At 39.8% G+C, this 57,671-nt stretch carries 54 protein-coding genes, 2 pseudogenes and 2 riboswitches; of the genes and pseudogenes, 26 read left to right on the forward strand and 30 right to left on the reverse strand.

The features are described 5' to 3' along the window. Positions 1-53 precede the first annotated feature (53 nt). The 3 genes from KFZ56_RS18735 to KFZ56_RS18745 form a co-directional block, all read right to left on the reverse strand. Positions 54-1,253, reverse strand: coding sequence for a DUF6688 domain-containing protein (locus tag KFZ56_RS18735; RefSeq protein ID WP_255585241.1), 1,200 nt, complete (start codon positions 1,251-1,253; stop codon positions 54-56). A 59-nt stretch (positions 1,254-1,312) separates the two neighbouring features. Further along, entirely contained in the window at positions 1,313-1,945 is a 633-nt protein-coding gene (locus tag KFZ56_RS18740; RefSeq protein WP_255585242.1) for a YpjP family protein, read from the reverse strand. 151 nt (positions 1,946-2,096) lie between these two features. After that, positions 2,097-3,497: a SpoVR family protein gene (locus tag KFZ56_RS18745; protein WP_222644059.1), complete on the reverse strand. Its 1,401-nt coding sequence runs from the start codon at positions 3,495-3,497 to the stop codon at positions 2,097-2,099. Between the two features lie 205 nt (positions 3,498-3,702). On the opposite strand from KFZ56_RS18745, the gene ymzB reads away from it, so the two are divergent. Next, complete coding sequence (ymzB, locus tag KFZ56_RS18750) at positions 3,703-4,086, forward strand: protein YmzB (RefSeq protein WP_222643731.1); 384 nt, start codon at positions 3,703-3,705, stop codon at positions 4,084-4,086. A gap of 102 nt (positions 4,087-4,188) precedes the next feature. Here ymzB and yhbH read toward each other — a convergent pair whose 3' ends face one another. The 8 genes from yhbH to KFZ56_RS18790 all read right to left on the reverse strand — a co-directional run bounded on the left by yhbH (position 4,189) and on the right by KFZ56_RS18790 (position 14,194). Next, on the reverse strand, positions 4,189-5,346 hold the full coding sequence (gene yhbH / locus KFZ56_RS18755; protein WP_222643732.1) for a sporulation protein YhbH: 1,158 nt from the start codon (positions 5,344-5,346) through the stop codon (positions 4,189-4,191). A gap of 112 nt (positions 5,347-5,458) precedes the next feature. Next, positions 5,459-7,372, reverse strand: a complete 1,914-nt coding sequence (locus KFZ56_RS18760; protein WP_222643733.1) for an ATP-dependent protease PrkA — start codon at positions 7,370-7,372, stop codon at positions 5,459-5,461. 317 nt (positions 7,373-7,689) lie between these two features. Further along, positions 7,690-8,889, reverse strand: coding sequence for a phosphoglycerate dehydrogenase (locus KFZ56_RS18765; protein ID WP_222643734.1), 1,200 nt, complete (start codon positions 8,887-8,889; stop codon positions 7,690-7,692). Position 8,890: 1 nt separating this feature from the next. Continuing rightward, on the reverse strand, positions 8,891-9,985 hold the full coding sequence (serC, locus tag KFZ56_RS18770) for a 3-phosphoserine/phosphohydroxythreonine transaminase (RefSeq protein WP_222643735.1): 1,095 nt from the start codon (positions 9,983-9,985) through the stop codon (positions 8,891-8,893). A 208-nt stretch (positions 9,986-10,193) separates the two neighbouring features. After that, positions 10,194-10,273, reverse strand: a riboswitch (glycine riboswitch). Between the two features lie 120 nt (positions 10,274-10,393). Next, a riboswitch (ZMP/ZTP riboswitch) is annotated at positions 10,394-10,472 on the reverse strand. A gap of 78 nt (positions 10,473-10,550) precedes the next feature. Beyond that, positions 10,551-11,012 (reverse strand): OsmC family protein, encoded by a 462-nt coding sequence (locus tag KFZ56_RS18775; RefSeq protein ID WP_222643736.1) that lies wholly within the window; start codon positions 11,010-11,012, stop codon positions 10,551-10,553. Positions 11,013-11,205: 193 nt separating this feature from the next. Next, positions 11,206-11,841 (reverse strand): YcnI family copper-binding membrane protein, encoded by a 636-nt coding sequence (locus KFZ56_RS18780; RefSeq protein WP_222643737.1) that lies wholly within the window; start codon positions 11,839-11,841, stop codon positions 11,206-11,208. Positions 11,842-11,893: 52 nt separating this feature from the next. Then, entirely contained in the window at positions 11,894-13,543 is a 1,650-nt protein-coding gene (locus KFZ56_RS18785; protein ID WP_222643738.1) for a copper resistance protein CopC, read from the reverse strand. A 63-nt stretch (positions 13,544-13,606) separates the two neighbouring features. Beyond that, on the reverse strand, positions 13,607-14,194 hold the full coding sequence (locus tag KFZ56_RS18790; protein ID WP_222643739.1) for a DeoR family transcriptional regulator: 588 nt from the start codon (positions 14,192-14,194) through the stop codon (positions 13,607-13,609). 233 nt (positions 14,195-14,427) lie between these two features. Between KFZ56_RS18790 and KFZ56_RS19760 the strand changes: the two are divergent. From KFZ56_RS19760 to KFZ56_RS18810, 3 genes and pseudogenes are all read left to right on the forward strand, one after another. After that, positions 14,428-15,230 (forward strand): annotated as a pseudogene (locus tag KFZ56_RS19760) (cytochrome c oxidase assembly protein). A 115-nt stretch (positions 15,231-15,345) separates the two neighbouring features. Beyond that, positions 15,346-15,567, forward strand: a complete 222-nt coding sequence (locus tag KFZ56_RS18805) for a heavy-metal-associated domain-containing protein (protein WP_222643742.1) — start codon at positions 15,346-15,348, stop codon at positions 15,565-15,567. A gap of 237 nt (positions 15,568-15,804) precedes the next feature. Beyond that, entirely contained in the window at positions 15,805-16,848 is a 1,044-nt protein-coding gene (locus KFZ56_RS18810; protein WP_222643743.1) for a C45 family autoproteolytic acyltransferase/hydrolase, read from the forward strand. Between the two features lie 128 nt (positions 16,849-16,976). Here the strand turns inward: KFZ56_RS18810 and KFZ56_RS18815 are convergent, their stop codons facing one another. After that, the gene (locus KFZ56_RS18815; RefSeq protein ID WP_222643744.1) at positions 16,977-18,023 is read right to left on the reverse strand and encodes a lactonase family protein; all 1,047 of its coding nucleotides are present in this window, start codon (positions 18,021-18,023) and stop codon (positions 16,977-16,979) included. A gap of 465 nt (positions 18,024-18,488) precedes the next feature. Between KFZ56_RS18815 and ahpC the strand changes: the two genes are divergently transcribed. After that, positions 18,489-19,058 (forward strand): alkyl hydroperoxide reductase subunit C, encoded by a 570-nt coding sequence (gene ahpC / locus KFZ56_RS18820; RefSeq protein WP_222643745.1) that lies wholly within the window; start codon positions 18,489-18,491, stop codon positions 19,056-19,058. 11 nt (positions 19,059-19,069) lie between these two features. Further along, positions 19,070-20,623, forward strand: a complete 1,554-nt coding sequence (ahpF, locus tag KFZ56_RS18825; protein WP_222644060.1) for an alkyl hydroperoxide reductase subunit F — start codon at positions 19,070-19,072, stop codon at positions 20,621-20,623. Between the two features lie 79 nt (positions 20,624-20,702). Here ahpF and KFZ56_RS18830 read toward each other — a convergent pair whose 3' ends face one another. From KFZ56_RS18830 to KFZ56_RS18850, 5 genes are read right to left on the reverse strand one after another with little or no spacing between them, the layout of a single operon-like run. After that, positions 20,703-22,250 (reverse strand): hypothetical protein, encoded by a 1,548-nt coding sequence (locus KFZ56_RS18830; protein WP_222643746.1) that lies wholly within the window; start codon positions 22,248-22,250, stop codon positions 20,703-20,705. Beyond that, a complete protein-coding gene (locus tag KFZ56_RS18835) occupies positions 22,243-22,956 on the reverse strand; it encodes an ABC transporter ATP-binding protein (protein ID WP_222643747.1) in 714 nt (237 codons plus the stop codon). Before KFZ56_RS18835 ends, KFZ56_RS18830 begins: the two co-directional genes overlap by 8 nt. Before the next feature lie 12 nt (positions 22,957-22,968). Then, a complete protein-coding gene (locus KFZ56_RS18840) occupies positions 22,969-23,736 on the reverse strand; it encodes an ABC transporter permease (protein ID WP_222643748.1) in 768 nt (255 codons plus the stop codon). Continuing rightward, positions 23,733-24,620: an ABC transporter ATP-binding protein gene (locus KFZ56_RS18845; RefSeq protein ID WP_222643749.1), complete on the reverse strand. Its 888-nt coding sequence runs from the start codon at positions 24,618-24,620 to the stop codon at positions 23,733-23,735. Before KFZ56_RS18845 ends, KFZ56_RS18840 begins: the two co-directional genes overlap by 4 nt. Further along, positions 24,595-24,846, reverse strand: coding sequence for a PLDc N-terminal domain-containing protein (locus KFZ56_RS18850; RefSeq protein WP_222643750.1), 252 nt, complete (start codon positions 24,844-24,846; stop codon positions 24,595-24,597). Before KFZ56_RS18850 ends, KFZ56_RS18845 begins: the two co-directional genes overlap by 26 nt. A 96-nt stretch (positions 24,847-24,942) precedes the next feature. Here KFZ56_RS18850 and KFZ56_RS18855 point away from each other — a divergent pair, with 96 nt between their 5' ends. The 5 genes from KFZ56_RS18855 (at position 24,943) to KFZ56_RS18875 (ending at position 32,027) form a co-directional block, all read left to right on the forward strand. After that, entirely contained in the window at positions 24,943-25,452 is a 510-nt protein-coding gene (locus tag KFZ56_RS18855; protein ID WP_222643751.1) for a helix-turn-helix domain-containing protein, read from the forward strand. A gap of 538 nt (positions 25,453-25,990) precedes the next feature. Next, on the forward strand, positions 25,991-27,184 hold the full coding sequence (locus KFZ56_RS18860; protein WP_222643752.1) for an MFS transporter: 1,194 nt from the start codon (positions 25,991-25,993) through the stop codon (positions 27,182-27,184). A gap of 840 nt (positions 27,185-28,024) precedes the next feature. Beyond that, a complete protein-coding gene (locus tag KFZ56_RS18865; protein ID WP_222643753.1) occupies positions 28,025-28,771 on the forward strand; it encodes a spr1630 family ClpXP-sensitive toxin in 747 nt (248 codons plus the stop codon). 29 nt (positions 28,772-28,800) lie between these two features. Then, positions 28,801-30,009, forward strand: coding sequence for a spr1629 family repressor/antitoxin (locus KFZ56_RS18870; RefSeq protein WP_222643754.1), 1,209 nt, complete (start codon positions 28,801-28,803; stop codon positions 30,007-30,009). A 494-nt stretch (positions 30,010-30,503) separates the two neighbouring features. Then, entirely contained in the window at positions 30,504-32,027 is a 1,524-nt protein-coding gene (locus tag KFZ56_RS18875) for an AbgT family transporter (protein ID WP_222643755.1), read from the forward strand. 234 nt (positions 32,028-32,261) lie between these two features. Here KFZ56_RS18875 and hprK read toward each other — a convergent pair whose 3' ends face one another. The 11 genes from hprK to helD all read right to left on the reverse strand — a co-directional run bounded on the left by hprK (position 32,262) and on the right by helD (position 44,621). Then, positions 32,262-33,173 (reverse strand): HPr(Ser) kinase/phosphatase, encoded by a 912-nt coding sequence (gene hprK, locus KFZ56_RS18880; RefSeq protein WP_222643757.1) that lies wholly within the window; start codon positions 33,171-33,173, stop codon positions 32,262-32,264. A gap of 161 nt (positions 33,174-33,334) precedes the next feature. Then, positions 33,335-33,460 (reverse strand): hypothetical protein, encoded by a 126-nt coding sequence (locus tag KFZ56_RS19765; RefSeq protein WP_255585247.1) that lies wholly within the window; start codon positions 33,458-33,460, stop codon positions 33,335-33,337. Positions 33,461-33,544: 84 nt separating this feature from the next. Continuing rightward, positions 33,545-34,234, reverse strand: a complete 690-nt coding sequence (gene sfsA / locus KFZ56_RS18885) for a DNA/RNA nuclease SfsA (RefSeq protein WP_222643758.1) — start codon at positions 34,232-34,234, stop codon at positions 33,545-33,547. Between the two features lie 86 nt (positions 34,235-34,320). Then, complete coding sequence (locus tag KFZ56_RS20125) at positions 34,321-34,428, reverse strand: LiaI-LiaF-like domain-containing protein (RefSeq protein ID WP_222643759.1); 108 nt, start codon at positions 34,426-34,428, stop codon at positions 34,321-34,323. Between the two features lie 156 nt (positions 34,429-34,584). Continuing rightward, positions 34,585-36,087, reverse strand: coding sequence for a malate dehydrogenase (quinone) (gene mqo, locus KFZ56_RS18895; RefSeq protein ID WP_222643760.1), 1,503 nt, complete (start codon positions 36,085-36,087; stop codon positions 34,585-34,587). 554 nt (positions 36,088-36,641) lie between these two features. Further along, a complete protein-coding gene (gene rpoD / locus KFZ56_RS18900; protein ID WP_222643761.1) occupies positions 36,642-37,763 on the reverse strand; it encodes an RNA polymerase sigma factor RpoD in 1,122 nt (373 codons plus the stop codon). A 447-nt stretch (positions 37,764-38,210) separates the two neighbouring features. Beyond that, the gene (locus KFZ56_RS18905; RefSeq protein WP_222643762.1) at positions 38,211-38,615 is read right to left on the reverse strand and encodes a VanZ family protein; all 405 of its coding nucleotides are present in this window, start codon (positions 38,613-38,615) and stop codon (positions 38,211-38,213) included. 106 nt (positions 38,616-38,721) lie between these two features. Further along, positions 38,722-39,111, reverse strand: a complete 390-nt coding sequence (locus KFZ56_RS18910; RefSeq protein ID WP_222643763.1) for a hypothetical protein — start codon at positions 39,109-39,111, stop codon at positions 38,722-38,724. Between the two features lie 402 nt (positions 39,112-39,513). Further along, a complete protein-coding gene (locus KFZ56_RS18915) occupies positions 39,514-40,782 on the reverse strand; it encodes a cytosine deaminase (protein WP_222643764.1) in 1,269 nt (422 codons plus the stop codon). Beyond that, a complete protein-coding gene (codB, locus tag KFZ56_RS18920; RefSeq protein WP_222643765.1) occupies positions 40,772-42,046 on the reverse strand; it encodes a cytosine permease in 1,275 nt (424 codons plus the stop codon). The genes KFZ56_RS18915 and codB overlap by 11 nt, the downstream gene beginning before the upstream one ends. A gap of 289 nt (positions 42,047-42,335) precedes the next feature. Beyond that, a complete protein-coding gene (gene helD, locus KFZ56_RS18925) occupies positions 42,336-44,621 on the reverse strand; it encodes an RNA polymerase recycling motor HelD (protein ID WP_255585250.1) in 2,286 nt (761 codons plus the stop codon). Positions 44,622-45,033: 412 nt separating this feature from the next. Here helD and KFZ56_RS18930 point away from each other — a divergent pair, with 412 nt between their 5' ends. Together KFZ56_RS18930 and KFZ56_RS18935 are read left to right on the forward strand one after the other, a co-directional pair. Next, on the forward strand, positions 45,034-45,642 hold the full coding sequence (locus KFZ56_RS18930) for an NADPH-dependent FMN reductase (RefSeq protein WP_222643768.1): 609 nt from the start codon (positions 45,034-45,036) through the stop codon (positions 45,640-45,642). An 18-nt stretch (positions 45,643-45,660) separates the two neighbouring features. Next, complete coding sequence (locus KFZ56_RS18935; protein ID WP_222643769.1) at positions 45,661-46,848, forward strand: NADPH-dependent oxidoreductase; 1,188 nt, start codon at positions 45,661-45,663, stop codon at positions 46,846-46,848. A 163-nt stretch (positions 46,849-47,011) separates the two neighbouring features. Here KFZ56_RS18935 and rlmH read toward each other — a convergent pair whose 3' ends face one another. After that, positions 47,012-47,491, reverse strand: coding sequence for a 23S rRNA (pseudouridine(1915)-N(3))-methyltransferase RlmH (gene rlmH / locus KFZ56_RS18940; protein WP_222643770.1), 480 nt, complete (start codon positions 47,489-47,491; stop codon positions 47,012-47,014). A gap of 187 nt (positions 47,492-47,678) precedes the next feature. On the opposite strand from rlmH, the gene KFZ56_RS18945 reads away from it, so the two are divergent. The 10 genes and pseudogenes from KFZ56_RS18945 (at position 47,679) to KFZ56_RS18990 (ending at position 54,964) form a co-directional block, all read left to right on the forward strand. Then, positions 47,679-47,960: a hypothetical protein gene (locus tag KFZ56_RS18945; protein ID WP_255585251.1), complete on the forward strand. Its 282-nt coding sequence runs from the start codon at positions 47,679-47,681 to the stop codon at positions 47,958-47,960. A gap of 207 nt (positions 47,961-48,167) precedes the next feature. Then, positions 48,168-49,019 (forward strand): AraC family transcriptional regulator, encoded by an 852-nt coding sequence (locus tag KFZ56_RS18950; RefSeq protein WP_222643771.1) that lies wholly within the window; start codon positions 48,168-48,170, stop codon positions 49,017-49,019. 492 nt (positions 49,020-49,511) lie between these two features. Further along, positions 49,512-49,958, forward strand: a complete 447-nt coding sequence (locus KFZ56_RS18955) for a hypothetical protein (RefSeq protein WP_222643772.1) — start codon at positions 49,512-49,514, stop codon at positions 49,956-49,958. Positions 49,959-49,982: 24 nt separating this feature from the next. Next, a complete protein-coding gene (locus KFZ56_RS18960) occupies positions 49,983-50,576 on the forward strand; it encodes a TetR/AcrR family transcriptional regulator (RefSeq protein ID WP_222643773.1) in 594 nt (197 codons plus the stop codon). Positions 50,577-50,618: 42 nt separating this feature from the next. Next, positions 50,619-51,785: a DUF418 domain-containing protein gene (locus KFZ56_RS18965; protein WP_222643775.1), complete on the forward strand. Its 1,167-nt coding sequence runs from the start codon at positions 50,619-50,621 to the stop codon at positions 51,783-51,785. 114 nt (positions 51,786-51,899) lie between these two features. Continuing rightward, positions 51,900-52,262 (forward strand): annotated as a pseudogene (locus KFZ56_RS18970) (helix-turn-helix transcriptional regulator); the annotation flags it as partial. A gap of 228 nt (positions 52,263-52,490) precedes the next feature. After that, positions 52,491-52,910 (forward strand): DUF6220 domain-containing protein, encoded by a 420-nt coding sequence (locus KFZ56_RS18975; RefSeq protein WP_222643777.1) that lies wholly within the window; start codon positions 52,491-52,493, stop codon positions 52,908-52,910. 1 nt (position 52,911) lies between these two features. Next, positions 52,912-53,112: a DUF5957 family protein gene (locus tag KFZ56_RS18980; RefSeq protein WP_222643779.1), complete on the forward strand. Its 201-nt coding sequence runs from the start codon at positions 52,912-52,914 to the stop codon at positions 53,110-53,112. 77 nt (positions 53,113-53,189) lie between these two features. After that, positions 53,190-54,281 (forward strand): sensor histidine kinase, encoded by a 1,092-nt coding sequence (locus KFZ56_RS18985; RefSeq protein ID WP_222643781.1) that lies wholly within the window; start codon positions 53,190-53,192, stop codon positions 54,279-54,281. After that, positions 54,278-54,964 carry a response regulator transcription factor gene (locus tag KFZ56_RS18990; RefSeq protein WP_222643782.1) on the forward strand — a complete coding sequence of 229 codons (687 nt, stop codon included), beginning with the start codon at positions 54,278-54,280 and terminating at the stop codon, positions 54,962-54,964. Before KFZ56_RS18985 ends, KFZ56_RS18990 begins: the two co-directional genes overlap by 4 nt. Positions 54,965-55,053: 89 nt before the next feature. On the opposite strand, the gene KFZ56_RS18995 is transcribed toward KFZ56_RS18990, so the two are convergent. Continuing rightward, the gene (locus KFZ56_RS18995) at positions 55,054-55,809 is read right to left on the reverse strand and encodes an SDR family NAD(P)-dependent oxidoreductase (protein ID WP_309228332.1); all 756 of its coding nucleotides are present in this window, start codon (positions 55,807-55,809) and stop codon (positions 55,054-55,056) included. Between the two features lie 238 nt (positions 55,810-56,047). Here KFZ56_RS18995 and KFZ56_RS19000 point away from each other — a divergent pair, with 238 nt between their 5' ends. The 3 genes from KFZ56_RS19000 (at position 56,048) to KFZ56_RS19010 (ending at position 57,620) form a co-directional block, all read left to right on the forward strand. Next, complete coding sequence (locus tag KFZ56_RS19000) at positions 56,048-56,605, forward strand: PadR family transcriptional regulator (RefSeq protein ID WP_222643783.1); 558 nt, start codon at positions 56,048-56,050, stop codon at positions 56,603-56,605. 2 nt (positions 56,606-56,607) lie between these two features. After that, positions 56,608-57,108, forward strand: a complete 501-nt coding sequence (locus KFZ56_RS19005; RefSeq protein ID WP_222643784.1) for a DUF4188 domain-containing protein — start codon at positions 56,608-56,610, stop codon at positions 57,106-57,108. A gap of 92 nt (positions 57,109-57,200) precedes the next feature. Further along, positions 57,201-57,620: an RrF2 family transcriptional regulator gene (locus KFZ56_RS19010; RefSeq protein ID WP_222643785.1), complete on the forward strand. Its 420-nt coding sequence runs from the start codon at positions 57,201-57,203 to the stop codon at positions 57,618-57,620. Positions 57,621-57,671 lie beyond the last annotated feature (51 nt).

The following is a 57,671-nucleotide window of genomic DNA, read 5'->3' on the forward strand; positions in this document are numbered from 1 at the left end:
CTCTCAAGTACATCGTTCGGACGAAACCGAGGGAACCATGTACTAGATAACGTTTATCCATGGAATTTTGGCATCTTCGTCTCTTCTACATTCATATTAGTTCTCAGGCCTTTTCCTCTCAACTCACTATACTGCATACAAATTCGATTCTCCGGATTCTTATCAACGGAATATAATACAAAAAGGAAAAACCATTCCAGCGGTTTCATGAAAAGATACACCATATCCGCCGCTGTCTTTGTTTTAATGTGCTTACTTAGTGGATAGCCATATCTATCATAAAACATGCGAATAGCCCGATGGCAGTTTGGCATATATTCTTCCAGGATATTTTCAAATGCATTGGCAATGAGTAATTGGCGATTCACAACAATTCGATTGCCATGCCGAACGCCAGCTCGAACTGGCTTCACTAATTTTTTATGGCCTCTTGCAGAAACCGTACATAAATAATGACCATCCCCTTCAACCATCTCCGGTTTAGGGGCAGGTATATTCGAATAATTAAAACTGCTCGTATCCAAGAAAACGCGTATAAAGCTATCAGGTCGTTGTCCAAAGAGAAGCAACATAAATTGAATAATAAGAAGCACCGGCAACGACAGGAAAACCCACAAAACGGGCATTTTTCTATATGAAAAAAATATACGATAAAGGAAAGTCATAAACCTATTTGTATGATGGAGGTCTCTTTCTTGCTGCCGCGCAGAAAAGTAATCCAAGGCACTTTTTAGTCTCGCGATATATAAGAAACTTAATGCAACAAAACCCGTTTGCAGCAAAATGATGGAGAATCCAGTAAAAAAGAAGCTATCCGTATAATGTGTAAATCCAGTATGCATGATATAAACGGCTGTAAACAGAATGGTTAAAACAAGCAAAGCGCTACAGACGACATACAGAATAGGTGACAATTTCTCGAGCTGTATACTCAACATCCAATAGGCAAGAATACCAAGGAGTAAAAAGGCAAGAACGGTAGAAATATGCCTGCCATTAAGCGACGCGTACCCATCTAAAAAAGCACCTGTATACTGATAATAATGTAGTGGCTCTCCACCAACCAGACCGTACCCGTTGGCCCACAAGCCTATAAAAATCAAAAAGTAAATGATAAAGAAATGAAATATCTCCATTTTCTTTACACCCACTTTTTCTCCCACATTTCTGGTAAAGCTTTTGACCATGTTTACAAATGGATAGATAAGCATAGATACGACTAAGACGATGATGATCAAAAGAAACATGCTCATTCTTCCTCCCATAATAAAAGTGAACCAAAAAAAGCACCAGCTCCCTGGTGCTTATCCCATTATGCCATCCATTTTGGCGGCATATTTTTATCCCAGTAAATTTCCCCGATTTCATGATGTTGCGCGAATTTATCATGATCTAAATGATAATGGAAATTGAACCAATACCCTTCTAATGGTCGATTATCACGACGTACATGAAATTTGGCAACATCCTTTTGCGCACTGTAATTGTAAATGTTAAAGATTCTTTCCCCGTCGCCTGAAGCAGGCTGTTCGGTGATATCATAATAGGCAAGCGTGTCCTCTCCAGCATCCAGCAGAATGGTTTCGAGTACTTCTTCCATTTTAGGTAAAATCACTGCATAAAATTCGTCTTCAACCTGGTTTGCTATCTTCGGGCCTAGCTTCGTAAGTGTCTGCTCTTTCGCCTTCGCTGTTAGACTACGTATAAAGTAATCTTCGCTATAGGGTTCCAGCGTTACATCTATATCGTCAATCGTTTCTGTTTCTAGTGTTGCATCGGATATTCCATCATCGATATTTGTAAGTGCTTTATTGTCCTCTGCATCCGTGGTTAACAGGGATGGAGGAGTATACATTCCCAGTGTAACAATGGTAATAAGCACAACCGCTATTTTTCGCATCCACCGTTTCATAACAAAGTGATCCCTTCTCTTATGTACTACCATAATTGTAACATCTTGAAGGGCCATGTCTATAAATTTTTTAATTTTTTATAAAACGGTAATGCTTTTATACAGAAATCCCTAACTTCCTGTAAAAACGTAAAGGCCCTTTCCGCTTGAACCACGGCTCGGGCCTTTCATCCATTCGTTCCTTTTATATGTGTCTACGCCTCATCTGATCGCCATCATACAAATAAACAACCTGCTTATCCTCTACAACTGTTTCCATATGCACCGGGCGTCCCCACAATTGATATAGATAAGGAAGGACATTTTCCAAGTAGTGCAAATCAAGTTCTGTTCCCTCATAGCTATGCACCAAATACAGTTCACCGTTCCGCGAGTAGTCGCCATTTTCCACCGTTATATACGGAAAACCTCCATTCACTCGCATGGAAACAAGTTGATCCCGCACATTTTCATAATCCTTATCTGAAATAAGATAATCCCTGCCCTGTTTTTCAAAAAGGTACATATCTTCCCGTTTCACAAGATTTTTGGTTAAATAATTTCGGATAAATGATATATCTGATTCAATTTCCCGTGCTTCGAACATTTTCTCCCTGCCAGAGCCTGGTTCAACGCCGCGTAACCGCATTTCTTCCGTTGGATGATTATAACGCTCCTCGATGTCTTCATACATTTTCACCCCTAAATAGTATGGATTAATCTGTTGCTTGGACGGTTGCACAACACCGGCGTTTAGCTTAGCAAATTCAATGGTTTCATCGGAAGTTAAGTTCATTTCCCTCAAAATACGCTGATGCCAGTAAGACGCCCAGCCTTCATTCATGATTTTCGTCTCCAACTGTGGCCAGAAATACTGCATTTCTTCGCGCATCATTGTCAAAATATCACGTTGCCAATCATCAAGCTCACGACTATATTCCTCGATGAAGAGCAAAAGGTCCTTTTCCGGGCTGGGAGGGAATTTTTTGCTTTTCTTATTCGTTTTTTCCCTTTTATTTACTGGATCTTGATCAAGGGTCCATAAATCATCATAAGGTGTTTTGATGACAGCTGGTTCTTCCTCGTCTTCCTCCAGTTCATAACTTGCGAGTCTCGGTCTTACAATGGATGGGTCGATATGTTCTTGAATAGCCAACACAGCATCCAGAAAGTGTTCCACTTCCTCTTTTCCGTGGATCTGTTCATAATTCGCGATTCGTTCTGCTGTCGCCGTCATACTCTCTACCATGTCGCGCCTTGTATTAGAAAAACGAATATTATTCTTGAAAAAATCACAATGGGCGAGTACATGAGCAACAATCAGCTTATTCTGGATAAGGCTATTTGTATCAAGCAAAAATGCATAACATGGATTGGAATTGATGACAAGTTCGTATATTTGGCTCAAGCCCAGATCATAATGTAACTTCATTTTATGAAATTGTTTTCCAAAACTCCAATGGGTAAAACGCGTCGGCATACCATACGCGCCGAATGTATACACAATATCTGCAGGACAAATTTCATAACGCATCGGATAAAAATCAAGTCCAAATCCGATTGCAATTTCCGTAATCTCATCAATCGCATAGTCAAGCTCCTTCATCTCCGACAATCAAATCCCTCCAAACATCCTTTTTATAACTTATGAACCAAACTGCAAATCATGAACCGAACAAATACCGAACAGTGCCTGGCACCACCCGGATTTTGTCGGAGTTTGTCAAAGCTATATATTACCACTGGTTTAGCTTGAATATGTTGTATGAGTGTGTGGAAAATGGAGAGATTAAATAGTAGGAGGGATGACGATGAATCCGCAATTTTTATCGATTGAAGCATTTCATGAGTTCCTAAGCCGGTGGTCCGGGAGAGATATTATAATCACCAAGCATGAGATGGATGATTTAGACGAAATACGGATGCAGTTACAAGACATTTCATATGAAATAAACACCAGAAGGATTGATGATTATCAATCAACGTATGTGCTGCAACTAAGTGGTAATGGAGAAATTGAAACAACAACGAATAACTTCCAGCCCCTTCCATCCCCAACATACGAAATCCCGCTTGAAGATACTTCTCTCTATGAATTTGATGGCTCTGCTTTTTTAATTAGTACAAGCCGAGCCGTGTATAAAGTGAAACTTTATGCAGAGGGGAGTCTTCTCCTTCCTCTGCATATTAGTTGACCGAATCGAGCCACTACTGAATGTTTGATCTCCCACTTCGAATTTCCTCTATGCTTGAAGTGGGAGTCTTACAGTGACAGACACGCCCCGGAGTTTGTCAAATTAGGAATTTACTTCTTCTTTTCGAAAGAAGCTTTTCATGGCGTGGTAGACGTCCTGGTTTTGTTTTAAGATATAGTGACGAAATTTGGGGTTTTCGATGGTTTTGTATGCGTTCATTAAAGTTGAAGGCCTATTATAGCTGTTCACTTCACCATAACCAAACATGCTTGAGGCATCCATAATCCGATCAACAAGTTCCAAACACGTCGGATTATCCGATGCGATATTCTCACCATCTGAAAAATGAAAAGGATAAATATTATAACGACGCGGATTGTATTTCGTCGCAATCAGTTCCAATGCCTTCCGATAGGCGGAAGAACATCTTGTTCCACCACTTTCCCCTTTGGAGAAAAAGGTCTCTTCGGATACGACCTTTGCTTCAGTATGATGTGCAATAAAATCGATTTCCACCGATTCGTATTTCGAACGCAAAAATTTCGTCATCCAGAAAAAGAAACTTCGTGCCATATATTTTTCAAAAACACCCATGGATGCGCTTGTATCCATCATCGCAAGTACTACTGCTTTTGACTCCGGCTTTACCACATCATTCCATGTTTTAAAACGAAGATCATCATTCTGAATGGGTGCAATTTTCGCTTCTCCCTCTGTGGCATTTCGTTTGAGTGCTCCTAAAATCGTGCGCTTTTTATCAATGTTGCCCATCAAGCCTTTTTTGCGGACATCATTAAATTCAATTTCTTCTGTGGTAATTTCAGCTTGTTCCTTTTGCTGCAGGTTAGGTAACTCCAGTTCTTTAAATAACATCTCTTCTAGCTCGGCTAAAGATACCTCCTGTTCATAGTAATCGGCACCAGGCTGATCTCCCGCCTTTCCATTTCCGGATCCACTTTTTCCTTCATTTGGCCCCCTGGCAACAACATCGCCTACTTCACTATCCCCATCTCCCTGGCCTACATGTTTCGATTTATTATAATTATAACGAATTTTGTACTCATCCAAAGAACGGATTGGGATTTTAATAACATCACGTCCGTTAGACATGATAATATTTTCTTCACTAACTAAATCAGGCAAGTTATTTTTTATCGCTTCTTTTACTTTATCACTATGTCGTTGCTGATCTTGATGACCTTTACGATGGAGGGACCAGTCTTCCTTGGAGACGACGAAATTTCTATTTTCTTCCTGCATTGAATCCCCACCTTTGTTGTTTTCTCTATCCTATGCGAAGTCAAAAAAGGAATTGCCAAAAATTTCGGATATAATAAAATAACAAGACTAAAGTCTAGTCTTGTTATTTGTGTTACCGATTAAGCAAGCTTCCTACATACCGCAATAATTCATTTGCTGAAATGGAGTTATAACCATATTCATCGATTAAACGAGCAATCACTTCATTGACTTTTTTGAGTTGAGATTCATCCGGGGTCTTGGACGTTGTTGTAATTTTAACAACATCTTTGAGATCCGCAAACAATTTATTCTGAATGGCTTCCCGCAAGCGCTCATGCGAATTATAGTCGAAGCGCTTACCCTTTCTTGCATAGGCAGAGATACGAATGAGAATTTCTTCTCTGAAGGCCTTTTTGGCATTTTCTGAGATGCCAATTTGCTCCTCAATCGAACGCATTAATTTCTCATCCGGATTCAATTCCTCCCCTGTTAAAGGATCTTTTAGTTTATTCTTATTGCAATAAGCCTCTACATTATCAAGGTAGTTATCCATTAATGTCTTGGCTGATTCTTCATAAGAATAGACGAACGCTTTTTGGACTTCTTTCTTCGCAATTTCGTCATATTCTTTTCGTGCAACGGAAATATAGTTCATATAATTTTCTTTATCTTCCTCTGAAATCGATGGATGCTGCTCAAGTCCTTCTTTCAGTGAACGCAACACATCAAGCGCATTAATCGCAGGGACCTCCTTACTAATAATAGTAGAAGAAATACGGTTAATCACATACCGCGGGTCGATCCCATTCATGCCTTCATCGGGAAATTCATTCCGTAACTCATCCATATCAATCTGGTTAAATTCCTCGATGTCCTCCCCGTCATATAGGCGCATTTTTTTAACGTTATCCATCCCTTGCTTTTTCGAATCCTTCAGTCTTGTCAAAATGGAAAAAATAGCTGCTACTCTTAATGCATGTGGTGCAATATGAACATGATTCATATCGCTTTCTCCGATCATTTTTTCATAAATCCGCTCTTCCTCACTCACTCTGAGATTATAAGGAATTGGCATAACAATAATGCGTGAGTGAAGCGCCTCATTCTTCTTATTCGAAATAAACGAACGATACTCAGTCTCGTTGGTATGCGCCACGATTAGTTCATCAGCAGAAATGAGCGCAAACCGCCCTGCTTTGAAATTACCTTCTTGTGTCAAGGACAGAAGATGCCAAAGGAACTTCTCATCGCATTTCAACATTTCCTGAAACTCCATCATTCCACGGTTCGCCTTATTCAACTCCCCATCAAAACGATACGCACGCGGGTCCGATTCCGAACCATATTCCGCAATGGTTGAAAAATCAATGCTTCCTGTTAAATCAGCAATATCCTGGGACTTCGGATCAGAAGGGGTAAATGTTCCAATCCCGACACGTCTATCCTCAGAAAGGAAAATGCGTTCCACCTTCACATCTTCAATCCGCCCTCCATATTCCTTCTCAAGCCGCATGGCATTGAGTGGGGACAAACTACCCTCAATCCGAATCCCATATTCCTCGAAAAAGTCCTCACGTAAATGCTGTGGAATGAGATGAAGCGGATCCTCATGCATCGGGCAGCCCTTAATCGCATAAACAGCACCTTCATCTGTTCTGGAAAATTGTTCAAGTCCACGTTTGAGCATCGTTACAATGGTCGACTTTCCACCACTAACAGGGCCCATTAATAATAAAATTCGCTTGCGGACATCAAGTCGTTTTGCTGCAGGGTGAAAGTACTCCTCTACCAGCCTTTCAATAGCCTCTTCAAGCCCAAATATGGCCTCCCCGAAAAAGCTGTACATTTTTCTCCCATCTTTTTCAATTAAACCAGAGTTTTTAATCATATTATAAACGCGTGAATGGGCTGTTTGGGCAACTTCCGGCCTTTCCCTTACAATGTCCATATACTCCGCGAAAGTTCCCTCCCACTTTAACTTTTCCTCTTCTTCCCGGTGATTCTTTACTTTATTTAATATATCCGTAATACTCCCTCCATCCATGTCACGATTTATATAGCCTATGCAAGAGGGGGATTATAATGCTAGATAATGGGGAGCTGTTTTGCATCATTTACTTATGCATATGTAAACAACGACTTGTTGCCATCAATGGCTAACAAGTCGTTGTTATCAAGATTATGACACCTCATATTAAACGAGGGATCCACCTCATTTATATCTTTCAAAATGCCTTCGGATGCCCGGTAAGACAGAGCATCAATGGTACCTATCGAATTGAAACAACGACTATGAGGAAAGCAGAAACGCCAATAACAAACACGTTTTCCGCTTCTCCCATTAAAAAAATTTAACTCCTTTTATATAACACGCACGGAAACAATGTCTTGGATCCCGTTCATTTCTTCTTTCAGATTGGATATAGTCGCTTCATCTACGTCATCTTCAATATCTACCATCGTATACGCATAATCTCCACGGCTTCTGTTAATCATATCCGCGATATTTAAGTTGTTGTTCGATATCGCAGTCGTAATACGGGCAACCATGTTTGGAACATTATGATGAAAAGCTGTCACCCGGCTTTTTCCAGTGTAAGGAATAGAGGCATCCGGGAAATTCACCGCATTTTTGATATTGCCTGTTTCCAGGAAATCTTTCACCTGGCGCGTTGCCATAACCGCACAGTTTTCTTCTGATTCTTTCGTGGAAGCACCGAGATGTGGAATGGGAACGGTATTTTTCATGTTTAACACATGTTCATTGGGAAAATCGGTAATATATTTCCCTACTTGCCCCCTTTCCAAAGCCTCTGCCATATCTTGCTCATGAACAAGCCCTCCTCTGGAAAAATTGAAAATATGAACGCCCGGTTTCATAACGTTGAACGTTTCCGCGTTGAACATATCCTTTGTATCGTTTGTTAATGGAACATGAACAGTAATATAATCAGCTGTTGCAAAAACCTCTTCGATCGTCATGGCCCGCCCAACGTTACGGGACAGCTCCCAAGCTGTATTTACTGAAATAAACGGATCAAAACCAATCACATCCATATCCAAATCAAGTGCGTCATTTGCTACAAGCGCTCCAACAGCACCTAACCCAATAACTCCTAATGTCTTCCCTTTAATTTCACTTCCTACCAATTGTTTCTTTCCTGCCTCTACCAGACTCGGAACTTGGTCCCCCTCATCTTGTAAGCTCCTTACCCATTCGACACCGGAGAATAAATTCCGTGATGATGCCATTAATGAGGTTATGACAAGTTCCTTTACAGCATTTGCATTGGCACCGGGTGTATTAAAAACAACAATACCCCGTTCTGTACATGCATCAACCGGAATATTATTCACACCTGCTCCAGCACGGGAAATGGCCTTTACATTATCCCCGATTTCCATCTCATGCATGTTATAACTACGAGCCACAATCGCATCCGGATTGTCACTGTCATTGTCAATCGTATAAGCATCCTTTTCAAATACAGCTAGTCCACTATCTGCAATATGATTTAACGTTTTGATTGTTTTCACTTTGTCCAGCGTTACTGTGCTCATTCTATCTCCTCTTCTCTATCACTGTTTTTTCAAAATCCTTTATAAATGTAACCAAGGTCTGAACACCTTCTAGTGGCATGGCATTATAAATACTGGCACGCATCCCTCCAACAGAACGATGGCCTTTTAATGTCTCCAGCCCTTTCGCTTGTGCTTCTTTGATAAAAGCAGCATCTACATCTGCAGAATGGGAAACAAAAGGAATGTTCATCCATGAACGGCTGTCTTTTCGGACTGGAGATTGAAACACGGAAGATTCCTCGAGCGCATCATACAAAAGGGCTGCTTTCTCCTGGTTTCTTTTTTCCATTTCCTTCAAGCCCCCTCGTTCCTTCAGCCATTCAAATACGAGCTTCGCCATATAGATTCCATATGTAGGCGGCGTATTGTATAACGAACCACTATCACGATGTGTTTTATAATGAAGCATAGCTGGGCAAGTTGCGGCTGCATGGCCAATTAAATCTTCTCGAATAATAATAACAGTCAAGCCAGCGGGGGCGATATTTTTTTGTGCCCCGGCATAAATCAAGCCAAATTTGGACACATCAATTTCCGATGATAGTATGTTGGAAGACATATCCGCGACAAGCGGTACATCACCGGTATCCGGGATAGTTGCATAAGCGGTCCCCTCAATGGTGTTATTTGTTGTGATATGCACATAATCGGCTTCCGGGTCGATCATAGACCTATCAACTTCTGGAATATAGGTGAAATTAGCTTCTTCCGATGATGCAATGACACGAATATCACCGTATTTCTGTGCCTCTTGGATCGCTTTCTTTGACCAGGATCCAGTATTGACATAGTCCGCTTTGCCATTTTTCGTTAACAAATTCAACGGCACCATGGCAAATTGCTGGGAGGCCCCTCCTTGAAGGAAAAGTACGTTGTAATTGTTTGGAATTTCCATCAATTCGCGCAGCAATCGTTCCGCTTCGGTAATAATATCCGTAAACAAACCTGAACGATGACTTAATTCCATCACAGACATGCCCGAATTCCTATAGTTCACTAACTCCTCCTGAGCTTTCTTTAATACTGGAAGCGGAAGCATCGATGGCCCCGCTGAAAAATTAAACACCCTTTTCAAATCATCACATCCTTTCATGGTAAGTTGTTTTCTAAAAAACGTTTGTTGCTGGTAACACAAAAAATAGAGACTTCGACATTGTGACAACCTCCTTCGCCGTTCGGGTGGGTGCGCATCCTTAGGGCTCAGCTTCAACAAGTATAAAAAAGAGACTGAAGCCCCGGGGCCCCAATCTCACCAATATCAAAAGATATAACAAATACACATTTGTTATTCTTCTGTCCTTTTGCCTGAGATTTTGAACCCTTCGGCGTGCAATGTGCTTGCATCCTCTCCAGAAGCTGCTCCTGTTATAGTGTAACCCACAACAATCATAGCCTTGTTATTCTATTTTAAATGCTAAAAACATTTATGCCCAATTCATTCACCCTCCTAATAACGCAAAGAGGCAAGGGAATTTACTCCCCTTACCTCTGCCCAGGCGAACGACAATGGCTACCATGTGCTCCCTCGCGGTTATCCGCGTTCGCCAGTTACACATGGCCTTTATTCGTTAAATTTCATATATTTATATTACCAAAGTCATCCGTAATCTTCAAGCGGTAATGGATGTTTTAATGAGATGTTAAATGAATTCTTTATCTGTCTCTTCCATAACGATATCGTTTAGCTTAACATCAACCGAATTCGCAATCGTATCGCCAACCGGGCAAGTTCTTTCAATAAACGACACAAATTCTTCTACTTTACTTCTCGGGGCATCTGTTTTCATGTGAATATTGTAGGCCACATCACTATATCCCGGGCGAATATCTGATTTATTCATAAACCCGTCCGTATCAAGTGTACCTTCTACTTCAACCCAAAAGTCATCGAGTCTGATGTTAAACTGGTCGGCATATGTGCGCGCTGTAATAGCTTGACAGGCACCTAAAGCAGCTAGTATCAATTCAACCGGATTCATGCCACTATTCGTCCCCCCTAGCTGTTCCGGTTCATCAATTGTTAGAGAAAACTCTCTACTATTTGCCTTAACCTGCAACCCATCTTGTAAATGAGCTGTTGATTTAAATAATGATTTTGCCATAACAAATAACATCTCCTTATGCTATTTATTCTCTCCTATTTAGGATAACAGCTGCTGTAAGGAATTAGTATGGATAAATTGTGAAATATTGAGCAAAAGTGTCTAAAATAGCAGCAATAGACAAAATTTATTTATTTGGTGAATGAAAAAGGAAAAGCAACGTCTATATATAAATTGCTTTTCCTCCTTTCATTTATGTTCGTTTCCGAAATAAGCTTATTAGCGCCAATAGAACTGCTACTGCCGACAATAAAATAGGTACCCAATTGGCGGATCCGGATTCCGAAGTTTGTTGCACATCTTCTTGTTCCGTTTCGCTTGAACTGGTTTCATCACTATCTCCATGTGGTGCAACCGCGTCCCCTTCTTCGATTGTTGTCACGGAAGCAGGTTCCTCGGAATCAGGAGGACCAACCCATTCTACAACAGAGTCATCTTCATATGTTTGTAAAGCTTTCCAGCTAACTTCCCCTGACTCACTGGGATTTGCCCCGATAAAGGCAAATTCTATGAATTCATTCGGGGCTATTCCTTCGTCGCTTGCCGACCAGGTTACGGATGTTATTTGTTCATCTTCTCCTCTTTCTAATTCATAATCCCATTCTGCCATTGGCAAAATCGAAACAAAATCGACATCCTCCGGAATTTCTAGGGTCACTTCTGTTGTGTTAATATCCTTCTCTACAGGAACACGTACCGTATATTTTTCGTAGGCATTTGTTGTACTTTCACTGGGGTCTACCGTTACATGAGCATCTACGACAGATGTCATCAGAAATAAAAAGGCCACTGTCAATAACGGCACCATCCATCTTTCTTTTTTTAGCATTTATTTCTACCTCCATTATTCATCATTATCTCATCATCGATGCTTAACGTCTCTATGAATTATCATCTGATGTGGTAATAAATACATCATCTTCCCATTCTTTCACCTCCTCTTCCTCGTATTCAGCACGAATGGATACATGCCAACTTCCAGACATGGAGAATGGTAAATCCACTTGGTAATAGTCAGAATCAACCTTCTCCGCCTCAAATGGGCCTGAACTCATTCCATGATCCGGCATCGATATATCGACTGTTACCCGTTCTGGATTTTCCCCTTCTAATGGCGAAATATCAATATGCATTTGCTGCTCCCCTGTTTGTAGATTGTCAATGTGAACGTCTGCTTCTGCTTGCTCTGTGATCAATGTATTATCATATGATTGAACTGCGATCGGATAATTTATCTGACTCATCCACACACCAGCAAAAATGACTGTCAAACCAATAACCCATTCTACTCGAACAATACGTGACGTAAAGAAACCTTTTTGCTTTTTCCATTTTAATGTTTGAAATAATGCTAGACTTAACATAAGGATGGTAAATACTATTTTGATAAATAACAAACTGCTCCAACTCACCCATTCAGTAACGACCGCAGTCCAACTCGTCTGAAGAAAGACCATAGTCACGCCGGATAAGACAACCAATCCCGTAGCTACCATCATCCTTCTCACAAAAAATGGTCGAAATAACTTGAAAGAAGTATCCGTATGCTGCTTTCTATTCCAAATGAGGAGTAGAATTAAATAACTTAATCCTCCCAGCCACAAGGCAACCGCTAGTTGGTGAACGATTCGTGGAACCAAACCAACAAATGGGAGTTCCATCCCCCAAACGTGACCACCAAAGGATGGGGTAATCGCAAGCAAAAACCATAAGGCCAAATACCAACCTTGAACCATGCCTGGAATGATAAGCAAGATAAGGAAAAACAATTGTACAACTAGCATCATTAGAAATGGAAAATGGAGTATTAAATCCCACCTGCCATCCATCATTGTTTGAAAAAGACCAGCAGGAAGGGACGTAATATATGCAACAAATTCAGCAATCGTCCCAGCAATTAAAAGGATAGCCCCAGTTCGGCGTCCGGTTTTTCGTAACATTCCAAACCCGGGGAATTGCCGCTTCTGGGCTAACCATGCAAACCAATACAACCCCGCTCCAATTAATAACAATCCTTCTACCAATGTGCGTGCTGCTATTAGAAATGCGGATGAATCGTCCGACTCATCGACTGATTTGGTTCCGCCCTCTGTTGCTTCACCTACAGCAAAAATATAGGATCCACTCACAGGATGGCCATCCAATGAGACAACACTCCAATTCACCGTATACGTCCCCTCTTCCATTTCAGGGAGTGAGAACTCCAAGAGCTCTGATCGCTCACGGTCCCCGTCCGGCTGACCTGTAAAAACGGGGTTCGCATTCCAGTCATAAACGGTAACATTTGCCAAATCCTGTTCTATCGGCTCGTTAAAGCGCAACTTTAGAGATGAAGGGGGAGAATCTGTTACTACTCTTTCTTCCGGGACAGTCTCCAATAAACTGGAATGCGCTTCAACCGTTGGCGTTTGCAGGAAAACAAGCCAAAAGCCGATGAATAATACGGCGACTATTACCACACGGGATAATTCTTTTTGCTTTGACACACTACCAAGTGCTTTACCTTCGTACATAATTGACTGCTTATCCATCATCTGCCTCCTTTCTTCACTTTTCTACCCTTGTTGCGCTCCTTAACCAATGAGGCATTTCGACTAATGGTGTTTACTGCAACCTTGATCATGCCCCTTCATTTTTTGGTAAATGACTTCTATAGCTTCATTAAAGGTATACACTTTTCCACCAAACCCCTTAACAAAATTATCGGCGTGTTCTTTACATTCAAATGGTAATACCTGCGGCGTACAACATCCTATTTGTATGGATGTATCCATCACATACCAGGCTAAAGGGGCACTAATGGTTGTTTGCATAAAGAAATCAGGGCAGATCGCTTGTATGACTTCATCACCAAGCTGTCTGTGACGGAGCAGTCCACAATGTGCACAACAAGTGATTTCATTTTTGTTATCAGACAAGATGAGCCGATACGCCAACCTTTCATTAGCGTTACGACTGCAAAACACACAAGCTTCGAAATTGGCGGGCTGATTTGTATATGCATTGACTAAAGTGACGCCCCCGAACGTCTTCATAACCAGCTTCTCATCGATCATTGGCTTTAAATCCCGATGAACGGTCATTTCGGAAACGCCAAGCAACGCACTCAATTCTGCTATTTTCATGCTTTTTTTTTCTTGAATCAACGCTTTTATGCGATGTTGCCTTTCCAGTGGTAACATATTTTCCCCCCATATTATATTTTGTTATTTTATAACAATACTACTCAAATAGTAACATAAATATATTCCTTCAGGTAATTATTAATGAATATTTTGTGAAAAGGAAGCAAGATGACAGCCTTATCTTAAATAAATCTTTTCATTTATAACCAATTGTTATAAATGAGCAATGTCCAACATATTATAGATGATAAAAAAGGAATAAAAGCGAATCGAAAACAAGGAGGGAATGCATGTTTATCAAGATACTTCTTGAAGATCAATCATCATGGAATATTCCTTTAGTAGTGGGACTTACTTGTATAGCTGTTCTATATAGTTTCTTCATCAAACGAGATACAAGGATACCGTTGACTCATTTGCAACCATTTCTCTTTTTTCTTGGCTTGGGATTATGGTACTTAGCAAGCGGAAGTCCACTAGCAACAATAAGCCATCTTTCATTTAGTTTACATATGATACAAATGAGCTTGCTTTATTTTATTATTCCACCTCTTATTTTACTGGGAATTCCGGATTCTATCTTTAAACAAGTCTACCAACTTCCAATGATAAAAAAGGAAGTAAACCACTGTTACGCCCTAAGATGGCTCTCTATATTTTCACTGCCTTATTCCTACTGTATCATTTACCCTTCGTATTAGACATACTTTCACAGAACGCCCTCATTCAAAATGGATATCTATTCCTGTTGTTCCTTCTATCTTTTAGTATATGGTGGCCAATTACATCTCCTGACGTAAAGCAGCGATTGCATGGAAAACAAATGAAACGTTATGCCTTTCGAAGTGGAATCCTATTAATGCCAGCATGTGTATTGTTCACGCTAACTGCTTTAACCGATGGTATGAATAATCCCTTTCTTAACCAAATCACATCAAAGCTCTGCGTACCTCCCGAAAATGGAGCTTTTCAGTTACTTCCTTCTCCCTTCAATACGGAATTTGATCAATTAATGGCAGGAATATTTATGTTAGGAATACATAAATTCGGAATAGTATTTTCATTGCGTCTTGGTAATAAAATACAGCAATAAAAGATATCAAAAGCCTTTTGGGGAATGCAGGGACAATACAGCGCATTTTTCTTCGTTCTAAATCAGTTTTATATGGAATAAGATGGAGTAAACATTGTTGAAGGTGGTGACTTGTTTGACAGAAACCGTTTACTTAGACATTAAAGGTATGCATTGCGTTCATTGTCCGTCCAAAGTGGAGAAAGCCATTGCTAAAATGAATGGCGTAAACCTAATAAGCGTGGATTATAAAACCGAAAAAGGCCGCGTAAAATTCGATAAAGGGCTGATCGACATTTCCGATATTATCGAGGAGATCGGTGAAGTTGGATTTGACGCAAAGCGAACTGCTAAATAATAAATATATATTTAAAGTAACTCCCCTTTGTATGAACAAGAAATATCCATACAAAGGGGAGTTTTGCTTTCATTATTGGCAATTAGCAAAAGCCGTAAACCAAAAAATCGCCCATATGCTTCATGCTTACCGCTAGACATCTTAAAGCGGCTGAAAGATCGCAACGTACACAATTCATTTATTTAAATGGCAACATACGGTACACTGACAATAGCAATCAAAAGAGGAATGAGTAATATGAAACAATTTTACAGTGATGTCGTTCAATATCGGGGAACCCATTATGACTTCGGTTATTTTCAAGGTGAGCTTCTCAGAGATTCGCCTATTTTACCGAATCGCGAAAAACAATGGGGGCCAAAGAAAGACCGTCACTTTATCATCGATTCCAAAACATATAAAGCGATTATGACAACATTTGCACCAGCCATCCTACATGAAATCCGCGGACTTGCCGATGCGCTTCAAATGGATATGGAGGATGCATTTCGTTTATTTGGCGGTTATTACCTGGAATATACTCGCAGCGGATGTTCTATTTTTACCGATCCTAATTTCATGGTCCGTAATTACGATAGCCATCCGAAGGGATACGAAGGCCGTTATATGCTATATGAGCCGACAGATCAAGGATATGCATTTATCGGACCATCCATGCAGATCACCGGGCGAATTGATGGGATGAACGAGAAAGGACTTGTGATGGGATATAATTTCACCCATAGCAAAAAATCAGGAGATGGATTTCTATGCAATATGATAGGTCGTCTCATTTTAGAAACGTGCAAGAACGTCTATGAGGCAATTTCCTTACTTAGGGAAATTCCGCACAGAAATTCCTTTAGCTATGTTCTTTTAGACCCTGCCGGCCAATCCTATGTCGTTGAAGCTTCACCAAGACAAGTCGAAGTACGGAAATCCAATGTATGTACGAACCATTTTCATTTACTACATGAAGAAAATCGTTATCGTCAGGATGAAACCCGTCAGCGGGAACAAACCATACAAGACCAACAAAAATACGCTACCAACCCTTATCAGTCTTTCAAAGTAATGAACGACCCTGATTATGGCGTCTTTTCAAATAAATACGATGCAGCAGCCGGAACGATTCACACGTCAACTTATTTTCCAAAAGAAAGGAAAGCTTGGTTCGTCATCGGTCCGGATCGAAAGCCGGTCATTTTCGACTTTTCCAAGTGGCTCCGAGGTGAGAATGTGAACGTTAAACAAATCAAAGGCGAACTTGATTATCCTGCGCCATTTGTCAATATGGAATAGATGGAAATAGACTATTGGCTTCCTACTATTTTCATTTGCCCCTTAGAAAGTCGATCAAGCGGTAATAAAATAGAGAGGGCTCCCCCTCTCTATCACAATTTCATATTTTTAAAGCAAGACCTTCCTCTTTATTCGTCTGCCAAAAACTTCACACAAACCGCTTCAGGGACATCGACGGTGGAGTTTAGCTGCGTGAGTCTACCTGTTTCCGCATCACGGGAGAATAACACAAGATTCCCTGTGTGTTGATTCGATGCTATTATAAACGCTTCACTTGGATCAAGTACAAAATCACGTGGCCAAGCGCCGCCTGTTGGGGTATATTCAACAAAGGTAAGTTCTTTGCTTTGCTCATCGACCTGAAACACCGTAATACTATTATGACCGCGATTGCCTGTATAGAGGAACCTGCCATCTGAAGAAATATGGATCGCACTAGCGTCATTTGTTTCATGAAAATCAGCCGGAATAGCTCGAATGGATTGTTTCTGCACGAAGCTGCCTTGATCTGCGTTGTAATCAAGCACAATGACCTCTGAACTCAGTTCTGTGATTAAATATGCTGTATTTCCTGATGGATGGAACTCAATATGGCGTGGTCCGCTCCCTGGTTCTGTATGGAACGTATGAGCATGGATAAGTTTACCATTCTCGACTTGATATGTCTTAAGTTCATCTGTTCCAAGATCTGCTGTTATGACATAGTTACCATCAGGTGTATAACCCGCATAATGCATATGTGGCTTTTCCTGGCGTTTATGCGGCCCATTTCCATCGTCCTGGATTTTAGAAGAGACCGGTTCCACAGCTCCTTGCCCGTTAACGCGGGATAATTCTACTGTGCCCTCGTGGTAGTTTGCGGTAACGAGTTCGTTTTGAAATATGTCAAGGTGACATGGCGGCGCTCCTTCTTTAAGCTCTCTGTTGATAGGCTCGAGCGCACCTGTTTCCTTATCGATGTCAAATGCAGCAACCCCTCCTAAATTCCCATCTTGGGCAACCGAATATAAATAACGATTATCCTCACTCATTGTCAGATATGTCGGACTACCTACTTTTGCTGCAACTTGGACTTCATTTAGCGATCCAGCTTCTGTATCAAGCACAAACCCATATATCCCTTCACTACTCTGGCGTGTATATGTACCAGCAAAACCAATATATTTTTTTCCCATTTTTTCCTTCCTTTCTTGAAATGATCCTCGATGTTCGAATTTGAAACACATCTATATAGTCTCATAACCCTGAAATCGGTGTCCAATGAAGAGCCTGTCACTGGTTAAAAATGGAGAAACGAACGAGAAATGATCACTAATTTCCCCTTTTGTAATCGATCCGATACGAGGGCAGCAGCTGCCTTCATCCTCCATCACATTCAGAAATTACTTTATATTAATAAGATGTCGATTAATTGAGAATATAAAACATAATTGAGAATAACCCCTCGTTATTACCTTATTAAATCCGCATATTACAACTTTAAAAAGCATCGTCACACTATGTTCACAATTAAAAAAGGAATTACTTTAATTCCAATTGACATAAGACTTATTTCATGTGATGATTAATATTGATTAGAATTATTATAATTTGTGAATGAAAAATTTCTAATCAAAAAGAATTCAAGGAGGAAATGTATCATGTCCCAAATTGGAAAAGAAATACTACCATTCAAAGCACAGGCCTACAATAGCAGTAATGGCGAATTTATCGAGATTACCGACGAAACCCTGAAAGGACAGTGGAATGTTGTTTGCTTTTACCCTGCAGATTTCTCATTCGTGTGTCCTACAGAGCTTGAAGACCTTCAAAAACAATACGCAACCCTGAAAGACCTTGGCGTTGAAGTGTATTCCGTTTCAACCGATACACATTTCGTTCATAAGGCATGGCACGATCATTCAGATGCTATAAGCACACTCGAGTATACGATGATCGGTGACCCTTCACAAACGATTACCCGCAATTTCGATGTACTGGACGAGGAAGAAGGTCTTGCACAACGTGGTACATTCATCATTGATCCGGATGGTGTAGTACAAGCAGCTGAAATTAACGCAGACGGCATCGGTCGTGATGCAAGTACACTTGTTGGCAAGGTAAAAGCTGCGCAATATGTACGTGAGAATCCAGGTGAAGTTTGCCCGGCAAATTGGGAAGAAGGTTCGGAAACACTGAAACCAAGCCTTGATCTTGTTGGTAAAATTTAAGGAGTGAATCACTGATGCTGGATAAAGACATAAAAGCACAACTCTCCCAATACTTACAAATGATGGAGGACGATGTGTTACTCACTGTTAGTGTGGGATCTGATGAAGTTTCCCGTAACATGTTAGAACTAGTGGATGAACTTGCCACCATGTCATCTTACATTAAAGTCGAGAAAGCACAGCTGGAGCGAGCACCAAGTTTTAGCGTAAATCGTCCGGGTGAAGACACTGGGGTAACGTTTGCAGGTATCCCGCTTGGACACGAATTTACTTCATTGGTGCTGGCGCTTCTGCAAATAAGCGGCAGAGCCCCGAAAGCAGACCAGAAGCTGATTGATCAGGTTAAAAATATGGAAGGTGAATATCACTTTGAATCCTATATCAGCCTGACCTGCCAAAATTGTCCCGACGTCGTACAGTCTCTAAACTTAATGAGTATTCTCAATCCGAACATTACGCATACCATGATCGATGGTGCAGCCTTTAAAGAAGAAGCAGAAAGCAAAAACATCATGGCAGTACCAACCGTGTTCCTAAATGGGGAATCATTCGGAAATGGTCGTATGACACTGGAAGAAATCATTGCCAAAATGGGCAATGCGCCAGATATTTTAGACTTTGCTGAAAAAGACCCATTCGATGTGCTTGTTGTCGGAGGCGGACCAGCAACTGCTAGTGCCGCTATCTATGCAGCACGTAAGGGAGTTCGAACAGGTATTGTAGCTGAGCGTTTTGGTGGTCAGGTCAATGATACTGCAGGCATTGATAACTTTATCAGTGTCAAGCACACCGAAGGTCCAAAATTTGTCGCAAACCTAGAGGAACATGTGAAAGACTATAACATCGACGTCATGAACCTGCAACGCGCCAAACGTATAGAGAAAAAGGACATGATCGAAGTGGAACTGGAAAACGGTGCTGTTCTAAAAGGCAAATCCGCTATCTTGGCGACAGGTGCACGCTGGCGTAAAATAGGAGTTCCCGGCGAAGATGAATTCAGAAACAAAGGTGTCGCATACTGTCCACATTGTGATGGTCCATTATTCGCAGGAAAACACGTAGCCGTCATTGGTGGGGGAAATTCAGGTATTGAGGCAGCTATCGATTTGGCCGGAATTGTGAAGCATGTCACAGTTCTTGAATTTGCACCAGAGTTGAAAGCCGACTCTGTACTGCAGGATCGTCTATACAGTCTACCGAATGTAACTGTCCTGAAAAATGCACAAACAAAAGAAATCACCGGTGAAGACAACGTAAATGGTATTACGTATGCAGCACGTGATACAGGAGTAGAGCACCATATTGAACTACAAGGTGTATTCGTTCAAATCGGTCTATTACCAAATACCGATTGGCTGGGCGACACCATTGAACGAAATAAATTCGGTGAGATTGTTATCGACAAACATGGTACAACCAATGTACCCGGCATATTTGCTGCAGGAGACTGTACCGATGATCCGAACAAACAGATCATTATTTCCATGGGATCCGGTGCAAATGCAGCCTTAAGTGCATTCGATTATCTCATCCGAAGTGAAGTGGAAGAACCAAGCTTAACGTGATATTTCAAACATCACTGCGCGTATCTCACTAGTAGCGCAGTGATGTTTTTACACATTAGAGATTTTTAGCCTAGCCATCTTATACTTCATTTACCCTCATGTTAACCCTTGATACTTTCAGCAACATACGTATAATTATGGCAATTTCTATTATAATGGCTAATAATAGTACAACTATATGATCTAAAAACGCGACAAAAATAATGAATGGAATTATAACCATGCTTATAATTGCAGTAATGACAGTAGCTTTACTCTGTTTGACTACTTCCATATCATTACGCCATGTATAGGTTGGAAAGTATAAATTTATGAAAAAACCAACAGTACTAATGAGGAGTAATGTGGAACATAATAATGGAACAATTGCTAGTAAGTACAATATACGTACATCAAATACCAGATTATATACGATTGCAGTTAAAACGATTCCTGGTAAAAATAAAAGTATATTAATTGAAATTTTCGCTAATGCCATCTTTATGGTAGAAATAGGAGCCACTAGCATGATCCAAATACTTCTACCTTCGAATGAAAGACTACAAGAAGTGGTTGTTGTAAGAATGACAAATGCGAAAATAATGAATGTAAATATATCTTGGGCTGTAATGGCAAATCCGTTTATATCATACGAAAACGAATGAATATTTGGGGTTAATCCACTTAACATACAGAGATTTAATACGATGATTGCTACGGGAGTCAAAATCGTATTACTTACATAAGTGAGTGAAGAAACATACAGTTTCATTTCCTTTGACAATAATGCGATGAAGGGTGAATTTACCTTCCATGTGGTGTTTATATTCCTTCGCTTTGGCTGTTTCTCTTTTAGTTCATAAAGAAAACGATGAAAGGCAGTTAATAAAAATATCACAATAAAAGTGGTCCCAACCGCAATACCAATTAACAAAATGACATTCACAAGAAAATGAAAGCTGCTGATTTCATCAAGCGAAAACCGCAAAATAGATGCATGTATCAAGGCTTCTTTATAGTCAATAGACTGTGTATTGCGTATAAAATAAATAAATGGGGTCACAAAAAGCACCAAAGTAATCATTGCTTCCGTTACATTGTTACGCCATTGAAGAAGGGTTAGAATATATCGTACGAACAATGAGATTAAGAAAGTCACATTGATGGAGATGAACGGAATGATAAAGCTTAACAATAAAACAAGAAGCAGTACAAAGAAAAAATGATGGATATACGTAATCGTTAGTATATATCCAAAAATCAAAACGATAGCAGTCAGGAAAATATGAATCATATATCTACTAAATAAGGGAAGCAGTTTGGCTTGCCAGTTTTTCATCGGCAGACTAAAAATGAAATCATGGTCCTTAGCTTCTATCAGGTCATCCGGCCCGCTCAGTATATTCCATATTCCAAAGACCCAAAACAAGATGGACGATAATAATACAAAAAAAGCTTGCATGTTATTATCCATCGTTACATCTATGGAAATAAATAGTATGTATCCTAAAAACATGAAAAATGCGGCAATGTAGCCTGAAATGGTGTAAATCGCATATTTTCGTACTTCTTTATTGGCATTCGTTAAATTAGAAATCTTCATTTGATTTTTCAACCGAAATAAAAACAATAACTTCAGGTTATTCATCCGACATCACGTCCCGAAATATATCATTTAATGATGCCTCTTGGAGAACGTTTTCCATCGTATCATTGACAACCACTTCTCCCTTATTTAGGATTACTAGCTTATTACAAATTTTTTCGGCTACTTCAAGTACATGTGTAGAATATAAAATGATGACACCTTCGTTTGCCCTACGTTTCATTTCGCTGGTCAAAAAATGGGTTGCATTTGGATCTAAACCAACAAATGGTTCGTCTAAAATAATGAGTTTCGGGTTATGCATGAACAGCGAAATTAGGACTAGCCTTTGCTTCATTCCGTGTGAGTAACTGGAAATCAGTTCATGGATAGCATTTTCCAATTCTAATTTTTTTAGCAAGTACGTTACATTTTGATCTAATGCCACTTTCTCCATTTTATAGAGGGAAGCTACCAATTCAATATAGGCCTTCCCTGTCATATTATCATATAACATAGGTGTGTCAGGAGCGTAGCCGATCAAAGATTTAAAATGTTCCGGGGTGTCTTTGACATCCGTATTACATAACGTCACTTCCCCTTCGTCAAATGCGTGAATGCCAACAATTGATTTAATCGTCGTGGTTTTACCTGCACCGTTTGCTCCAATAAATGCACAGATATCACCTTGGTTTAATTCCAAAGACACGTTTTTAACCCCTTTATTGGAGCCTTTATATGTTTTACTTATATTTTTGACTGATAACATTTTCTATTCCTCCTAGACTCGTTTGATGAAGACATTAGCCACATAGATATTAATCACCATGTAAACAATTGGCGCAATGGTCAACAACAGATTTGGACTATGCTTTTGAAGAAGTTGACTTTCTGCTAATGTAAGTGCCCCACTTGGCAAAAATAAGGAAAGGCTGTCATTGATATTTCCCAATAACATCAACACAACAGATAATAATATCGTGACGACACCAACAAACATCGAACTTTTGATGATCGTACTAAATAATACCGCTATACTTATGACGAAAAGAATCCATAAACTGTAAAATAGAAGAAACCATAAAAAATCAGTGATCGAATAATACCCAAAAAGATAAATCGTGTAAAAATAGGAAATCAATGACCCAATCGAGATACATACCATACTGATAAACCAGTTTCCCAAAAGTTTGGAGCTAATATATTCTAAACTGGATACGGGCCTTGTGAAGATAAAACCTTGCACGCCACTGTTCTTTTCACTGGTGATCATCCCCATGAAACTAATGATGAGTACGATTAATCCGATTTGATTAAATTGTCCGGAAAAAGTAGCAAGTAAGACCTCATTGGCTTGTGGTTCAGGGGCATTAGGGTCAATCATAATCCCCTTCATACCTCCAAAATTTTGGAGAATGACTTCCATGTATTTATCAATTAGTGGCTGTGTTACGCCAAGAATGGTAAAAAATAATGCTAACCAGAGAAATTTAATATTCCTAACAGCCTCTAACAACTCAACTTTGAACAGAATAGATATATTTCTCATACTTCCGACACCAATTCTAAAAATATGTTTTCTACATCTTTCTTCTCGTATGCCAGACCATTTATGTTAATGTTATGTTTATCCAATTGTTCTATCAGACGAGAAAAAATGATTGGTTCATTACTAGTAACTAAAAATTGTCCCGTTTTTATTTCTTGCAACTCGTAGGGGGCATCTAAATTCATGGTTGATGCTTTTTTGTTTACATGAACTTGGACATAGACTTTTTTACGATTGACCGTTTCATCTTGATTCGTTATATTTCCAATGATTTCTCCACTTTTTATAATAATGTATCGATCACAAAACTCACTTGCATCATCCAGAATATGGGTAGATATTAAAATCGTTGTGTGTGCCTTAAGCCTTTTTATGACGTTCTTGATTTCATTTCTGCCAATTGGATCAAGTGCAGAAACCGGCTCATCTAAGATTAAAAGCTTTGGACGATGTAAAATAGCTTGTGCAATGCCTAATCGCTGCTTCATTCCCCCAGATAATTCTTCCACTTTATCATTGTTTTTGTCTTTCAACCCTACTTCCGTAAGGACATCGTTAACTCGCTGATCAAGATAATCTTTACGTAAACCGGATAAGCTGCCGAAAAATCGTAACGATTCTTCACAAGTCATCCACTGTTTAAAATCGGTGTGCTGGGACAAGTAACCGATATCTTTCTTAACGTTTGAAATATCTTGGCCATGAAAGGTGATATTACCGGTTTTATAGTGGATGATACCCGTCATACATTTAATCAACGTCGTTTTACCAGCGCCATTCGGCCCTAATAAGCCGATACACTCCCCTTCTGCAATAGCAAAGGTAATATTCTTTAATATTTGTTTGCCTCTAAAAGACTTATTTACATGATGAACGGCGATCATTTTTGACCATTCTCCTTCCAATTATGAGGTAACTAATAGGCCCAACAGTATTGAGTAATACAATGACGATCAACCAAATGATTGGTCGGTTCACCATTCCCCTCCGACGATATAAATCAACTAATGCCACGACTAAAAGCAGCAAGTGCAAAGCCAAAACCGGAATAATCAATGGCAAAATAGCTCCCCAATCCACTTCCTTTAAGACGCTCATATCTGTATTCATCATGTCACTCCCTTTGTTATCATTATTGATAATGATAATTATATTATACTTTTCATTAAATATCAATTATGATAATAATAAAGTGAGGTGAACTATATGGAATTTGGATTATTTAAAAATCAAACGCGGTTTAAAATTGCATTAGAATTGATCGATAAACAAGAGGGATTATCCATCATGCAATTAAATGAATTGTTAGAGGATATACCACAGGCTACGTTATATAGGCATGTCAACGCCATGTTTGAGGATGGGTTATTAAAAATTACCAAGAAAAAGAAAGTACGATCCGGGGAAGAGAAGTTTTATGCGATAAAAACGAAAGCGTATAAAATAGGCGAGGATGAATGGAATCAGGCAACTTACAATGAAAAGATGAATTTTGTAACATATTATTTTATGTATGTGCTAAATGCCTATCAAAATTATCATGAAACAATTGATGAAAAAGACCAATCCACATTCTCCATCTCCAAGTTACATTTAGGAGAGACTCAATTTGAGGAATTTCAAGCCGACCTTAATCAGTTGATCAATAAATATTATCATGAAGCACAAGATGAGCATGGTAAAGAAAGGACCATTTCATTAGTGATCGTCCCCTAATCTATTTTGTTTCATCGCAATTATCTGTAACCTGCTGTACTATAAAATATTCTGATCGCTAAGAAGTTTGGCCGCAGGCAGCGAAAGAGCTCGCACCACCACGCCGTCCGGGCAATGATACACCAATGGAAGGTAGCTTCTTCGAAATATGCGTAAGATGAAATGCGTATGGTCAACCGCTTGAATAGGCTAGACCATTATAAATAACCCTTTCAGCAATCTGATTTCCTTCACAGGTGGATATCACTATATGCGACAGAAGGGGTTATTTTTCCTCTGCAAAAAGAGGGAACTTTGTCATAGCCCAAGGATAAAGATGCTTTCACGATATCATTTCACCTTGTGTCCCACCTCTTCTAAAGTGCTCTCCTTACTACTTTTTCAAAACCTCTTTCCCGCGCTATACCAGCGATAGCGCTGTCATTCATCTGAAAATTATTTCTTTATTTTTTTCAAACAAAGACCTAGACATGCAGCCGTCTCTTCCTCTATGATAGTGCTATTGTTTTTTTAGTCAGACAGAAAGGAAGTGTTCGGAATGGCTATGAAATTCTCTAGAAACATGATTTTATCCATATTTATGATTGGTACCTTTGCGATTGGTATGACAGAATATGCAGTAACCGGATTATTGACGCAATTTGCCGCTGATCTGGATGTGGCGGTTTCTACAACTGGATTACTGCTCAGTGTTTATGCTATCAGCGTTGCTGTCTGTGGACCGTTGCTACGAATGCTGACGGTTAAATTTTCACCAAAGCCGCTGTTAATCGCATTGATGTCCATTTTTATAATAAGTAATATCATTGCTGCAACGGCTCCTACTTTTGAAATACTCCTTTTATCACGGCTACTTTCTGCCTCCATGCATGCACCTTTTTTTGGTCTGAGCATGAGTATGGCTGTCGACATTTCTCCCGCCCATAAACGTACAAGCGCCATTGCTGCAGTACAGGGAGGACTTACCATTGCCGTGATGCTTGGTGTTCCGTTTGGCTCCTATATTGGCGGATTGCTTGATTGGAGACTCGTATTCTGGTTTATTGCCTTGATGGGAGCAGTTAATTTAATCGGCCTTCTGGTCGTTACACCTGATATGAAACAAAATGAAGTCCCTAAATTAACGAACGAATTAGCCGTATTGAAAAATAAAAATGTCTGGATGCTGATTGCAGTAATTGTTTTTGGGTTTTCTGGTGTATTCACTGCCTATACGTTTACCGAGCCAATGCTAAGGGAGCTTGCCGGATTTGATGTAACTAGATTAACCATCGGATTATTTCTATTTGGTCTTGGCGCAGTTATAGGAAATTTTGTCTCTGGGAGAATCCAGCCGGAAGTATTAACAGAGCGCTTGATTATGTCCCTGGCCATTTTAGGGATCGTGCTGATCAGTTTCACTTTCCTATTAATGAACCCTTTCCTCACTTATATAGCTTGTTTCCTATTTGGCGCCGGAACATTTGGTACGACACCGATATTAAATGCGAAAATTATCCTTGCAGCTACGGAGGCACCAGCCTTATCCGGAACGATTGCTGCATCTGTATTCAACCTGGCAAATTCTATCGGCGCAACGTTAGGCAGCTTCCTGCTTACAAATCATTTTTCATTCAGGGAAATTACCTTTATCGCTGGAGGAATGATTTTATTCGGTATGATTCTGATGGTTGTAACGCATAAAGTAGAAGATAAATCATTATTTACAGCTTCTGAAGAGGCTTATGAATAAATGAACAAAAGCGAAAAGCGCCTGGTTAAAAACGTAGAGACCCCCGCGTTGCAACTGAGATTAGATGAACGTGACTTGTCGCCAATGAATGGCGAAAGTCTACGTGAATCTTATGCTTGGAAAGCGAAAAGGAATCATGCCCCTGCATCAGGGGAGCCGTGCGTTGGCCGGCAAGGCCGTTCTTAGTCGGCCTTCCTTTGTCAAGTGAACCGATGATGACTTTCGCCACAGGCATAAGTGCGACTATGGCTCTGCCTGCGCCTGTCGGCTTGTCAGTCGCCAAGTCTTCTTTATCGTAGGGAGCTCTCGTGTTATCTCCTCGTTTTTGGCGCTTGTAGCTGGACGTAGCCATTAATCAATAATACGTTATGCCCAAGCAAATAATTTTATAATTTCCTAGGCATGGACAAAGGGACGGCCACAATGGTTCGTCCTGTTTACTTTTTCAAATATGATTATATTATTTATAACCACTGTGATAAATTCCTGTATAATACGTATATAAACAAAGCTACTGGAAAATAAAAAGGAAGACTAAAGGGAGAATGGATGTAGGTTAGATGAAAAAGAAGTTAGCTCCAGATGAAGCGATGACGTAAATGGAAACAAAAAACGAGGCAAGGAGACCCTAGAAATTGACTTATACGTATTTGTTGGTTTAGATATCGGTGGTTAGGTGACGATTCCAAGTGAAAAGCAATATATGTCGACGTAGAGAGAAATTTACTATAAAATCTATTCTCAATTTCATATAAACTTTAAAAAAATATACAAAAATCATATCTTTATTTGCTAATCTGATTTAAAATGAAATTAACTATTTTTTCAGGAGTGATAGGTGTGGAACAATATAAATTCGATGCAGAACATAGTAAAGAGATTGTTAATGCTATTGTTGAAGGTTATAGAAATTACGTTGAGCACCGTAAAGACCGTCATGAAAAAATGAAAATTAGTTCTGCTTTTGCATGGACAAAAGGAAATTTTATTGAAAGTCAAATTGCAGATATTAGTAGTGATCTCCATTTATTATACAAGAAAGCAAAAGCTGGCCTAACATGGGATTATCTACAATTTATACATGATGACACAAAAAAGATTTTCCTTATCAAAAATGCAACTTATTTTAATGAAAATAATTTTTCCCAGGCCGTACTACCCAACAAAGACATAAATCAAAGAGTACGCCGAACTTACCTGCATGAGCTTTCAAAAATTAACCAAAACCTAGATTTTCCTGCTGCTCATTCAAACCAAGAAAGTAGAATTGAATATAGTGAACAATTATCATTTTTTATTACCGAGAAACAAGTAAAAGATGAGCTTGACCAATTTAAATCATCATATAATGAGTTCCATATTCTCACCTATGAAATTGACGCCGCATATCAAATTTCAAAAATCGCGCATTATCTGCCGAATCCAGATGATAATATAGCATATATGGTAGAGGATCTTTCCAAATATATATCTGGAGCAGCGTTAAGCGATGACGAAAGAGAGATCGTTGCACCGAAACCAGACGATGATTTAATCGATCCTAGAGAATACGATATTGGAATCTTTGAAGATGAAGAAAATAAATAAATACTCTATTTTAGATAAGGGGGAGCGTTATGTTTATTGGTGAAAATTTAACCAACCTGCGTATCATGCTAGGGTTTTCACGAAAACAGCTCTCTGAGATGTTAGGTGTAACAGAACAGGCCGTTTGGCAATACGAAAATAATTATACATCACCCAGAATGGAAATTGTTAATGAACTAAAATCAATTTTCCAAGTAAAATCCAAATATTTTTATAAAAAGGATGTACTTCATCGATATATAAAAGCAGACAATATACCAGTGATGAACATTGCATACCGTTCAAAAATAATGAACGTTATTTCTAAAACGCAAGCAGAAGCAAAGCATATGGCATTTTTAGATAGCTTCGTTAACTATTTAACGGCTAAAGTGGCTTATCCTACCCAAAAAGTTATTCAACTAAGAAATGAAGTAATTAATTATCTAAATACTTCTAATGAAGATAGAGAAACCCAGATAAAAAATATAGCCATATTAGCACGTCAAGAACTACAATTTAGTAATGACACAAATGATGAGCTTATGTTTTTAGTGGAAAAAAGCGGTGTGTTTATTTTTGAAAAAGCAATTGGTGAAGAGATTGATGCTTATAGTTTGTGGACGAAACAGAATCGCCCTTTTATCATTTTAGGAAACTTGAAACAATCTGCAGTTCGGAGAAATTTTGATATTGCACATGAACTCGGTCACCTGTTGCTTCACTATCTAGTTGAATTTACCAGTTTAGATCGAAAAGAACAAAAGGCAATTGAAAATGAGGCTAATCAGTTCGCAAGCGCATTCCTTCTGCCTGAAGCACCATTTTTAACCGATATGCAAAATATTGCCCGCGTAACAAATCCAGACGCATATATGGACCTAAAGAAGAAATGGAAAACATCATTGCAAGTTTTAGGATATCGAGCGGCCCATTTAGGTATACTGGATGCGAAAAATCATCGCAATTTTTATGCGGCTCTTCACCGAAAAGGTTATTTAAAACGAGAGCCTCTAGATGAATCAATACCCATTCAAAAGCCGCAAAAGGTGAAATCGATCATTGATCTAGTTGCTAAAAAGGGAATGGTTGATATCCGCCAGATGATCGAAAATGATTGGATGGCAGAAACCACTTTCTTTCATCGATTAACAGGTATTAATAGGAGCTTTTTTAATAATTACCTGATTAGAGAACAGGATTTTGATCTGGTTAATGTAACTGACCTAGCATCTGTTATTCGTGAAAAGAATAGTTAGAATATGGCTTTTTATGCGTGTTCAAAAAGGATAAAAGAGACCGAGAAGTTCAATGTGGCGTAGTTTCGAGCAGACGATCTTGCGCGGGAAGGTGGTTTCTCTTTCCAAGAAACGGAATGTATGCATTCAGTGAGTAGCGGAGAAACAAGCCAACGGCGAAATTCAATGTGTCATTTTTACCGGGATTTTTGAACACCCTTCTTTAATGACAATACAGGTGTCAATCCTAATTTTTATTCAGTATAGGAAAGACACCGACCTTTTATTTCTTAACCATCCTCTTTTTCTTGCTCCCATGATTATACTATATTCTGAATAGTATGCACTTATATCTCATGTATATTTCTTATGATACTTTAAACTCGTTAAAACAAGACATTGTCCGCTAATTCCACACCAATTAGCCCCCATAAGCCAATTAATCACCATTCTTGCTCATACTTTATTATTCTGATAGGATTAATCCATCTATAAAATAAGAAGGTGATAATGCCATGTCCACACAAACTAATACAGCAAAGAATACAAGGTTCACTAGGTTTTTAAACGGGATTGAAAAGTTTGGAAATAAACTACCGGATCCATTTATGCTTTTCGTCGTTTTAGCCGTCATCGTCATTATTTTATCTTGGATTATATCCGCTTTTGATGTTTCCTTTATTCAGCCGGGGGAGAATGAAGAAGTTGCCATAAAAAGTCTTGTCTCCGTAGAAGGCCTACAATATATGCTCACATCCATGATCGACAACTTTGTTGGATTCGGCCCACTCGGAATCGTGCTTACCATGATGCTCGGGATAGGTCTTGCCAATAAGGTTGGTTTACTGGAGACATTTATCAAAAACACAATTCTACAGGCTCCGAAGCAACTTGTAACCTACGCTGTTATTTTTACAGGTATCTTGGGGAATTTAGCTGCTGATGCAGCTTTTATTATCGTACCACCCCTTGCCGCAATGGTGTTTTACAATGTAGGGCGTCACCCGTTAGCAGGGCTAGCTGCAGGATTTGCCGGCGTTGGCTCAGGATTTACTGCTAATATTATTGTAACCAATACAGATGCTGTACTTTCCAGTATCTCAGCAGAAATAATGGATACAGTAAACACAAGTGTGACTGTTACACCTGTTGATAACTGGTTTTTCATGATTACTTCCACGCTTTTATTAACTATAACAGGCGCATTGATTACGGAAAAGATTGTGGAACCAAGACTCGGTAAATACGAAGGAGATGCAAAAAAAGAATTTGAGCCTACAAAGCCAATTGAAAAACGAGCTTTACGAAATGCCGTGATTGCAGCTATGAGTTATATTGGAATCTTGTTGCTTATTCTCTTTCTACCACATTCACCACTCAGAAGTGAAGACGGTGGGATGATCCCCTCTCCATTTCTAGACGGGATTGTACCAATTATTATGCTATTTTTTGTTACCACCGCCGTGGCTTACGGGATTACCACGAAAAAAATTGAAAACTCCCGCACTATTGCTAAAATGATGGGTGAAGCAATTAAAGATATGTCCGGCTTTATCGTGTTAGTTTTTGCTGCGGCTCAGTTTATTTCTTATTTCGAATGGACAAATATCGGTTCATGGCTTGCTGTGAGTGGAGCTTCATTTCTTGAATCTGCTAATATGACAGGAATTGGCATTGTTATAGCCTTTATCTTGTTGACGGCTCTTTTAAATTTACTTATTTTTAGTGGGGCTGCTCTATGGGCGCTAGAAGCTCCTGTTTTTCTACAGATGTTTTATTATCTAGGGTACCACCCTGCTTTCATTCAGGCAGCTTACCGGATTGCTGATTCATCAACGAGTGTTATTACGCCAATGAATCCTTACTTTATTATTGTCCTCGCCTTTATGCAGGAATACGACAAAAAAGCGGGCTTAGGAACCTTAATGGCTTTAATGTTACCATACAGCATAATCTTTCTTGCATTATGGATCCTGTTACTGTTAGCATTTGTATTTCTGGGAATCCCATTTGGACCGGGAATTAGCGTTTATTTGTAGATCAGATTTGATATGTTTCATGCTTTAACAGCAGCTTCTCTTTAATGGGAAACTGCTGTTTTTGGTTTCGAGATTGGGGCGTTGTTTCTCCCCCGATTTGGGGGTGTGCTCTCCCGTTTCGGGTGGCTGCTCTCCCGAATTGAGGATGTGCTCTCCCGTTTCGGATGGCTGCTCTCCCGAGTTGATGGCTTTCCCTCCCGGCTCGGACTTCATCCGTAAGCAATAGGTTATGTTTCACTCATCCGATTCGATCCGGTTCATAAACTCTTCTGCCGCGCTATAGCCTTGCTGCTGTAGATACCAGTTGTTTGCTGCTGCTTCAATTAGCCCAGCCACATCCCTGCCTGGTTGGAGTTGAATTTCAATATGAGGAATAGGTACACCCATATAATCCGTGTTTTCCGTCTCCATCTCCAATTCATTATTCAAGGAATGCTTCTCCCATTTCGTCAGTTCAATATCCAATGCGATCCTTGTTTCACCCTGAAAGGCCTTCCTTCCATACACACGTGAAACATTTAATAATCCAATGCTCCTTAATGCGAGAAACTCCTTGTTTTTCTCATTGTGCGTACCAAGGACTGTTTGATGGCTCAGCTTTTTCAAAATAACAATATCATCGGCTACAAGCCGGTGTCCTCTGCCAATTAACGTATGGGCTGTTTCGCTTTTTCCCACACCAGACTCACCGCGCAAGAGTATCCCAATCCCAAACACATTCAGGCAAACCCCGTGGACCGCAATTTCCGGCGCCAAAGATTTTGTTAAATATCCATCCACCTTGGCAATAAAATCCGTTGTTGTTTCAGTGGTTATCAGTAAAGGGATCTTTTCTTTTGTACAATATTGCCGCAGGTAGGTCAAACCCTCTTGTCCGGCTGTTACGATAAAACACGGGGGATGATAATAAACTACATTCCCGATTCTGTGGTCTCGTTCCTCGTGACTTAACTGATGCAAATAACCAATTTCCTTTTTCCCAAGTATCTGAACACGTTCCATTGGAAAAAAGTCAAAATAACCAATGAATTCCAAACCTGGCCGATGTGTCCTTAACTTCGTAATCGGCCGATGCAATTGATCTTCTCCAGCTAGTATTTCTAAAGAAAATTCACGTACTAAATCCGCAACCTGAATTGATTTCACTTCTCCTACACTCCATCTCCATTATTTTCCTATCATGTACAGTTAACCTGTATAGAGTTTCACATGTTTAACGATATATGTGTTCATTTCCTCTAGTGTAACAAAAACAACGAGATCATGTGCGAATAATGCTTTTTGCTATAAAGTTTCCGACAGAAAAGCTAGTCATTCTGAAACGTCTGTAACAACCGATAGAATCGCCCTTTATATTTCATATCAAGGATACCGGCAATGAAAAGCAGGGTCATAATAAATATGATCGATTTTGTTTTAAAAGACTGTTGCATAAGATTACCTCCCACTAAATCATTTGAATAATGACTTAAACGTATAATTCCTTTTCCTAACTAAACAGTACCAACTCGGTTCATTTAAGATAAGTACACTGGAATAGCTTTATCCAGCACCAATTCATCTTCTGTAACTATCGAATCATAAGCCAAAATCTGCACCCCTTTTCGTGATGCCTCTAATAACGCATCCGCAAATGCCGCATCCATTTCTCTATGAGGGACCAAAGCACGGGCCGTTTTCATTTGTACCACAAATAGAACCGTACACGTATAGCCTTCCAAAGCAGCCCTGGCCAACTCCCATACGTGTTTCGCCCCTCTTAAGGTCGGTGCATCCGGAAATAAGGCGATTCCATCCTTCTCCAGTGTTACCCCTTTTACTTCGATAAATCCTTTTCTATTCTCTTGCTCAACGTAAAGGTCAAATCGAGAAGCACCAAACGTAACTTCCCTTTTAACCACGTTTACCTTGCTAAAATTGGGTATTTTCCCTACCGTAATCGCCTCAAAAGCAACCCTGTTCGGGGCTTGTGAATCAATATTTACCCAGCTTCCATTTTTGGCGGCAGCAATGAGCGAAAACCTTGTCTTCCTATTTGGATTTCCACTCTGTTCCAAAATCACGGCAGCACCAGGATGAAGAAGCTCTGTTAAGCGACCGGTATTTTTGATATGTACTTGTTCCTTTTTTCCGTCCATGAAAACTTCAGCAATGAATCTGTTTATTCGCTTATGGAGACGAGCATGTACGATTTCTCCGTATTTCATATGATCACTTCCTAGTATAATGTGGTTTACACCTACCGTAAAAACACCCCTCATCATGTCCAACCAACACGTGAGGGATGCCCCTTCTATTTCATCATCAATATGAGCGGCCACCACGTGGACAGCAATTGTCGGAAGTCGATAATATTCGCCTGATGCAAAAGAAAACCGAAACCAACGATGAGAAAAACCAAGCTAGACTCTTGCAGCCATTAACATACTTCCCAAAGCACAAAGTGTATCGTTACCAAATATAATACCGAGCTAATTATTCCCAAAATTACATCGCATGTCAATCCGGAGCGAAAAATTGATACAGTCATCTGGCCTGTCGTCAGTTTTATTCAAAATTAGCTATACGCCAGTTCTTTCTCGCCTAAACCAAGTGCCTTTTCCATGGAAACTTGGATCTCCTTCAATAGTTCCGGATTATCAGGCAACGACACCCCATAAGAAGGTATCATTTCTTTGATTTTTGACTCCCATTCATTCAATCGTTCTGGAAAGCATCTTTCCATAATCTCAAGCATGATGTCAACGGCAGTAGAAGCCCCCGGCGATGCACCCAATAATGCAGCGATGGTTCCATCCTTCGCACTCACAATTTCCGTACCGAATTGAAGTGTCCCTTTGCCGCCGTCCTCGGTATCTTTGATGACCTGAACACGTTGACCGGCCACAACATTATCCCAATCTTCACTTTTTGCATTCGGGATAAATTCCCTTAGTTCCTCCATCCGTTTTTCATTTGATAATACAACTTGCTGCATCAAATATTTGGTTAACGGGAACTCTTTGACGCCTGCTGATAACATGGTTAAAAGATTATCTGATTTCACAGACGTTACTAAATCAAGCAATGAACCGGTTTTTAAGAACTTTGGTGAGAAACCGGCAAACGGTCCGAACAGCAACGTCTTTTTGCCATTGATCATACGTGTATCCAAATGTGGCACAGACATTGGTGGTGCACCAACTTTTGCTTTTCCATAAACTTTTGCTTGATGTTGCTCGATAACCTCCGGATTATGACATACCATAAATTGACCGCTTACAGGGAAACCTCCAATATGCTCTGCTTCCGGAATTCCTGTTTTTTGAAGTAAATGCAGACTTCCGCCTCCACCACCGATAAAGACAAATTTTGCCGTGTGATATTCAATTTTCCCGTCCTGCCTATCATGGACTTTCACTTCCCATAATCCTTCACTATTGCGATTAATATCTTCCACACTATGCTTGTAGTTCACTTCCATGTCCGTGTTTTGCAGGTGATCAAATAAGATACGCGTTAAGGCGCCAAAGTTTACATCGGTACCAGCGTCCATTTTCGTAGCAGCGATCGGCTCATCTGACTCACGGCCGTTCATAATAAGCGGCATCCATTCCTTCAGTTTTTCCGTATCACTAGAAAATTCCATCCCCTGAAATAGCGGGTTCGTTGATAGCGCTTTAAAGCGTTTTTGTAAAAAAGCAACATTACTTTCCCCTTGCACTAAACTCATATGGGGTAACGTGCTGATAAAATCATGCGGATCGGAAATGACATTACGATTCACAAGATAAGACCAAAACTGCTTGGAAAGCTGAAACTGTTCATTAATCTTTACAGCTTTCGCTATATCGATAGAGCCATCCGGCCTTTCAGATGTATAATTCAGCTCGCATAATGCAGAATGGCCCGTACCCGCATTATTCCATTCGTTCGAGCTCTCCTCTCCTGCCCCTGCAAGTTTCTCAAACACCCTGATGTCCCATTCTGGTGCTAATTCTTGTAGTAACGTTCCCAACGTGGCACTCATAATCCCAGCACCAATTAAGATAACATCTGCTTGCGTGTGCTTGTTACTCATGTAATCCTTCCTTATCTTTTAAGTTTGATTTCGTGAAAATATGTAGATTGCTTGGATTGGTATATAAAGGTAGTGTGTTAGATAAATAAATATTCTCGCATTCTTTTATTATAAACCTATTTTGGGAATTTTTAAATGTGTAGAGAGTGGAATTTTTGATTCGTCAAAAATAGTCGTGCGAGTGATCCATCATCGCCCAACAACGTCGCTGCAGTCATTTGCGGAATGCTTTTAGTAATGACGTTGAACGAACTCCGCTACACTCTAATACTTTTATCTGCTCTGGTGTTACATTTGATATGGCAAGATTAGCATCGATACCATTCTGAACATGTTCAACAAACCATAAAAACGCCCCCGAAAATTAGATTTTTCTACTCTAATTTTCGGGGGTGGTGCCTAGTCTGTGATCTAGCAAATAGACTTTCTCTCCTTGCTTCTTTATATTATTTCTTTATTATACCGAGTTTACACATCAAAACAAGGAAGATGGGATAGGATAATGCTGACACCTGAGCTATTTATTTACCACAACCCTATTCATTCTATAAGTTTTATTCTAAAAAGTCCTTCACCCATTTACTCCGGCTGGGATGGCGGAGTTTGCGTAATGCCTTAGATTCGATTTGACGAATTCTCTCCCGCGTTATATCAAAAACTTGACCAACTTCTTCAAGGGTACGCGAGTGATCATCATCAAGTCCGAAGCGAAGTCGTAATACATTTTCTTCCCGATCCGTTAATGTATCCAATATAGCTTCCAATTGTTCTTTTAAGGATTCATAATTGGCTTGTTCCGATGGAGATAATGTTTCTTGATCTTCAATAAAGTCACCTAAATAAGAACCCTCTTCCTCTCCTATTGGCTTATCCAGTGAAACAGTGTCTTGCGTAAGCCTTAAAATATGATACACTTTGTCAAGTGGCAGATCCATTTCTTTGGCAATCTCTTCCGGAGTGGGTTCGTGACCAAGCTTTAGCAATAATTCGCGCTGCACGCGCGTCAATTTATTTATGGTTTCCACCATATGGACAGGCTTACGTATAGTTTTTGATTGGTCCGCAATAGCCCGTGTTATGGATTGACGTATCCACCAAGTAGCATACGTACTGAATTTAAATCCTTTACGATAGTCGTATTTCTCCACTGCCTTCATGAGCCCTGTATTGCCTTCCTGAATCAAATCTAACAACTGCAAGCCTCTTCCCGTGTAATGCTTCGCCAGACTGACAACAAGACGAAGGTTGGCTTCTGTCAGTCGCTCTTTAGCTACCTGATCCCCTTCCTCAATCCGACGCGCTAAGTCGACTTCTTCGTCAGCCGACAATAAATCAGTCCTGCCAATTTCTTTCAGATACATACGAACGGTATCATTGGTTTCTATCCCTGTCAGGTTACTAAAATCAGTCGCATCAAGTTCCACTTCTTTTGCAATCTGTTGAGGTTCGGGGTCTTCTTCAACATCTGCAATCACTTCAATACCTTGATTATCCAGGTACTCATACCATTCATCTAACTGGTCACTTTTCAATTCAAAACCCGATAACTGGCCAGCCACTTCTTCATACGTAAGCGTGCCTTGTTTCTTTCCTAAGTCAAGCAGTTTATCTTTAACCTGTCCAAGTGCTACTTCCCTTTGATTGCCTTTTTCTTGAACGGCGTTATTTCCAGTCATGAGCATCCTTCCTTTTATTAATGAACTCTATACTCGTTAGAAAACTTGGTTGTCACCAAGCCTTTGGATGATAACCAAAGCCCGCACTTATGCAGTAAGAAAGCACTTTATACTTTCTTACTGCCAAGTCAAAACAGAAAGGGACCAACCACACGAATGCCAATCATGTAATAAATCCCTTTCTGCCTATGTCCAACCTAATTCAAACATTGTTCGTAATACCTGTTCTGTCTTCTACCTGTTTTGCATATATGTGATTGATTTAGCTTGAAAGGTTTGCCTCTTTGAGGTTTCCCCATACACATATATGTAGATTGTCATTATAACAGCTCTTCATAATAGAAAGCAAGAAAACAAAATGAATCGTATTAGATTGTATTAAATGCCTTTTTTACAATAATCTCCCATACAACAGCAGCGCCTCATGCAGCTAGAATCCACTCCCATTCACTTCCCAACACCCGATGCTACCTCTAAAAACACATGGATTAAAAACGCCATCAATAGAATTCCAATACTATCAAATGCAACATCCAGCAAATGGCCATCCCTAGTGAAATAGGGCTGAATCAGCTCTGAGGCGAAGGCAAGCCCCAACGTGATCCAAACGGCCGCCTTTAATCGTTTGATGGCAAAGAAAATCGTTAGCACCCATATGGCGAACATGAAAAGGTGCCCGATTTTTTGTATTAGTACATCAAACCGAATTTCATATATCTCGAAAAATGAAAAATCCGGATGTGATGTCATTTGGATATCCAAAGCACCGTGGTCCAGCAACGCGATTAGATCCGAGGTGAATAAAAAGGCAATCATCACTGCTGTCCAGCAGCACATAACAATAATCCGCAAAACGATCTCTCCTAAAATGATGGGCGGGAACCAGCCTGAATGAGCAATAGCTTTTGAACATGATGATTCATGATGTCATGCCAAAAGGTTGCTGTAACATTTTATGTTAAAACCGCGTTTGATAAACATCCTCTTTGGATAGGTCTCCTTCTTTCACAACCTCATTCTCAATTTGTTTAAAATACCGCAAATAAACGCGCTCGTTATATTTATAATGCTCTTTACGTTGCACGATTTCTTTTGCATAAAGAGCCCCTATCCCGGTTTTGATAGTGGCAAAATCAGCAACACTATCTTCCTTCACATTGAATATCTGATCCACTCTTCCGCCCTTCATTCCCCTTACCGAAAACGTCTTCACTTGTTCTAGATATTCGACATGGATTCCGTAATTTTGTTCGAAATAATCCACCAAGTGATTGCCGTTTTTTCCAAGCGGGAGAGCTACCCCAGGCCATACACAACAAACAATCTCCTCCTGCTTCATTAGTTTCATCGATAACAGGCTCCTTTACGAATGTTTATTTCAACTAAAGCAAATGCTTATCTTATACGATTCTTTCCCATTGTCCAAACCTTTTCACCGTGTCTCTAGTATTCATCCAAGCTTAACTGCTCAGACATCTGCCAATTTACTTTTCCAATATCTAAATGGTCGATGTTTCATTATAAATACTCATGACCAAAACCTTCGCTCTCATTGGGAAACTTTTCCTGAAAGTAATTATTACTGATGAATAACTAAACTTCTATATTGACAATTATAACAGTTTTTTTGATCGTGTAGGTATAATACAAATTGGCCTTAATTGCTATCCAAGGCTACTCGGTTACTCCAGCTTATACGACTCCCCACACAAAAAAAGACACAACCCACCAAAGCTGTGCCTCACACCATCTAGTTATCAAAGCCTATCTCCTCTTCCCTCTCACCAAGCCTAATCCGCGCCTCACTCGGCTGCGTCTCCGCAATAACCTCACCATTCCTAAACGAATACCTAGTCACAGCCTGCTTCCGAATCACCTCATATTCATTCTCCGCATCCAAGACAATAAAGTTAGCAGGTTTGCCTTCTTCAATTCCATAATCCGCTTCAATTTGCAGGGTCTTGGCACTATTTTTCGTGATCAAATCAATGGAATTTACAATTTCATCATAGCCCATGAGTTGTGCAGCATGAATTCCCATATGCAATACTTGCAGCATATTTCCTGTTCCCAGTGGATACCATGGATCAAATATATCATCATGGCCAAAGCAAATGTTGAGTCCCGCTTCCTGCAGCTCTTTGACCCTGGTTAGCCCTCTTCGTTTTGGATACGTATCAAATCGTCCTTGCAGGTGGGTGTTTACAAGCGGATTGGATATAAAATTAATCGAAGACATTTTTAATAGACGAAATAATTTAGACGTATAGGCATCATTGTAAGAGCCCATTGCTGTTGTATGGCTCGCTGTTGTGCGTGTGCCTAATCCACGTTCGTAGGCCTCCTTCGCGACAACCTCTACAAATCGCGATTGTTCATCATCAATTTCATCACAATGGATGTCGACGAGTCGATCATATTTTTCAGCGAGGTCAAAAGCATGCTTCATCGACTCTACGCCGTATTCTCTTGTGAATTCAAAGTGAGGAATACCCCCTACGACATCCGCGCCCATTTTCAATGATTCTTCCAGTAATTCAAAACCATTCGGATAAGATAAAATCCCTTCTTGCGGGAAAGCAACAAGCTGAAGATCCACGTAAGGAGCCATTTCTTCCTTTACCTCCAGCATGGCTTTTAACGCTGTTAATGCCGGATCTGTTACATCTATATGTGTACGTACATGCTGGATCCCTTGAGCCATTTGCATTTTTAACGCCTGTTTTGACCTGGCTTTTACGTCTTCTATCGTTACCGTTTCCTTTCGCTCCGCCCATCGTTGAATACCTTCAAATAAGGTTCCGCTTTTATTCCATTCCGGCTCGCCCGCTGTTAATGTGGTATCTAAATGAATATGCGGCTCAATAAAAGGCGGAAGGACAAGCGCACCTTCCACATCAATAACTTCCTTTCCCTCAACATTGTCGAATGTTTGTGTAATTTCATGGAACTTCCCATCCTCTACAACCAAGTGCCACAGTCCATTTCTTCCTCTAAGTGTTGCATTTTTAATAATCATGAATGACCTCTTCCTTCCCTTTCATTTTAGCTGGTAAGGCTGCCTGTTGCGGTATACATTTCATCAACCCTACATAAATAATCACAGAACCTAATAGGGAATTGATTGGCGGAATACCTGGAGCAACATTTGCAATGGCGACTCCGGCTGCCCATGCGACTATTGCAATCCAATTTACTTGTTTGAATGTCATGGTGTCAAACGGCCTGTATTTTCCACGGTTTAGTAAAAAGAAATCTGCTAATATAATGGCTCCAATCGATGGTAATGCGGTACCTAGAACCGTCAAGAACCCCATAAAATTGTTATAAAGCCACATTGCTGTTACCGTCCCTATGATGCCGTTGAAAACAACAATTTTGTGTTTCGGGATTTTTGTAATGTTGGAAAACCCTAATCCTGATGCGTATAATGCACTATCATTGGTCGTCCATATATTCAATCCGAGAACGATGATGGCCGGAACCATTAGCCCTTGTAAAAACATCACGTCCGATATATCACTCATGCCAAAAGCCATAGCTCCGACTGCCCCGAATAAAAACATCAGCGAATTGCCAAGAAAGAAGGCAATGATATTGGCAATCACAGCAGACCGTGATGTTTTCGAGAAACGAGCATAATCAGGCGTGAGCGTGCCCGCACTAATAAAAGAGCCAACACAAATGGTTAATGCAGCTGCAATGCTTATTGCCTGCGTCGGTTCATAATCAAATAATCCTTGTATCCCTCCAGCTGCACCAGCTGCGTCCACCATCGAATAACTCCCAAAAACAGCAATAGCAGGAACAGCGATAAATCCTAATAGTGTTAACATCTTGATCCCAAAAATGGCGGATACCGTCATCAACAGGCCAAAAATTCCAATTAGGACATAAACATTGACTCCGGTCGCTTTTGCAACAGGAACGGCAAACATCGCAAGGCCGACACCAAACCAACCTACTTGTGTGGAAGCTAGCAAAAAGGAAGCTATATACGATCCTTTTTCACCGAATGCATAGCGAGCTAATAAATGGGTGGACAGCCCCGTCTTTGCTGCGATATGTGCTAATGCTCCTGTATAAAGCCCAAGTATCAAATTCCCGGTTAATACAATCCAAATAAACTGCATAAACGATAGTCCTGTTCCGAGTTCCCCTCCAGACAACATACTTGCGGAGAAGAAACTTAAGGAAAGCATCACCGCGAGAATCTTCCAAAAACCTCTCCGATTTGCTTGAGGCACTGCCTGTAACGCGAATTCTTTTTCTACACTTGCCATACCGATCCCTCCAGTTATTTGTTGGTTAGAAACTGGTACCGAAGAGATTAGGATTAAAAAAACTCCTTGCCATTTCTGACAAGAAGCCTTTTTGCACAATGAACGCAGGGGGCTCCTTCATATAGGTTAGCCTTGCAATGTTCATTAGTTCCGAAGTCCTTGTCAGCCTCACTGGACTGAATTAAAGGTACCAGTATTTAATTGAGTATATTATTACAGAAACATTGTACATTGTCAACTGCCTTTTCAGGTGGTATCGTTCTTAGAAACCCTCCATTCCTAATAATGACTACTTCACCACATATGTCTCTTGCGCCGCTTCCTCCAAAAACCTACACGGCTTCCCATCAGCAATTATGGTCAGTGCATGCATGGCCCGCGTGCAAGCAGTATAAAAGAGCGTTCTATCCGATTCTTTGCCATAATGGGCGTCGGTAGCATCCGGAATAATAACAGCATCAAATTCGATTCCCTTTGCTAAATAAACAGGAACAATGAGGAGTCCTTTCTCAAACGCATGGGTTTCTTCATTGATTTGATGAAATGCCACTTTTCCCTTAAGGGCTTCAGCTACCGCATCGCTTTCCTGACGTGTTTTACAGATGATTGCCGTTGTTTCATATCCTTCTTTCGTCCATTCATCCACCCATTGAAGCAAGCTTTTCGTTCGATCATCAGGATCATGGATAAGTACAGGCTTGCTTCCCTCCCGGTTAAATGGTTCAATCATTTCTCCTCCAGGGGCAAAATACTTCGTGAATTCTACAATCTGTTTGGTCGAGCGATAACTTTTCGTTAATGCAATCCGTTCTTCATTTGCCTCATCATCTACGGCTGTAAGTGGATTTTCCGTCATGGCGTACGTATAAATGGCCTGATTCGTATCGCCAAGCAATGTCATTCGTGTATACGGGAACATATACCGAATGTAAGCAAATTGGAATGCAGAATAGTCTTGGGCTTCATCGATAATCATCTGACGCACCGAACGATCTGTCGTATCTCCGAAAATACGGCTCTGAAAATATAAATAAGGTGTTGCGTTTTCCCATGTCAAATACCGTTCCTTCAGTTGTGTTTGAATAGATGCAGCCATCTCCTGCCAATCCGTTGGCGCTTGTTCCGGCTTCCATTCCGCAAACAACGCTTGATATGTTGCAGGAATATGAACAAATTCAAGATTTCTTACGCGTTCTTTCAGTGGTGCAAAAACACGCTTGACCATTTGGGAACGTAGAATTTCTTCCTCATCCGTTATACTACCACCGTCCTCTTTGCCCTCCGACTGATGATAGGCCTCCATGTAATCTTCCTTATCAAGCAACTCGACCTTTTCCATAACCCAGTCCTTATTTAATTCTTCCTTCTGCTGCATTTGCACTTTCTCCAGTAGCCATTTTGCAACCAATTCCAATTTGTTCGGAATAGCAATGTCCTCATCAAGTGCGTAGAAATAATCATAGATTTGCTGTTTGGAAGCAATCGTTTCACCCCGAAAAGCAATTCGCTTAAACTGAATCCCTGCTTCATGTAGTTTTTCCACATATGCATCAATCATCGCTTTAAAGTCCAGACTGGCCAAATACTTCATGCTCTTCATTCGTGTTGTATATTCTTGGCTCTCTCCCTGCGCCAACACATACTCCATTTGCTCAAATGGGGACTCTATTGTAAATTTATCCATGATTCGCTTCTGCATATAATTGAGAAAAGTCATTTGTCTCACGTTCGTCTCGCCAAGTTCTGGCAGTACATTTGAAATATAGCTGCTAAATAGCGGATTTGGTGAAAGTAGCATGACATTATCCGCATGCAACGTTTCCCTGTAACGGTACATTAAGTATGCGATTCGCTGGAGAGCTGCGCTTGTTTTCCCGCTTCCGGCAACGCCTTGTACAACAAGGAGACTACTGCGTTCATTACGGATGATCTGATTCTGCTCTTGTTGGATCGTAGCAACAATACTCTTCATCATCGTGCTTGCATTATTTCCAAGCGCACGCTGCAGTATCTGATCACCGATGGTTACCCCTGTGTCAAACATGCCTTCAATGCTGCCATGGCGAATGATAAACTGTCTTTTCAGTGTCACATCACCTGTAATTGTCGTCTCACGGGTTCTATAACTCGCCTTTCCAGTAGAATAATCATAATAAAGACTCGAAATAGGCGCACGCCAATCATAGACGAGGAAATCCTGATCATCCTTATCCATGAGCGAGGAAACGCCAATATAAATAGCCTCTTTCTCTGTGTAGGCGTCCTCCTTAAAATCAATTCGCCCAAAATAAGGCGAATCTTTAAGTCTATCCAACGTTTTCAGCCTCTCTCCTACCTTTCCATGGAACCTCTCCTTTTGCGATAAGAGTGTCGCTTGTTGCTTAATACTTTCCTGCGTCTCGATGACATCATCCATTTCCTCCACATTAACTGTGATATCATCCCAAAACGTTCTCCGAAGCTCCACGACATCCGCTTTTAATCCCTTTGACTGTTGATATAATTTATCTTCTTTGGTTTTAATCTCCTCGATAATGTTATCGACCCGCCGCTGTTCCATGGCACGTTCATCCATTTCATCAACCCCAACATTCCTTTTTGTTGACATCCTAATTATTTTGTAGTATAATTGATTTTAGGATAAATATACTTATATTTAATTAGGAGTGCTAACTAATATAGTTTAGCACTTTTCGTTGTTTACATCAACTCGTTCCTTAAGGGGACAGGTTCCTTGTCCCTCTAACATGTATGGAAAATGAGGGTATTTCTTTATTACGAAATCACTATTTTTCCCTGCCTCATGCCAGCTCCCACAAATCATGATTAGGTATCGATGCTTTTGTTTAATATTTCACATTCCTTTTCTGAAATTAATCTTGGAATCTACTATTTTAAACAGGTTAATATTGTAATTTTCGCCAAGATATATTATAATAAAATTGTGATATACTTCACATAGTTTTTTATCAGAAAGGAGCAATAACATGAAGAATTTTATAAGTATACTAGGAACAAACTCAGATCATTCCACGAACCGTCTATTGTTGCAATTTATTCAAAAGCATTTTGCAGACCAGGCTAACATTGAGATTTTCGAAATAAAGAAAATACCTGCCTTTAATAAACCGGAAGACAAGAAAGCACCTCGTGAAGTACAAGAGCTTGCGGATAAAATTAGGGAAGCAGATGGTGTGATCATTAGTACGCCGGAATATAACCATTCTGTACCAGCGATATTAAAAAGTACGTTAGAGTGGTTGTCCTATACAGATCAGGCGTTAATTGATAAGCCTGTAATGCTGACTGGAGCTTCCTATGGAAGATTAGGTTCTTCCCGTGCTCAAATACATCTACGTCAAATGCTTGATGCACCTGAATTGAAAGCGCGTATTATGCCCAGTTCTGAATTTTTAATAGGGTATTCGTTACAAGCCTTTGATGATAATGGTAATTTGACAGATCAACATAAAAGAGAAGAACTCGAACGAATTTTTAATGACTTTGTGCAATTTGTAGCTATCACGAATCAATTAGTTCACGCGAATCAAACGCCTGAGAACAAAGCAACAAATTTCTCATGGGAGATTATTTAATTACTAGGAGGTATATCGATGAAACTCGTTGGAATCGTTGGATCAAATGCTGATTTTTCTTATAATCGTCTATTGTTAAATTTTATTGCAAAAAATTTCAAGAAATTAATTGATGTGGAAGTGCTGGATATTAAAGATGTTCCAATGTTTAATCAATCGGAGGATCAAACAAATAGTGAAGTAATTCAACAGTTAAATAAAAAAATTGTGGAAGCAGATGGTGTCATTATTGCTACACCCGAATATAACCACTCTATTCCCTCTGCATTACAAAGTGTCTTAGAATGGCTATCGTTTAAAATACATCCTCTTGATGGAAAGCCGGTAATGATTGTGGGTGCTTCTTATGATGTCCAAGGGTCTTCACGGTCTCAATTACATTTGCGACAAATATTAGATGCCCCAGGTGTGAATGCTGTCGTCATGCCGGGTAACGAATTTCTATTAGGCGAAGTGCATCAAGCGTTTGATGAAGATGATAATCTAAAAGATACGGCAACAACGCAATTTTTAGAAAGTTGTATCAAGAAATTTATTCGCTTCATCAACGTTGTCAATGTCCTGCAATCACCTGAAGGGATGAAAGATGTATCTAGTGCAGAAGATTTATATGCGACTGGAACAGTTGATACTACAATTGAAGGTGTTGACATGTCCGCCGACGACTGGGTTGAACAAGCTGCCGAAGCAACGCAAGCTGTTGAAGGGAACACTTACGTTAAATTAAATCGTGGTATTTTGACAGTTAATCAGATCAATCATTTCTTAAATTCAATGCCGATGGAATTGACTTACGCAGATAGCAATAATCAATTCTTATATTATAACCACAAGTTTGACACCGAAGACATGTTAGCAGCACGCAAGCCGGAACAAGTCGGTAGTCCACTAGCAGAATGTCATCCAGAAAGAGTATTTAGCAGCGTTTCTTGGGTCATACAACAACTACGTAATGGGAATGAAGATGTTGTACGAACGAAGGTACCAACACACGGACCAGATAAGTTTGTTGTCCATAGCTACCAGGCAATACATGATGAAGATGATAATTTTATTGGCATCAACGAATATGTACAAGATATTCAGCCGATTATTGATTGGTATTTAGAACAAACTGGTCAGCAGTTAACCGGCGGCAGTGTAGATGCCGTATCCGGGGCGACTACAAAAGTAGATACCGTATCCGGAGCAACAGCTAAAAATTAAAGAGAAAACAAAAAGAGGTCATTACGGCCTCTTTTTCGAAGTTGGTTCAATGATCTTGAAATAACGCCCAACGTCTTTATGGAAGGGATAAGATAGAAAAGTTCGTTTCCTTTATTAGAGATTGGAACATATGTCATAACGTCCTTTACGGTCCAATACTTCATTACTTATGATACGGTTCTCCCCGCATAATCCGAAACCCGCGATAAATCTGCTCTAACAAAATCAATCGCATCATCTGATGGGGAAACGTCAACGTCGAAAATGACAGCGCCAAATCACTCCGCTTCTGCACGGATTCACTAATGCCAAGTGATCCGCCAATAACGAATGCGATGTTGCTTTTTCCATACGTCGCAAGCTTGTCCATCTTTGCTGCCAGCTGCTCGGAACTAAGCTTTTTTCCATTAATCTCAAGCGTGATAACATAAGTGTCATGGCCAATCTTGGATAGGAGCCGCTCTCCTTCTTTTCGCTTCACCTCCTGCTCCTCTGCCTCGCTCAAATTTTCCGGAGCTTTTTCGTCCGCTACTTCCGTGATTTCCACCTTGGCGTAGGTGCTCAGGCGTTTTAAGTATTCCTCGATGCCTTGCTTGAGGTATTTTTCCTTTAGTTTTCCAACTGCTAGGATTGCTATTTTCATGTAAAATACGTCCTTTTTTATTTTCTCTTGTAGTTAGCTTATCATATAATGCTAGGATACCACATTTGCGTTTTTACTTTTCTAGTTATATCCCCATGAATGACACATTGTTTGCCGCTTCATATCTTCTGAATACTCAAAATGGTATACTTATTGTACAAATTTGATTTTCAATAAAAGTAGCTTTATGCAATCGGCAGTTCTGGTACAAGTAAAAATGAAAGGAATGAATTTTTCCATGCTATGGATTGCGACACAAGATAATAAAAGTTTGATGAATGTAAAAGAAATTACGGTAAACAGGAAAAAAGTAGAAGGTGTCATCGGCAGTGGTGCTATGGCTCATTGGGGTAAAACGTTAGGTACGTACGAAACAAAAGAAAGAGCATCAGAAATCCTTAATGATATATTTGAAAAGATGGCAGAAAGCAGCAGTATTTCCGTGACATATATGATGCCTAAAAAGTAAGGAATGAACCGATTATAAATATAACCATTACTTTTACAAGTGTGCGTATCAGGTACGAAAAACGAATAAGGCTCCTTCATTCCCTAGCTTAACGGAACAAAAGCAGCTTCTTAACTAACTTAATGATATTATACTGTCCGAACAAAGCACAAGAAGGCAGGAATAATCGATGATGCTCGATTAAGATTTAAATAGGGAGTGAGTGACATGATGTGGGTTAAATCACTACAGACAGCAATAGACTACATGGAGGATCATTTACTTGACGACCTTCCGATAGAGCGCATTGCCCAACAGGCTAATTTCTCCGTTTTTCATTTTCAGCGTACATTTTCGATATTAACAGATATATCTGTTGGTGAATATCTTAGACGTCGTCGCCTAACATTAGCTGCCTACGAGTTAACCAGATCAGACGCCAAGATTATCGATCTCGCCTACAAATATGGTTACGAAACTCCTGAAGCTTTCACAAAGGCTTTTCGACGGCAACACGGAGTAACACCAAGTGAAGCACGAAAGTATACGGGAAAGCTAAAATCTTATAATCGCCTGGTAGTACAGGTGAATGTGAAGGGAGCAGAACCAATGCAGGTCAAAATGGTTGAACGTGAGGGATTTCAGATTGTAGGGCTTAAACAGAATTTTTCATTGATTAATGAAGATAATCTAGTCGGTATCCCCCAAATGTGGGATAAGGTATACAGAGAAGGTAGTTACAAGCGATTGTTTAGCATGAACAATGGTCCTGTTGAAGGTGTATTAGGTGTATGTGTTGAAAAGAATTCCCAATCCATTGATTATTGGGTAGCCACAGCACACAGGGACAGTGCGCCTGATGAATTATCAACTTTGGAAATTCCCGCATCCAAATGGGCTATATTTGAGGTTCACGGACCGATGCCGGATGCTATGCAAAAAGCGTGGAAACAAATTTTTTCAGAATGGTTTCCTTCAAGTGGTTACAAGCACGCAGGTACACCAGACCTAGAGGTATATTCAGGTACAAATCCATCCAATCCTGATTTATATTCAGAAATCTGGATCCCTGTAAAATAGGCACCTATATGACGCCTTGAATCACTGCTTCGAGTGCATAAACTAATAAAGATAGCCCATGCCTACACATGAGCGGTCGTAATAGACGGAACCCCGACAAGAGGGGACTGTCAGCTTAGGATAACAATCCCTCACGTAGGTACCGACCCCCGAAAGTTAGAGTACAAAATCTAATTTTCGGGGGTGTTTTTATGGTCTTTGTCAGACAGCCATCGTAAACACCACTAACATCTCAGGAGGACATCATGAGTATTAGCGCACTAACAATGTCCATGGGCATCGTCTCCCTCACCGGGAAGGCTCTTCTCTGTTGACTCGACGAGCATATGGAAATGCGTTCCCTTCTAATTTTAAAGGTTACGCGTTTTCTCACCCCTCATTCTCCAACTTCTACTAACTAAAAGATGCGCTTGACAAAATAAACGATCACCATTAAAATTTGATTGATTGATCAAATTAAATATTGTCTAATCAGAAAGGAAGGGCATATACATGGATGAATATAATAATCTCCCCCGTTGGTTCCAACGTATCATCCCGTTAATAAGTGTTATTTTTTCTATACTCGCTTTTTCCTATGTTATATACTTATACAGCCAGGAATCATTAGAATTTGTGCAATGGATCCGTTTGATTATCTTTACGATTATAGGTGTGGTGTTACTATTTTCCGCCATTATTTATGTTTTTCATGCAGAATTGGCTTGGAAAAGCCTCATCGGTGGATTGGGATTGTTACCTATATTGCTATTGTTACAGCTTTTTCTATTTCTTATGACGGTTATAAGAATGGCTATCGAATCAATTTTTCAGGGAAGCCTTCCTGAGCCGATTCAATTATTTATTGAAAATTATCCGAGTACATTTGATATTGTTATATTATCGGTACTTTTTATCATTGGTCTATTATGGATTATTGATAAGCTCAGGAAAAAATAAAAAGAAAGAAACGGGGGAACTACTATGGCGAACCAACCATCATTTATAGCGGAAGCAAGGCAAGAACAAATTATAAAAGCTACGATTGAGGTGCTTGACGAAATCGGGTATGTCCATATAAGCCTGGCCAAAATTGCCAAAAAGGCCGGGGTCAGTACGGGGTTAATCTCCTATCACTTTGATGATAAAGACGATGTGTTGAATAACACATTAATGTATTTATTACAAATGCAATTTAATTACATTAAAGAAAAAGTATCAAAAGTAGAATCCGCTTATGATCAACTCATTGCTTTTATTGATGCTTCCTTAGCTTATCAAGGAACGCATAGAGTCAATAATATCGCCTTGATTGAAATTATTTTTAATGCACGTACGGAGGATAATGTACCTTATTATAAGGTATCCAATGATGAAGAAGATCCATTGTATACGTATTTGCAAGAGATTTTACATGATGGGCAGGAAAAAAGGGAGTTTTCCACATTTAATACAAAGAGTATCTCTACCATAATACAAGGCGCTATTGCGGAAAGTATGCTTACCAATGGAGAGAGATTTGATTTAGAAGCATATAAGAACGATTTGGTTCATATGGTGACCAAAATGGTTAGATGAAGTTTTTATTACACTACACAGCTCTGTATTAGGGGATTTATTATGACGGAATTATATACGGATAACGTAACTAAAAAGAAACGTGCACTATCTCTAGATCTAGCACGAGGGTCGATGTTGTTTTTGATCATACTTGCACATGTGCCATTGTTTTTATACATGATAGAACCAGGTGTCATAACAAAAGTAGCTGGCAGCACGCCTTTAGATCATTTCTTAAATGTTTTAATGGAAATAATAGTAGATAATCGGGCGCGCCCATTATTCGCAGTACTGTTTGGCTATGGTCTCGTCATGATTTACCGTAAACAATCGGAAAGAAAGAGTGCAAAAGAGGCAACTCGCATTGTAAAAAGACGTTGCTGGTATCTGATTGTTTTTGGCGCTATACTCGCTGGTGTTGCAGGTGGACAGGACATTCTAATGACTTATGGTATTGCTGGACTTCTTCTCGTTTCCAGTTTGAAAAAGGATAATTCGAAAATAAAGAAGTATGTGCTTATTTCTACGATCCTATGTCTCCTGTATATACCCATTTTCTGGGGCGGTATCCTAGTGGGTAACCAATCTTACGGGTTACCCGTAGAATTAACAGGGCACGAAACATACGTCAATACCATGCTTGAACGACTGATTGCGATACCCATTATTCCATTATTTACACATATCTTCTTCCCGATTATTCCTTCCGTACTAATGGGAATTTGGTTAGGAAATATAAATATATTAATGAAACCGCAAAATCATATCAAACAACTTAAACAATTAACCATAGGCGGCTTAACCATTTCACTTGTTGGTGCCATACCACTGGTACTGATTAATGATGTTTGGTTTCCAAGTCTCTTTAACGCCGGCCTGGCATACGGTATTCATATACTCACTGGCTTTGCAGGCGGTATAGGCTACGCAACCTTATTTGGGCTGTTCGAAGCCGGTATGAAATATCAAGGCGTCATTGTGAAGGCAATCGCAGCAATGGGAAAACGTTCCTTAACCTTTTTTGTCATACATGAGGTTTTCATCGTTCTACTATTGTCTCCCATCGCCCTCAATTTAGGTGCATATTTAACTGTCACAACTTCTGTACTACTCGGCAGTATAATGTGGATCATTACTTTATCCGTCGCATCCTTCATGGAACGTCGTCAAATAGAAGGGCCATTGGAAACATATATGCGTTATTTGACTTATAAAAAATATGGATAAAAGTCTTCGCAAATGTTTCATGACAGTAAAAGATGAACCCTGTATACTGGTGCACAAATGATCGGGTGTATATATGTAAATCCTGCTATTCTATTGACGTAAGGAGGTCCTATCATGGATTCGCTTAAAAATATGAATAATGCCATGATGTATATCGAGGAGAACCTTACGAACGAAATAGACTTTCAGATGGTGGCAAGGTTAACGCATTGTTGCGAATATCATCTTAAACGAATGTTTTCCTTCCTTGCAGGAATGACGTTATCCGAATACATTCGCCGCAGACGACTTAGCTTAGCAGCATTTGAGCTTCATCATAGCAGCAAGAGAATCATTGATGTTGCGCTTCAATATGGGTATAACTCACCAGACGCTTTTACGAGGGCCCTTCAACAGTTACCTGGTGTAACACCGTCAGAAGCAAGAAAGAATGGAAACCAATTAAAAGCCTATCCACCGATGACCTTCCAATTATCAAGTAACCGAAGGAGCTGAAATTTTATCGATCAAAAGTAACGATTTAACGGCATCACCCGTTAAAAGTGAAATTTGGATTCCAGTATTGAAAAAGTAAATGACATTGTAGATGATGGAGCTGTTTCGACAGCTCTTTTTTTATTTAAGAATGATTTAAGAATTACCTAATCTTGATTTTATATTTGGTTTATATAATAAATACAGCATTCAAACAAAGGAGGAAATAAGTTGGGAAAAATAAATCAACGCGTTCGTATAGGAAGAATCGTCTTTCTTGCATTAGCCATTATTTTCACATTATGTGTGGTGGCTCAGCTATTTTTTGCAGGCATGGCTACTTTTATAAGCCCGGTGAATTGGGGGAAGCATATGATATTTGCCCATTTATTTGGTTTTAATATTCCGGTTGTCATGTTGGTCTTTGCATTTATCGGTGCGTTACCACGCTTTGCATATTGGCAACTGTTTGGCATTCTCATTTCGATGTTTCTTATGTATTTCACCGCGAATATTACAACAATGTTGCCATGGCTTAGCGCGATGCATCCCATTTTCGCGGTTTTATTATTTATATTGTCTTGCTCCATCGTTTTAAACGTATGGAAATGCACATTTGATAATAAAAATATTCAGAAAGGAGAGGCATAATATGAGAGTCTTTATTGCTATAATTGTCGGTTTAATCGGGGGTTTTATTCTTGGTATTGCGTTATCAAGTTTTATCGGTGTATTGGGAATGCTATTATTTAACGAGCCAATAGGAATAAAATTTCTTTCTTATTTCACAGCCATTATTTGCGCTGTTGTTGTACCGATTATTGATCAAAAGAATCTGAAATCAGGTAACTGATATGCTACACTTTTCTTAACAACTAGCGTAGGTTAACGCTCGCTGGTTTTAAACGATGGAAGAAGTAGGTGACGTTCATGTCCATTAAGAAACGATTACTATTATCTAATATAGGGATGATTGTACTTCCGATTATTGGCTTTTTTCTCGTTGAAATAATAATAGGGTACGTGATGTTTATCATTTTAAAAGGCAATCCAAAAGGTTCGGATTTAAACCTATTTTTAACGTTTCGCTTTATCGCGATGGTACTCATCTTGATTACGACGAATGGACTACTAACATATTATATGTCTAAAAGTATTATTGTACCGATAAAACAATTAACCCAATCAGCAAAGAAGATCCGTGAAGGGGATTTAGAATATCGTGTTGCTACTAGTAAGAAAGATGAACTTGGCGAGTTGTCCAATACATTTGAATCCATGAGGCTAAGTCTGAAACAAGCAAAAGCGGATCAAGCAAGGTATGAGCGCAACCGCCAGGAGCTAATCGCAAGTATTTCCCATGACTTATCTACACCTTTAACCTCGATAAAAGGGTACGTCAAAGGGATACAAGACGGGGTTGCGAATACGCCGGAGAAACTGGAACGATATATGGATATCATTTACAAATCAACGAACGATATGGACGAGCTAATTGAAAGCCTATTCCGATATTCCAAATTGGATATCGAACAAATCCCGCTTTCATTTGAAGACGTAGATTTACATTCTTTTTTCACTGATTTCATTGATGAATTGAATTTTGACCTGGAGAAAGAAGATGGAAGGGCCACGCTACGTGCTGATAAAGATGGCGATTATATTGTAAAAGCAGATCGTGAGCAATTAAGACGCGTCGTAAGCAATATTGTCCAAAACAGTCTGAAGTATATGGATAAAGAGCGTAAGCACAAGATTGAGGTCACTTTAAATTCGAAATACCAGCAAGTTACGATTGAAATCAAAGATAATGGGAGGGGGATTGCTAAGGAAGATATCCCCCACATCTTTGAAAGCTTTTATCGAACAGACGCATCAAGAAACTCCTCCACAGGGGGAAGTGGGCTTGGGCTGGCCATTGTTAAAAAAATAATAGAAGCGCATGGCGGTAACACTTGGGCTGGGGGCAAGCCAGGAGAAGGGACAAGTATTTATTTTACACTAAAGAAGGTGTCGGATTGAATAAAATTTTAATCATTGAGGATGAAATGCATATTGCTGAACTGGAAAGGGATTATTTAGAAGTAAATGGATATTCCTCTGACATCGTAACTACTGGTGAAGAAGGATTGCAACTTACGAAAGAAAATAATTATGACCTTATTATCCTGGACTTAATGCTGCCAGACGTTGATGGATTTGACATTTGCCGGCAACTTCGCGAGCGGTTAGATATTCCTATTCTAATGGTGACAGCAAGAAAAGAAGATATTGATACCATTCGTGGGTTTGATCGTGGTGCTGATGATTATATCCAGAAACCCTTTAATCCGAATGAACTTGTCGCGAGAGTGAAAGCTCACTTGTCCAGGTATGAACGACTTGTGAAAAAGAACAGAGAACCAAATGCAATTCATGTAAAAGGACTACACATCGACCTGAATGCACGCAGGCTCTATGTTAATGGAGAGGAAAGAGAATTACGTGCGAAGGAATTTGATTTACTCGTATTGTTCGCTTCCCATCCAGACCACGTATTCACGAAAGAAGCATTATTTGAGCGAATTTGGGGAATCGACGCATTCGGAGATATTACAACCGTCACCGTCCACATTCGAAAATTAAGAGAAAAAATAGAGGAAGACCCCTCCAATCCGAAATATATTGAAACACTTTGGGGAGTGGGGTATCGGTTTAGGAAATAAGGGACGTGGGGACAGGTCCATTGTCCCATTTGTGGGCTTAAATGCGGGACAGTAAACCTGTCCCCATAGAGCCATCTGCCCCTCTGTCCCTAACTTGTAGCGCCCATTCCGCCATCAACACGATATTGCGATCCAGTAATAAAGTCACTTTCGTCTGAAGCTAAAAATAATACTAGGTTTGCGATATTCCTCGAGTCTGCATAGTGTCCTAAAGGAATGCTTTCTGTAATTTCCTCTTGTACCTGTTCATCTCCACTCCCTTGGCTTGCACTTTGGCCTTGATGTACGGTTTTCATCATATCTCCGGTCACAGGTGCTGGATGTATCGAATTCACGCGAATATTATTTCCTGCTACTTCTAAAGAAGCTGTTTTCGTTAAACCGACTACTGCATGCTTAGAGGTTGCATATGGTACCATATTGGGACTTCCTCTTAATCCATCTACAGATGAGGTGTTAATAATACTTCCATGTTGTTGTTTTTTCATCACTGGAATAACATATTTCATGCCTAGGAAAATCCCCGTAGCATTAATAGATAAGACCTTATTAAAGTTATCTAATGACTGATCTTCAATGGAAGCCACTCCTCCGATGATTCCTGCATTGTTAAAGAAAATATCGACGGAGCCAAGCGTATTTACGGTCTGTTCAACATAATTTTTCACATCTTCTTCTTTGGTAACATTTGCTCCGACAATCATAACATTATCATTCGATAATTCCTTCTGTGCTTCTTCCAACTTAGACTTATCCATATCAACTAAGGCTAATTTCGCTCCTTCACGAAGAAAGGTTTCTGCTGTTTTTTTGCCTAAGTTTCCAGCACCGCCAGTATATAGCAACTTTTCCTTCCAGTTTTCCCATGGGTATCTCTCCTTGTATATTTTATGATATATAGGTATTTTCCCCTATTTATTTTAGATGAAACAATACAAAACAAAAGCCCCACTAATTGGGACAGTAAACCTGTCCCTGTGTCCCACAAGTTCTTTACATCTTTCTCATCCAACCCTTTACAAATTCAATTTTTCCTGTATCATATATCATAATGATACATATCATAAAGATAGGTGAATGTCATTGAAACAAACCAACAACACAAAATACGCCATATTAGGATTACTCACTACAGGTTGTCACACAGGATATGCGATAAAACAACTGATGGACCAAAGCCTAAATCATTTTTGGAAAATCAGCTATGGTCAAATTTATCCCACGTTAAAACAGCTTGTTGCAGATGGCCTTGCTACTGTCCAAGGTGCATCGCAAGAAGGAAAGCCGGACAAAAAGGAATACTTTCTTACTGAAAAAGGAGAGGCGAAGCTGCGGGCATGGCTTCAGGCTCCAATAAATGCAATAGCTACGGAAAAAAATGAAATGCTCTTAAAACTATTTTTCAGCCGTCATCAAAGTAATGAAGCAACCATATCCCAACTCGAACAATACAAAGAAAAACTGCATGATCGCATGTATACGTATGATGCTCTCGAGAAAATGATAACCTCTGATTTGTATAATAAAGCGGATGCAGCTTTCTGGCTTTTCACCCTGGATTACGGAAAACGGACAACGACAGCCGCTATAGAGTGGTGCACGGATACGATTCAACAAATACAAAGTTGGCAGGAGGAATAAAGATGGGTAAAACCGTATATGAAGGCCGTTACACGACGGAAAATGATCAGAGCATTGTTGTATTTCTCATCGGGATGCGAGTGAACAAACGACGTGCCATAGGCAAATGGCTTCCTGTTTTCACTGCGATGCCAGGAATGATCAGAGAACTTTATGAAAATAAGGAGGAACTTGGTTTTCTATCCATGGAGAACTTTTTCGGACTCCGAACGACGGTCATGATCCAATACTGGCGATCAAATGCGGATCTGCTGGCTTACGCGAGAGGACAAAAACATTTAACGGCTTGGAAAAATTTTAATCAAAAAGTGGGAGACACAGATGCGGTTGGTATCTACCATGAAACCTACATCGTGCCTCAGGGCAATTATGAATCCATCTATGGAAATATGCCGCTTCACGGGATAGGCAAAGCTGCAAAGCATATGCCCGTTACAGGGGAAACCATTTCTGCTAAGAAAAGATTGGCGTCTAATGCAATGCCAAAATTATCGGAGAATTAGACCCCATTAAACTACAGTCAAAAATATACTTTTAACCTTGACAGCTTAAAGTGTAACTAATATAATTACAGTTAGTCGAGGGGGAAAAGTAAATGAAAAGTGAATTCTCATTGACGGTACTAAGTTTGGCAATGCTCGCGGATTCACCTGATCAAATGACGACTAGTGATGTCATTGCAGATAGTGCACTTGTACATCCAGTAAGAATTAGAAAAGTATTGGCAGAGTTGAAAAAACACGGCTATATAGAATCCAAAGAGGGATCAGGCGGTGGCTTCATACCGAAGAAATGCCCTGATCAAATTACACTGGATGATATATATCGATTAACAGCAATGGACACATTGAAACCGAAGTGCCCGGAAGGTGGAGACCACTGTTACATCGGTTCTAATATTGAGACAGTACTAGATAAAATTTTAGCTGACACTGAAGAACAAGTTATCGCTTATTTACGAAACTACTCCATCAGTGACGTATTAGATTTAATAAAAAAAGAGCACGTTTTATAGTTCTTTTTTTTTTAAAATAACTGTAATGTTTTATAGTACAGTTCAATGTCT

The sequence above is a fragment of the Virgibacillus sp. NKC19-3 genome, assembly GCF_019837165.1.
GTDB classification, from domain to species: Bacteria; Bacillota; Bacilli; order Bacillales; family Amphibacillaceae; genus Virgibacillus_L; species Virgibacillus_L saliphilus.

Coding starts and splice junctions, on each gene's coding strand:
- KFZ56_RS18735 (WP_255585241.1), bottom strand. CDS start 1,253: ATGAGCATGTTTCTTTTGATCATCATCGTCTTAGTCGTATCTATGCTT.
- KFZ56_RS18740 (WP_255585242.1), bottom strand. CDS start 1,945: ATGGTAGTACATAAGAGAAGGGATCACTTTGTTATGAAACGGTGGATG.
- KFZ56_RS18745 (WP_222644059.1), bottom strand. CDS start 3,497: ATGAAGGAGCTTGACTATGCGATTGATGAGATTACGGAAATTGCAATC.
- ymzB (WP_222643731.1), top strand. CDS start 3,703: ATGAATCCGCAATTTTTATCGATTGAAGCATTTCATGAGTTCCTAAGC.
- yhbH (WP_222643732.1), bottom strand. CDS start 5,346: ATGCAGGAAGAAAATAGAAATTTCGTCGTCTCCAAGGAAGACTGGTCC.
- KFZ56_RS18760 (WP_222643733.1), bottom strand. CDS start 7,372: ATGGATGGAGGGAGTATTACGGATATATTAAATAAAGTAAAGAATCAC.
- KFZ56_RS18765 (WP_222643734.1), bottom strand. CDS start 8,889: ATGAGCACAGTAACGCTGGACAAAGTGAAAACAATCAAAACGTTAAAT.
- KFZ56_RS18775 (WP_222643736.1), bottom strand. CDS start 11,012: ATGGCAAAATCATTATTTAAATCAACAGCTCATTTACAAGATGGGTTG.
- KFZ56_RS18780 (WP_222643737.1), bottom strand. CDS start 11,841: ATGCTAAAAAAAGAAAGATGGATGGTGCCGTTATTGACAGTGGCCTTT.
- KFZ56_RS18785 (WP_222643738.1), bottom strand. CDS start 13,543: ATGGATAAGCAGTCAATTATGTACGAAGGTAAAGCACTTGGTAGTGTG.
- KFZ56_RS18790 (WP_222643739.1), bottom strand. CDS start 14,194: ATGTTACCACTGGAAAGGCAACATCGCATAAAAGCGTTGATTCAAGAA.
- KFZ56_RS18810 (WP_222643743.1), top strand. CDS start 15,805: ATGAAACAATTTTACAGTGATGTCGTTCAATATCGGGGAACCCATTAT.
- KFZ56_RS18815 (WP_222643744.1), bottom strand. CDS start 18,023: ATGGGAAAAAAATATATTGGTTTTGCTGGTACATATACACGCCAGAGT.
- ahpC (WP_222643745.1), top strand. CDS start 18,489: ATGTCCCAAATTGGAAAAGAAATACTACCATTCAAAGCACAGGCCTAC.
- KFZ56_RS18830 (WP_222643746.1), bottom strand. CDS start 22,250: ATGAATAACCTGAAGTTATTGTTTTTATTTCGGTTGAAAAATCAAATG.
- KFZ56_RS18835 (WP_222643747.1), bottom strand. CDS start 22,956: ATGTTATCAGTCAAAAATATAAGTAAAACATATAAAGGCTCCAATAAA.
- KFZ56_RS18840 (WP_222643748.1), bottom strand. CDS start 23,736: ATGAGAAATATATCTATTCTGTTCAAAGTTGAGTTGTTAGAGGCTGTT.
- KFZ56_RS18845 (WP_222643749.1), bottom strand. CDS start 24,620: ATGATCGCCGTTCATCATGTAAATAAGTCTTTTAGAGGCAAACAAATA.
- KFZ56_RS18850 (WP_222643750.1), bottom strand. CDS start 24,846: ATGAATACAGATATGAGCGTCTTAAAGGAAGTGGATTGGGGAGCTATT.
- KFZ56_RS18855 (WP_222643751.1), top strand. CDS start 24,943: ATGGAATTTGGATTATTTAAAAATCAAACGCGGTTTAAAATTGCATTA.
- KFZ56_RS18860 (WP_222643752.1), top strand. CDS start 25,991: ATGGCTATGAAATTCTCTAGAAACATGATTTTATCCATATTTATGATT.
- KFZ56_RS18870 (WP_222643754.1), top strand. CDS start 28,801: ATGTTTATTGGTGAAAATTTAACCAACCTGCGTATCATGCTAGGGTTT.
- KFZ56_RS18875 (WP_222643755.1), top strand. CDS start 30,504: ATGTCCACACAAACTAATACAGCAAAGAATACAAGGTTCACTAGGTTT.
- KFZ56_RS19765 (WP_255585247.1), bottom strand. CDS start 33,460: ATGCAACAGTCTTTTAAAACAAAATCGATCATATTTATTATGACCCTG.
- sfsA (WP_222643758.1), bottom strand. CDS start 34,234: ATGAAATACGGAGAAATCGTACATGCTCGTCTCCATAAGCGAATAAAC.
- mqo (WP_222643760.1), bottom strand. CDS start 36,087: ATGAGTAACAAGCACACGCAAGCAGATGTTATCTTAATTGGTGCTGGG.
- rpoD (WP_222643761.1), bottom strand. CDS start 37,763: ATGACTGGAAATAACGCCGTTCAAGAAAAAGGCAATCAAAGGGAAGTA.
- KFZ56_RS18910 (WP_222643763.1), bottom strand. CDS start 39,111: ATGAAACTAATGAAGCAGGAGGAGATTGTTTGTTGTGTATGGCCTGGG.
- KFZ56_RS18915 (WP_222643764.1), bottom strand. CDS start 40,782: ATGATTATTAAAAATGCAACACTTAGAGGAAGAAATGGACTGTGGCAC.
- codB (WP_222643765.1), bottom strand. CDS start 42,046: ATGGCAAGTGTAGAAAAAGAATTCGCGTTACAGGCAGTGCCTCAAGCA.
- helD (WP_255585250.1), bottom strand. CDS start 44,621: ATGGATGAACGTGCCATGGAACAGCGGCGGGTCGATAACATTATCGAG.
- KFZ56_RS18930 (WP_222643768.1), top strand. CDS start 45,034: ATGAAGAATTTTATAAGTATACTAGGAACAAACTCAGATCATTCCACG.
- KFZ56_RS18935 (WP_222643769.1), top strand. CDS start 45,661: ATGAAACTCGTTGGAATCGTTGGATCAAATGCTGATTTTTCTTATAAT.
- rlmH (WP_222643770.1), bottom strand. CDS start 47,491: ATGAAAATAGCAATCCTAGCAGTTGGAAAACTAAAGGAAAAATACCTC.
- KFZ56_RS18945 (WP_255585251.1), top strand. CDS start 47,679: ATGCAATCGGCAGTTCTGGTACAAGTAAAAATGAAAGGAATGAATTTT.
- KFZ56_RS18950 (WP_222643771.1), top strand. CDS start 48,168: ATGATGTGGGTTAAATCACTACAGACAGCAATAGACTACATGGAGGAT.
- KFZ56_RS18955 (WP_222643772.1), top strand. CDS start 49,512: ATGGATGAATATAATAATCTCCCCCGTTGGTTCCAACGTATCATCCCG.
- KFZ56_RS18960 (WP_222643773.1), top strand. CDS start 49,983: ATGGCGAACCAACCATCATTTATAGCGGAAGCAAGGCAAGAACAAATT.
- KFZ56_RS18965 (WP_222643775.1), top strand. CDS start 50,619: ATGACGGAATTATATACGGATAACGTAACTAAAAAGAAACGTGCACTA.
- KFZ56_RS18980 (WP_222643779.1), top strand. CDS start 52,912: ATGAGAGTCTTTATTGCTATAATTGTCGGTTTAATCGGGGGTTTTATT.
- KFZ56_RS18985 (WP_222643781.1), top strand. CDS start 53,190: ATGTCCATTAAGAAACGATTACTATTATCTAATATAGGGATGATTGTA.
- KFZ56_RS19005 (WP_222643784.1), top strand. CDS start 56,608: ATGGGTAAAACCGTATATGAAGGCCGTTACACGACGGAAAATGATCAG.
- KFZ56_RS19010 (WP_222643785.1), top strand. CDS start 57,201: ATGAAAAGTGAATTCTCATTGACGGTACTAAGTTTGGCAATGCTCGCG.